This window comes from Streptococcus cristatus (genome assembly GCF_003943515.1).
Taxonomy (GTDB): Bacteria; Bacillota; Bacilli; order Lactobacillales; family Streptococcaceae; genus Streptococcus; species Streptococcus cristatus_D.
Map to the genome: position 1 here is coordinate 115343 of NZ_RJPT01000002.1, position 57671 is coordinate 173013.

Below are 57671 nucleotides of genomic sequence, written 5' to 3' on the forward strand. Positions count from 1 at the left end.
CTGAACAAAACCACCTTTAGTAGAAGTGACCACCAGATGCACCTCTCGTTCTTGACCCTGAAAATAAGCCAGCGTGTCCGCAATCAAATTAGGATGCCAGAAAGTGCCCAGCAACATTTCATTCTTTTCAAAGATTCGAGCGCCGTTGGCGACGATCAGGGTCATACGCTCTGTCAAATCGCCCAACAATAAGCGCATTCGTTGGATTTCATTGCCCGTCGCAATGACAAACTTAATGTTCCGCTCCTCCAGCTGGTCTAAAACTGCTGTCAGGCGTGGCAAATCCAGCTCTCCTCTCGGGTCCAAAAGAGTACCGTCCATATCCGTAGCGATCATTTTAATTGGCATCTTTCCACCTCATTTCTATAATCTCAGATATTTATTTTTCACTTTATTCCATAAATATTTGAAATAATCTTTCCCTTTTAACTTTTCGACTAATGATTTTTCAAAATCTTTTACTTGGGCATCAACTTGACTTTTAACGCTTTTCCCCGCAAGCGCATAGCAACTCTTAGCCGTATGGTAACCAGCCAAGCCGCGACTATTCTGAGGGGCTTTGAAGGCTTGCCCGCCATTTCGGATCGCCAGCCTGCGAAACTGGGGATCCCACTTGGCTGGACTTTTGACATCGTAGTAATAATGGGAATGATGATTGAACAGGGAGGGCTGCTCCCCATAATTAAAACTAGCTCCGTTGACCAGCCCATTTTGACTGCTCTTTTCTGGATCTAGGATATTGAGAAACTTCCCTTCCCTATCCAGAATAAACTCGGTATGGAAACGATGGAGAATCTTGATATTGGCCTGATAGGGCTGATGGTCTGGGTAGAGCACCTTGCCCTTATCGACAAAGGCTTTATTGTGCAGCCGCGAAGATTCCCAGAGCTGGCAGTCTAGGTCAGGATGCGCCTGAAAATAGGCTACAAGAGCCTGGCCGTCTATCATCCCCGGCTTACGAAAATGCTGTCTGACCCACTGGGCCTGCTGACTGGAAATGACGTAGCGAAACTGGTGCAACTGACCTTTTAACCTTTGATTGCCACTGTCTGCAATAAAGTCTGCTGGAGAAAAAGCCTGCCGAATCGTTTGAGAAAACTGGTGCCAAAAGGGAGCGTGTGGCGATAAGTTCGGATGCATGCGCGAGAGCAGTTTGGTGATTTCTGCTGCTTCCCCACTCAGTTCGTCAGGCATGTCCATATACAACATAGCTAGCTCTAACAATTGCTCAGCTTGCTGGGGCTGGACTGCTCGACATTCAAAAGACCATAGCTTCTGAAAGAGCGGACTGCCAAATATAAGGGCCTCCTCAAAAAGACCTTGGCGAGCTGATTCATGCGGCAATGACGCCATTTCTGCTAGAAAAACTTTGTCAAGAGCAGCTTGAGACCAGCCGAGCGCTTGTAATTTTAGGCGGTATTGCTCGATTTCTACTTCCATCACCATCCACATCCATCATATGAAATTTCTTCAGCACCGTTTAGGATTCCGCTAGCAGGTTCATGCAGCCTTGAAACCTCTCCTATTTATCTCTAAATATGCCAAAATTTTAGCTAAAAGTCAACGTACAAAGGAACTTTCGGCCTCGAATTGTATTCTTTCAGCATTTTTTGCTATACTAGTCTTAGGAAAACAACGAGGACAAAAGATGACGCCAAATAAAGAAGACTATTTAAAATGTATTTACGAGATTGGCACGCGCCAGGAGAAAATCACCAATAAGGAAATCGCCCAGCACATGCAGGTTTCCCCGCCAGCTGTGACGGAGATGATGAAGAAAATGCTGGCTGAAGAATTCCTAATCAAGGACAAAAAGGCAGGCTATCTGCTAACTGACCTAGGCCTGCAACTGGTCTCTGACCTCTACCGCAAGCACCGATTAATTGAGGTGTTCTTGGTCCAAAAGCTGGGCTACACCACGGACGAAATCCATCAGGAAGCCGAAATTCTAGAACATACCGTTTCTGAGCGCTTTGTCGCAGGCTTGGAAAAAATGCTGGATTTCCCTGAGACCTGCCCTCACGGTGGCACAATCCCAGCCAAACACCAGCTGCTAAAAGAAAAATACCATCAAACTTTGGCCTCCGCTCAGGAGCCTGGTAGCTACCTCATCCGCCGTGTCCACGACGACTTTGAGCTTTTGGCTTATTTGGAAAAGCACAATCTGAACATAGACCAAGAAATCAATTTCCTCCAGTATGACGACTACAGCCAGCTCTATCAACTAGAAGTGGACGGCCAAGCAATCCAAGTTAGCCCTATGATTGCCCAACAGATTTATGTAGAAAAACTATAAACAGGATCCAGTTCAGACTTTTTAGTCTAAACTGGTTTTTTATTGACAAAAATAAAACGTCGAACTATAATAAGTATACTTACAAAATATCCAGAGGAAAAGCTAATGGAAAAATCTCAGTTTAACTCCATCTATAGGGATGAATACAAAAAATCAACCGGTCTGCTCTTTATCCGTGCCTACCACAAGTGGCATGGGCTGATAAAAAACGAACTGAAAACGATCGATTTGACCCATCCTCAGTTTGTCGTTCTGACCACTCTTGCAGCGCTTCTGCGTCAGCAAGAATGGGTTAGTCAGACCGATATTGCCCGATTTTCTGACATGGATGTCATGACCGTATCCCAAATCATCCGCCTCTTGGTTAAGAAAGAATTGATCAGGCGGGAAGTCCATCCCAAGGACAGCCGCGCCAACATCATACTTCTAACAGATATGGGGCTGCAAAAAGTCAACCGAGCTCTTCCTCTAGTAGAAAGCATTGATCAGGCATTCTTTGGAAAATTAGGAAATAAAACAGAAATATTAAACCAACTCTTAATAGCACTGGAGGCAGAAAATGACTAGATTTTGGATTGGTGTCGTGTCAAAAGAACACGTCCTAAGAGGTGTAGAGGGAGGCTTTTGCCAAGTCTGCCATGGAAAGAAAGCACCGCTGAACCGAATGAAAAAAGGGGACTATCTTCTGTACTACAGCCCCAAGTATCAGCTGAACGGCCAGGAAAAGCTGCAGGCCTTTACAGCAGTTGGCAAGATTCTAGATGACACAGCTTATCAAGTAGAGATGTTTGAAGGCTTTGTCCCATTTCGGCGAGATGTCAGCTACTACCAGCCGGTCAAAGACTGCCCCATTGAACAAGTCCGCCAGCATCCTCAATGGCGTCAATACGCTTCTCAACTACGTTATGGACATTTTGAAGTTTCGAAAGAATTTTTTCTCTATATCTTTGAACAGATGAAGGAAGAATAGGAGGCTGGGACATCCCGACCTCCTATTTTTCGTATCCGATGTCATATGCTCTATAATTGTTTTAGCAGGAATTATGGAGTTTTTAGGAAAAATCCTATCTACCTGCACTAAGAAGTATAAACTAAATCAATAGAAAGATGTATAGAAAACAACCAAGTCACATCACAAACCTCCTAGAAAGACCAAGGCTTTTCTGATCAAAATAATACTCTAGACACTTCCACTTCATCAAGTTTTTTTAAAAGAAAGAAAAGATCCCATTTACCCCCTTGCAAACCTTTTCACTTTTTGCTAGAATGATGTCAAAAAAAATAAGAAGGACAAGATTATGCCACAAAATCTCTTTAAAGAATTAGCCCAGCTGGAGCAAGTGGAATCTCTGGCTCTCGGAGGCTCACGGGCCGGCCAACATTTTGACCAAGACTCAGACTATGATGTCTATGTTTACCTGAGTGCTCCTCTCGAGCCAGCCATCCGCCAGGAAATCCTCAGCAAGTACTGCTCCTATATGGAAATTGGCAATCAATTTTGGGAACTGGAAGACGACTGTGTTCTCAATAATGGGATCGAGATTGAGCTGATTTACCGCTCGTTGGACGACTTTGACCAAGACCTGCAGACCGTCGTTTTAGAGCACCAAGCCCAGAATTCTTACACTACCTGTATGTGGTACAATCTGGTTCACAGCAAGATTCTCTACGATCGAAACGGTCGCTACGCTACCCTCCAGAGCAAGTACAGCCTGCCCTATCCAGCTGAGCTGAAAAAGAATATCATCAGCAAGCAGCTCCTGCTCCTCGACCAAGCGATGCCAGCTTTTTCAAGACAGATCAAAAAGGCCCTCAAGCGCCAAGACCTGCTCAGTATCAATCACCGCAGCAGCGAGTTTTTCGCCTCCTACTTTGATGCCCTCTTTGCCCTCAATGAGCAGCTCCATCCAGGCGAAAAGCGCATGCTCCAGTATGCCAAAGAAAATTGCTCCCGCCTGCCTCGGGATTTTGAAGCCAATATCCAAGACTACTTCCAACATCTCTACCAGCCAGACCAGCAACAGAAAGCGGTCCTAGCCTTGGATAGCCTCCTAGACAATCTTAAGCACTTGATTGAAGCATCTATTTAGAATTTCAACAGATAAAAAGCCCATGAACCTGCTGAAAAGCTGGTTTCATGAGCTTTTTTCTATTTTCGACAAGCAACCTAAGGCTTATTTGTTAAAGATTGACTGCCTGAAGTCGTCTGTTTCACGAAGATAGGCATTGTAAATCTTCTTCTTGAGCAGGTTGACCCAGCTAGCTTCAACACGATTTGTCGCATTGGTAATGTTGCGCACATCCTCTGCGACTGCTTCATCCATCAGCTTCTGCATCTCTGCATAGGAGCGAATGGTTACTTGCTTGGTACTGCTTGGATTTCTGAGTTCGTACTCGATGGTGATTGGTTTGAGCTTGGTTAGCTGGTCAATCCGCTCTTGGTACATGGCCTTCTTGAAGGCCGCCCATGAAGCATACTCGCCCTTGAATACATTTTCCAAGACCTTCTGATCTGTCACCAGACCAACGTCTCTCCTGAACCAGCCATCCCAAGTTGTCTTACCTTCCGCAGCAGCCTCTTCGGAGAATTTCCCTGAAACATAAGGGACAAAACCTTCATGGTAGCCCTTAGCTGCCAGCAATTCATAGGCTGTGCGACGGAACATGACGTCTCCCGGCGCCCCATTTGGATTGCTCAAGGCTGAGTAGATTGGCGAGAAGAGGCTGAGACTGAGGTAGCCATTGCGTGGGTACTGTCCGCTATCCTTATTCTCCCGACGGGTGATGACATCATTGTCAATCAGGGACTCAAAGCTGGTCAGCTGCTTGATTTCCTCAGCAGTAAAGCTGCGCGTCTGGTTACCAGCATGGGTCTGCTTACCATATTTATCTGTGATATAGTAATTCTCCATCTTTCTGAACCACTGGAGCTTGGCAGCATCGCTCTGCTTGACCATCGAAGTCCCCTCTAGGTAATCCAGCGTGTAAATCATATCAAACATGCCATGGACATAGTGCTGCAAATCTGCCGCATTTTGGACACGTTCCTTGAAGTTGTAGGTATGCATCCGTGTCTTAGAATCCTTGTCCGTCTTGAAGAGGGTATTGAGGGTAATGGTAGGCTCATTTGGACTTGGTGTGGACTGCAAGAGACCACGCGCATAGAGCTCAGCTCCCAACCCTTCGCGGCGACCATAACCTTCAAAGTAGATCGAACCATCGGAATTATGCGTCATCTCATGCGTGTAGACAGAGTTCCCATAGTCTTCTAACAAGCGAGCAGCATCAAAGTGGGTGACACTTCCCGTAGCATAGGCATTGTATCCCTTGCTTGGATACCACTTGCCGGCTGGTCCGAAGAACTCCTGCATAGCCAGTGATTTTTTGTCATTAGCTGGAGCCCAATATCTTTTACCATCCTTGTCAACCAATGAGAATCCATCGTAAACCAGAACAGAACGGAAGAGCTTGTCCTTGCTTTCAGGACTTAGAATCTTATACCAGAAGTCATAGTGATCGCGCTGGTATTCAGCTGTTTTTCTCACTCGGTCTTCGACATATTCAGCTAGCTCTGCATCTGTCCGAACCCTGCCATTGGCATCAAGGCGATAGCGATCATAAGCTCCCATAGAGACGGTGGACATATTGGAGATGACATAGACACCCTTCTCAGTCATGGTCAAGAGTGGCAGGAGCATGCCCTTATGTTCCCAATTATCCGCAGTAATCTTGTCGTAAATGCCGACAGAATACTTACTCTTGTCCTTAGCTATATCTTGAAGCTGTCTAGCTTCTGCCACATCGGACTTAGACTCAACGATATAGGCCTTTGTATTGGTCTTGAGCCATTCGTTATTGCTCTTGTCGGGCAGGAAGAGCTGGCGATAGCTTTCCAGATAGTTGAAGAGACCGCGCTTGCCAGTTACTTCAGAGAGCGAGTTATCGTAAGCCAGATGATTGTTCTTGGCCTTGAGATTTTCAAAACCAGACTGGCCGAGTGCAATGATGGTGTCCAGCGTCGAAGCCTTATGATTGCCAAAGAAGTCAAACTTATAGGCCGACAAATCCTTGACATTGGTCTTGTCATAGTTGATATTATACCAGCGGTTGAGATAGGTCAGACCGAGCAGGAAGGCTTCCTTATTGTCCCTAATCTTCTGAGCCACATAGTCAGCTACGACATCGCCTTCAGTATTGATGGACTTGTCCATAGCCAGAACTTTGCGTAACTCTTCTGCCAACTTGGTCTTGACTTGCTCAAAGGCTGTATCCAGATAGAGCTCATCCAGAGAAGCATCCGCATTCACTCCTAAAACAGTTCGCATAGCTGGTGAGTCCAGGACAACCTTGTTCAACTCTGGCAGCACTTGATTGAGAACCCTGCTATAGTCTGATAGGAAGGCTTCTGGTGTATAAAGGAGGTCTAAGTCATTTACAGTGTATTCTGCGATAGCTTGATGTTTGAAGTCTCCCTTATAGGTCAGATTCAGGTAGTCAACCGTCTTATCCTCAAAGTGCAGCATCAGGCGGTTAATCGCAGTCTTGTTGCTATGGATATCGGTGATCATCTGGTCGCCCTTCATCGGAACCACATCCAGCAAGTACTCAGTATTGAGCTTGTGATTAGCTGGAAGTTTATTTCCATAGGCAACGATGGTTTCCTTATTGTAGAATGGCAGGAGTTTTTCCATATTGGCATAGGCTATCAGACGGTCTTCACGAGCATTCTTTTCCTTGCTGTAGTCAACAGTATGGAGATTGAGATTGCTGTCTTCTAGCGTGGTCCTAATATCTAGGCTCGCTAGCTTCTCTTCTGCCTCGTCCAAGCTTAGAGTAGACGTGACAAACTGATCATTGCCTAGAGTTTCGTTTCCTTCAACGGCATAGGCTTCTCTGATGCGATCATTCTTATAATCTTGGTCGCCAGAAATGCTGTAGACATTTGTACCGCTGACATTGCTGATAACATTATCAATCAAGCCATTAAAATAATTGGAACCAACTACTCCGCCGATTTGACCATTCTTGGTAGAATTTTGGATCTTTCCAGTCACATAAGAACGGCTGATACGGGCATTGTCTTCCAAGCGACCGACCAAACCGCCGAAGCGCTGTTCGTTTGTTCGAGCACCTGCTAGAATTGTCACATCCGCTCTGCTCTGACTGAGCAAGGAATTTCCTCCCTTGAGGTTGGCAACCAAACCGCCGACATTATAAGCCTTGTACTGCTTATCATTGGCTTGGATAGTTCCTGTAAAGGAGCTGTTGGTGATTTGGCTATTGCTTGCGACAACGACCAAACCAGCTACCTGGGACGCATTGCCCACTACTGACACTCTACCTTGAGCAGAAACATCTGTGATTCGCGCATTATCTGCACTACGGGCCAAGGCAGCAGAGTCATAGGTCCCGACAATATTGACCTCTTTCAGGTCCAGATTAGAAATAGAGGAACCGCTCTTGAGGTTTTCAAACAAAGGCTTGGCCAGATTATAAATCGCATACTGCTTGCCATTGTTGTTACCTGTCAGACTGCCTGTGAAGTTTCCTCGGAGATAGACATAATCCGCAGGTGACAGACTGACCTCACTGGCATCCAAATCGGCTCCTAGAATAAAGTTGCCAGCCATATTTTTCTTCATGGCGTCTACCAAACCAGCAAAGCTTGTGTAGACATTTTGCTGACTAGGCACTGCCCTGCTGATATAGAAGTCATAGCCAGACTTGTAGCCTGTTTCGCCCTCTTGCACTAGCTCAGGCAGAGAGACCCTTACCTTGTAGACAGCCTTGCCATCCTTCTGGCCTTCTGCCATACTGTGAACCGGCAGGAGCATGTCCTTGGCTTCATTCGATTTGACTTTGACAAAGTAGTTAGACAGGTCCGTAGGTATAGCGCTCATGGAAACGACACGCTTGAACTGGTCCTTTTCTTTTCTGTAAAACTCTGCCGAATCAATATCACGGAAAGAAATCTTCTTGTATTGCAACTCAAAGTTGCGGCTATCTTTTTCAAGGTCAGTCAGGCTGCCAGCATCAAGCTCATAAGTCAGCTTGGTTTTTAGCGTATAGGCTGTGTAGTAATCCAAGTCATCAATCTTCAGACTTCCTGCCACATTGTCAATCGGAAGCGAGCGAACAAGCTGGTCTCCCTTGTACAATTCAGCTGTCGCTGAGCGCAAGGATTTTGTCTTGTCTTCCAAGCTATATTGAACCGTGACCGACTTGTCCTCTGGATTTTCTGTCAGACTTAAGATCGAAACTGTCGGCTTGACCTTAGGCACACCATTTAGAGCCGTCTTGCTTACTGTCAGGCTGGCAAAAGCTTGATTGATCTGCACTTGTGTGGCGGTTTGATTATTCAGAACTCCTTCTGCCTTGGTCAATTCGTTTGTATAGGCTGCTTTCTTATCTTCATCAGCATTCTTATATTGGACGGTCGTCTGCACAGTGCTGCCCAAAGCATGTTCATTCCGCAAGCGTGTTTTGTCTACTTCAAGACCCTGTAACTGAGCCTTTGCTTGATTGATTTGGTCCACCAGCTGATTGACTTCCGCTTGGCTGGCTTGTGACTGATTGAGAAGCGCATGACCTGCCACTAAAGCAGTATCATAGGCTGCTTGGCGACTTTGACTATCGTTGAAATAACGAGCCTGAGCCTTGATTTGCTCCGCTTCTGTCAGTAGATCATGAAGCGAAATCAAATCGAACTCTTTCAAGGCTTCCACTTGCGGGGCATCCCTTGGTACCATGTGGGGCTTTATTGTGCCGACTTTGACAAGCTGAGCAACTGCTGCCCGCGTTTCCTCATTGGACAACTCTTGGCGAGCAAGTTCTTGGCCGTTGGAACTATAGATACGAGTCTTGATGGTCCGTTCGCCCTGCACTCCTGGAATGACGATGTGGCGGGCACCTTGGACAAGCTCATCCGTTTCTTCCTCTCGAGTGGTGAAGTCAATTTTCTCTACTCGCGTTTCATCCCTGTAGGCCAGCGGATATTCTGGAAGGGCAGATGCTTGAGGGGCGGTGCTCGGTACCATATAGGACTTGGCTGTGCCGACTTTGACAAGCTGCGTGACGGGGGCTAAAGTTTCCTCGTTGGACAACTCTTGACGGGCAATCTCTTGACCGTTAGAAGTATAAACTCTAGTCTTGATGGTCTGTTCGCCTGGCACTCCTGGAGTGACGATGTGGCGGGCACCTTGGACAAGCTCATCCGTCTCTTCTTCACGTGTAGTAAAGTCGATTTTCTCTACTCGCGTTTCATCCTTATAGGCCAGCGGATATTCTGGAAGGGCAGATGCTTGCGGCGCAGTGCTCGGTACCATATGTGGCTTGGCGGTGCCAACTTTGACAACTTGCGTAACTGGGACTAGCGTTTCCTCATTGGACAGTTCTTGGCGGGCAATCTCTTGACCATTGGAAGTATAAACTCGAGTCTTGATGGTCCGTTCGCCTGGCACTCCTGGAGTGACGATGTGGCGGGCACCTTGTACAAGCTCATCCGTCTCTTCTTCACGTGTGGTAAAGTCGATTTTCTCTACTTGCGTTTCATCCTTATAGGTCAGCGGATACTCTGGGAGGGCAGATGCTTGCGGCGCAGTGCTCGGTACCATATGTGGCTTGGCCGTGCCAACTTTGACAACTTGCGTAACTGGGACTAGCGTTTCCTCATTGGACAGTTCTTGGCGGGCAATCTCTTGACCATTGGAAGTATAAACTCGAGTCTTGATGGTCCGTTCGCCTTGCACTCCTGGAGTGACGATTTGACGAGCGTCCTGAGGTAACTCATCAGTATATTGTTCCTCGATGTTAAAAGCAATCTTCTCCACACGAGTTTCATCCTTTGTAATCAACTCTAATTCAGGGAGTTCATGGACTGGAGCGATACTAGGGACTGTGCCATAATCAGTTAACTCGGGTTTCTCGTGCACGGGAGCGCTAGCTGGAACGGTGCCATAGCTAGTTAACTCAGGTTTCTCGTGCACAGGAGCGGTATCGGGGACCGTACCATAACTAGATAGCTCAGGCTTCTCATGCACGGGAGCACTAGCGGGAACCGTACCATATCCAGGCAACTCGGGAAGCTCATGAACCGGGGCGCTATCAGGGACTGTGCCATAGCCAGTGAACTCGGGAACCTCATGAACCGGAGCGCTATCTGGAACTGTACCATAATCAGTTAATTCAGGAACCTCGTGCACGGGAGCAGTGTCGGGAACGGTGCCATAGCCAGTGAACTCGGGAACTTCGTGTACAGGAGCATTATCAGGAACGGCGCCATAATTAGTGAGCTCAGGAACTTCGTGTACAGGAGCGCTATCCGGAACCGTACCATATCCAGGCAACTCGGGGACCTCATGAACCGGAGCGCTATCTGGAACAATGCCATAATCAGTTAACTCAGGAACTTCGTGTACAGGAGCATTATCAGGAACCGTGCCATAGCTAGTTAACTCAGGCTTCTCGTACACGGGGGCACTAGCGGGAACTGTACCATAGCCAGTGAACTCGGGAACTTCGTGTACAGGAGCATTATCAGGAACGGTGCCATAGCTAGTTAACTCAGGCTTCTCGTGCACGGGAGCGCTAGCGGGAACAGTGCCATAACCAGTTAACTCGGGAACTTCGTGCACGGGGGCACTATCTGGAACCGTGCCATAATTAGGCAACTCAGGAACCTCGTGCACGGGAGCGCTAGCGGGAACCGTACCATAACCAGTCAACTCAGGAACCTCGTGCACAGGAGCGGTATCTGGAACCGTGCCATAGCTAGTTAACTCCGGTTTCTCTTGCACGGGAGCGCTAGCTGGAACTGTACCATGGTCAGTTAACTCAGGTTTCTCGTGCACGGGAGCGCTAGCAGGTGCTGTACCATAGTCAGTTAACTCGGGGACTTCGTGCACGGGAGCAGTATCTGGAACTGTGCCATAACTAGTTAACTCGGGTTTCTCATGGACTGGAGCACTAGCAGGAACCATGCCATAGCCAGACAACTCAGGGACTTCATGCACGGGAGCAGTATCGGGAACGGTGCCATAACTAGTGAGCTCGGGGACCTCATGCACAGGAGCAGTATCTGGAACGGTGCCATAACCAGTTAACTCGGGTTTCTCGTGCACAGGAGCTGTATCTGGAACGGTGCCATAACTAGTTAGCTCTGGAACCTCTTGTACCGGGGCACTATCAGGGACCGTACCATAACTAGTGAGCTCTGGAACTTTATGGATTGGAGCTTCTTTAGGAACAGCCTTATTTGCTGCAGTCCCGACTAAAACAACTTCTGAGATAGGCTCAGTGGTTACTTGATCGGAAACCTGCTTGCTCTCTACGACTTTTCCCTCAACACTATAGTGACGTGTTACGATCTTGCGAATCCCTGGAATGCCCGCGCGGATCACTCGAGATTGTCCTTCGGCTAAGTCATCTGAATACTGATATTCCGTTTTATAGGGAATTTCTTGGGTCTGGGTCCTTGCTTGGCTTGTAAATTGCAGTTCTGGTCGCTCATGAACTGGCGTTTGACGAGCAAACTGCCCTTCTTTAGCAGCAATTTCCTCCCTTTCCTTCTCGGAGAGATGGTCTCCGCCAGCAAGCTGCGCCTCTTTCGGAGCTTCAGTATTTTTAGGGCCACTTGCTAGGTCTCTCAACTGCTGATCAGGCTGACTAACTGAGGCTTCCTTTTGAAGAGCTGAAAGCTGAGAATTTCCCGTTTGAGCCAATTGATGCTGCGCTTCTTTTTTTAGGTAACCAATATACTGGTAGCCAGCAATTTTCAATGGTTCTGGCAACTGATCGCCAACGGCCAAAGTCAGACTTTGATTATAGGCAGCCAAATCCGTACTGCTGACTGCCAAAACAGAAGCTGGCAGAAGCACAGAACCCAAGCCTGTCACAAGCAAAATAGAAGACAGGTATCTCTTGCCATTTTTCCCTCGCGCCAGCACTAAAACAACCAAGGCCAGTCCTGTAGCCGCAAAAGCCGCTCCCAAAAGACCTGACTCGCCTGTCTTAGGGAGCTTTCCTAACAAGCTTTCCTGCTTTGTCGGACGGTAAACCAAATAATAAGCGTCCGAATTTTCTTCCGCAAATTTGGGAAGTTCCTTCACAATAGCAGCTTTTTCAGCCTCAGTCAGATCGCTCTCCACCACATAGTGGTACTGAACGACGGTAGACTGATTGGCAGATACTTCCGCTGCCTCGACAGAGTTGACAGCTCCTCCCATTGTCGTACACAAAAAGAAGCTACCGATAGTAGCGGAAACTAGACCTACAGACAGCTTTCTAAAAGAATAGCGCTGGTATATGTCACCAGTGACTCTTTTTTTCATAAAATTCCCTTTTCTTCATATAATAAACTAATAAAAATTTTACTGGATTTTACTCTAAATTGCAATCCCTTAGCCTTATAAAATACTTTTCTTTCAGCTGTCGAAAAGGTCTCCATTTTAGCGAAAAGCAAAAAGCAGATTCCCTGGGAGAGAACCTACTGTGTTATAGATCATCCAAGCCCCAATTCCAACTCAAAGAGACCATACTCATGCTTGTCTCCTTGCAATTCTGCTGCATAGTGGCGCGTGACAGTATTTTGGTGAATCAGGGCGCCGATAGCCGAGGCTTGCCGCTTCTGCGCTTCTTTAAAAATCGGATAGGCCAAGGCAGAGCCCAACCCCAAGAATTGCTCATCTACTCCTAGATACATAATTGTATAACGTTTGGGAAAACGCTTGGTCCAAAAAAGCTTGGCTATATTAAGAGGAGTCAGTTTTTGATAAACCAGAGAACCATAGTCCGGCATGGCAATCAGAAAACCAGCTAGCTTGCCCTCTTTATAGGCCAGCTTAACCATAGAAAAATCAAGAATGTACTGGTATTTCTGAAAAATCTGACTGAACTGCTGACTGGAAATTGATCGATAAATCGGAAAATCTTGATAGAGGCGATTGAGGAGCTCAAAAACCTGCAACGAAGCTTCTTCCCACTCCTGCTTCTTTGGAGAGCAAATAGTGAATCCCGCTTCTTCAAAAGGCTCAAAACGATGAGCTAGCTTGTCCTGATGAATTTGATTGCTGACCTTGGGATAAAAATTGGACAGGTAGCGTTCCTTGAGCTCAAAACCTGCAGCCTGCCACAGCTGGGGATAATAGGCTGGATTATGAGGTTCCCCAGTAAAAGGGAGCTCCTCTGTTCCAGTCAGTTGCATTCGATAGCCCAGCCAAAAACTTGCCTGTACGGGACCGATAATCCTGCTAGCTCCGAGACTGCGGGCAAATCCAGCTAAATGCTCGATAAAAGCAGATGCAATCTGCTGGTCATTGATCGACTCGAAAAATCCCAAGTAAGCAGCCTCATCATCTGAATAAAAGGTCAGAAGTCCGCGAATACAAGGCTGACTGTCCACATAGCCAATAAAAGCATAGGTTTCTAGGTCAGAACTCAGCGGGTGATTGCCCTCAATCAAAGCTAATTCTTCCTCTTCCGACTGCATAAGGTGGTCAGGCTGGTAAATATGCTTGGGCAGGGCTAGAAAATCGTTCAGCTCTGCAGTATTTGGTTTGACTGGTTTAATTTCCAGCATGGTCTTCCTCCTTGAACAGTCGAATCTTGCCAGTAAGGCCATCCATCTCAATCCAGTCGCCGTTTTGCAAGTGACTGCAGGCGCCTCTGACATTGACAATGGAAGGAATACCTAACTCGCGGGAAATAATGGCCGTGTGCGAGAGCAAAGACCCCTGCTCAGCAATGACACCCTTGGCTTGGGTCAGAAGATAGACCCAGCCCGGATCGGTCATCTTGGTCACGATAATCCGGTCCTGAGCAGACTCAATCTCCTGCACATCTTCCACGGCCAAAACCTGAGCCTTGACGCAGCCAGGTGAGCAGCCAATCCCTTGTAAGGCTTGATTGCTCGTGTTATGACTGCTGGTACGGTTTTGCGGTTTCAGGTATTTCTCAAAGACCTGTCCAGCAAAAACATAGCGACTAAAGGTTGGTAGCTCCTTATCCGCCTCCATCTTTTCTCGACGCTCGGCTATCAAGCCATTAACATCTCTGGGCGTTCTGGTCAGCTCAAACAATTCTTCCTTTGTCAGGTAAAAAACATCGTCAGGCGTAGCCAGCTGCCCTTGCTCGGCTAATTGCTGCCCCAAAGTTCGGAAAATCTGCCGCATCATGCCATAGATCCGTGTGCGGTTTAAGCGGGAGCTTTCCCGATATTTAACACCCGTCATGGCTCGCTGGCGAAGAAAATTCGCCCACCAGCCTGATTTTTGCACCTCTTCTTCAAGTTTCTGAGGAGCCAACCTCTTCTCCTCTTGCTGGCACATTTGCAGAAGGAGCTTGAGCAGACGCTCTGGGTGCGTTCGGAAGGTTGGAGTTTCTAACTTCAACTCTTCCGGAGCCCGATCACCAAATTCATGGATAAAATGGACTATTCCTTGGACCAAAGGATGCTGGCGACTTAGAAAAACTGCTGAGCTCTCAGTTTCCATAGCCCGTCTAATCTCTGCATTTTCTTCTGCTTTCAGCTGAGCTGTTAAAGCCTGCAGAGCCAAGGCTGGCCGCATACTTTCAATCTGCTCAATTCCTGCAATCTCAGCCTGAACGGCCCCACCGCGACGCGACTTCTTCAAGAGTCCAGTGTAGACAAAGGCATAGAGGTCATTGACCAGCGTAATGTCCCAGTGAGCCAGAATATCCTCTTTTAGCTTGCTGACCAAGGCAATCAAGGTCTCTGCATCTGAGTCGGGAGAAAAGTTCTCTTCATATTCTAGCTGAATCTGGGCGAACTGCTCTTCCAATTGCCGCATTTGCTTAGGTGCCGTCCAAAACTCTCGAATAATGCGGAGCATGATTTGCAGGCGTTTGAAAGCAGATAGGTGCACCGGCATCTGAGGTACCTCTGTCTCTCTCACTCCCAGCATATCCTGCCAGATAGGAATGATTTTCTTTGAAAAAGGCAGAAGCTGCAAGAGCTGATACCAGCTCTGAATCTGGTAATAGACTCGGCTATTGACCGGCTGCAGCATATTTTGAAAAGTGGCTTCATAGGCAGCCAACTCAGGGGCATCCTTGCCAACCAAGCGCTGGGCCAAACTTCGAAAAATACTGGCATAGGCCTCTTGAATAAAGCTAATAGTCAGAAGACTGGAAACGCCCGGATAGCTCTCGACAACGTTACTGTTATCCAGAATAATCTGCGGTCCCTCTGGCAAGGTGGTAATAGGACGTGCCTGCAAGAGATAGAGTTGGCCATTGGCGAAGGTAAACTCCATATCCATATAAGGTCCGAAAAGCTGACTCACCTGACTAGCCAAGGATTGTAAGTCCTCGAGTTGTTCCTGTGATAAGTCTGGTGAATCCTCCGTCTGCTCTGTATAAAAGAGCTGGTCCTTGGGATGAAGAGTCACCATGGTTGTAGGAATTTTATCCTCAACAACCTTATTGCCCAAGCCCCGACCGATGACAATGATGTGCTCGTTCAGAATGCCCTTGGGATTAGCTGTGAAGTAAATCCCAGACAAGTCTCCCTCCTGCATATCCTGAACAAGGCAAATCATCTGTGCATGCTTCAACGATAGCCCCTGCTCAAACAGATAACTAAGAGCTGACTCCTGATAAAGAGAAAGTAAGGTCGCTTGGATGGCTTCTTTAAGTCCCTCTGGCTTCACATTGAGCTGACTCTCAAACTGACCGGCAAAGGATGAAGCCTTCCCATCCTCAATGGTAGCTGATGAGCGGACTGCAAAGCAACAGTCTGTCTGAGAAAACTCTTGATGAATCCAGTTTTCTGCTGCCGTCAGATCTTCTTGACTAAACTGCTCTCTGGCCCAGTCCTGCAGCTGCTGGCTGAGCTGGGACAAGTCCAACTCTCCAGACCGATAGGCTGCTTCCATCCGCTCCAAGTCAACAGAGCTTGCAGATGTTTGAAAAAAGTCAAAAGCAAACACAGCAAAGTCAGGAACCGGCAAACCAGCAGCCTGCATTTTCAGCAAATGATAGGCCTTGCCTCCAACCTGGTCAAGCCCTGTCTGCTTGATTCTTTTCATCAAAGTACCCCCATCAAGAGATAAACAGCAACGGACAGAACCATGGTCGTCTCCGTGATATAGGTATAGCGCTCCACCCGCTCCCGGATATTAAAGCGAGTCGGATCCTTGATAAACTGCTCAAACTGGACAGTCATCCAGATCACATTCAGCACCAAGACTACCACTCCGACATGGGAAATATTCCAGAGGAGAACAAAATTGGTCAAGATATCCAGCAGAGTCACCACTTCGATAAAGCGAGTGGCTTTTTTGTAACCAAAAAGCATCGAATAAGTCACATACTCGGTCTCGTCTTTTGGCGCCCGAATCTTGCGGCAGACTTCCCAGATCAGACTTGGGAAATACATGGTAAAGGCCAGCAAGACAGTCGGCAGGGACAAGAGAGGCAGATTGTACTTGTAGCAGACAAAGGAGATAGTATAGAGATTCAAAATCATCATGACCGGATTATGGGTCACTAGAGCCAGTGGCAGAGAATTTTGAATCTTGTCACGCTTAAAGAACCAGAAAGACATGAGGGTTCCGTAGATATAGAGAAAGAGGAACCAGCCGATATTGTTCATAAAGAGGACATTGAGGAGTACAGACACAGCTACGATAAAGCTGAGGGCAACAGCCAAGTCCTTCTTTTTTACTCGTCCTGATGGCAGAGCCCGATGAGGAAAGAGCCGTCTGTCGGTTTCGTAGTCCTTGAAATCATCTGCAATTCGCAGAATCATCAGAAAGACAAAAATCGTAAAAATTCCAATTAACTCCTGATGATCAAAGTGAAAGGTAGTCACTCCGTCATTGAGCAATAGCACAAAGTAAATCTCAAAAAACATGATGGCAGCCACAAAAAAGCGCGGCAGCAAAGGGAACATTTCCTTATAATAAACAGCTAATCGTTTAAACATAGCTTTTCTCCAATCTTTTCACCCATTTGAATTTGGGTTTCTATTCCGAGGTCTGAGTAAGTCAGGATATCCTGATCCAAGCGAATCGTGCCTGCTGGATAGAGGACAAGAATGGTTGAGCCACCCAGACCAAAGCAACCCTTCTCCTGTCCCCTGACCAAACGGTTCTGACTGTGATTGTATATTTTTCCGACCAAGAGAGCCCCTACTTCCATCTGCAGGACAGGTCCTAGGTCGGTATCTAAAAGACAGTATTCTCTTTTATTTTCCTTGTAAATCAAGCGTCGCTTCTGGGCTACCTGTCTGACCGTATGCAGGCGGCCTTTGATTTTTCGACTTTGGGTAATTCTGCCGGATTCAGCTGCCAGATAGCGGTGCAGGTCTTCCACTCCCAAGCGATATACTAGCGCTGTTCCGCCACTAAACAGTTGAGCTAATTCTTCATCCAACAGCAAGTCAGCTAGCCTGTATGTCTGACCCTTTATCGTCAGCTGTAAGTCCTGACTGATGGTAAAAACCTCTAACTTAGCATCCGCAACGGCCAGCACCTGACTGTCAGGACAGATTGGACGCAGTTCTGGCTTGATTTTTCGCTGGAAAAAAGCGGCAAAGCTAGGATAGGGGCCATCTTCATAGTCAGCCAGATTCAGCTGATAATTTTTCACAAAAGTTGCTATTTTCTTGCGAGAAAAAGGAGTGTAGTCTTTCAAAGTCAGAAGATAAGACAGGCTAGGTCGGGTCAAGATAGGCAATAAGAAGCGGCCCCAAGCAGTACCATAAAGCTTGTCTAACAGACTCGACTTGTATTCTGTCGGTTCCACTACTTGGCCAGTCCTTCTCTGATAGACCTTAACCATGGGGCAGAACCCCCAGACCAATCAGACTTGCAACAGCTAGAATCGCAAAGATTAGATAGGCCAGCTTATTCGGCTTGGGAATACGGCAGTTGTAGACAAATAGGAAGGTAAGCAAAAGAGACAAGCCCAGCCAGACCCAAGCAAAGAGAGCAGGCGCCAGCCATTGACAGACCAGATAGGTCAGAGGGAAAAAGAGGGCGCTGTAAGTCACGGGCAAGCCGATAAAATAGGCCCCAGATCCTTCATCATGCTTGGCCAAGCGGTTAAAATGCGCCAAGCGCGTGACGGCTGCTAAGACATAGAGGACAGCTAAGATGATATTGGCCGCTCCCAAGGGCAGCTGAGTCATGAGCAGCACAACCGGGAGAGCCGCAAAGCTAATCATGTCGCAGAGGGAATCAATCTCAATGCCGAAGCGCTTCTGACTTTCAGTCCGCTTCATCCGCCGCGCCACCACACCGTCAAAAAGGTCACAGATACCACTAACGATAAAGGCCATCATGGCCAGACGCAGCTGGGACTGAATGATGGCATAAACTGCCAACAGTGCAAAGGCAGCGCCCATATAGGTCAGGATAACAGATTTGTCGTATTCACCAATAAACAAAGGTTCATTCTTCTTCATGAATTCTTATTTCTCCTCTTCTTCCATCTAAAGTAACCAGCATGCCAGTTTCTAGCAGCTGAGTTGCATTCTTAGCGCAGACCAGAGCTGGAATCCCGCATTCCCGAGCGACAATGGAGGCATGGCAGAGANCCCCGCCATACTCTGTCACAAGACCGCCTAGAATACCGAAAACATAGCTCCAGCCCGTATCTGTATAGCGAGTGACAAGGATTTCTCCCGGCTCAATCGACTCAATATCCGCCAAATCCAAGAGAACTCGAACCCGACCAGTCACCTGACCGCTGCTGGCTGGCATTCCCGTCAGCAGAGCCTGACTCTCATGGGCCACTTCTTCCAGGCTCATCTCCTTGTCAGTCAAGTCACCAATCGGTTCAAAATTCCGATAGGCCTCGCAATAATGCTGATTATCAGCCGCTTCTTCTTGGAGCTGGTCAGCAGTCTGTTGCCCCTCCATAAAGGAAATCAGACTTTCTTTCTTAATGTAAAAAATATCTTGAGAATCTTTCAGAAAACCTCGCTTTTCATAGGCTCGGCCGAGTTTGAGGCTAATCTGACGAATGAGGTGGTAATAGCGCGTGGAAATATCCTTGAACTCCTCTCGCCACCAGAGCAAGTCCCGTAGGTCTTGACTGATTTTTTCTATCTTTTTCTGCTTGGCTCGAGATAGATGAGCCAAATCCAGCTCAGACTCTAGAACAGGACTGAGCGAAGCTTTGGCCGCTTGGTAATACGCTGAATCAACAACCAACTGTTGGACCGCCGTCATAACTTGATGAGCATCTTCTTCATAACTAGCTACTCGCAAGTCCAGCTCCCGTGCTGAGTGATAGCCAAAATCCTTTTGGAAATCCTTAATCTTGATGAAATCTGCTCGCTCAGGATATTGTGCAGTCAGTTCCTGCAATTCTTCCACCGATAACTTCAGCCAATCGTCTGTCAGTTTCTCGTCTGCCAAAATAAGATCCGCAGCTTCCAGCATTCGAGTTAAAGGCTTGGTATGAGAAACATTTCCTAACTTTGCAATCAGCTGGAAAAATTCATCAACCGTCAGCCATTTGAGTAGACTGGTCTTTTTCATAGACAGCTGGACCGTATTGATGTAGGCCTGCCAGAAATAAGTTCCCTCACTGTCCAAATAAGCCTGATTTAGCACTAACTTCCAAAGACTCTCGACCTGCTGCAGCGGAGTTTGATCGTCTAGTTCTCGTATTTGTTTATTAAGGCGGATAAATTGCTGGCGCAGCTCTTGCAGCTTGTCTGGCGCTTGGCGCAGAAAATTCTTGGTTACTTTTTGCGTTTTCAAAGCAACCCGCAGGAAATTCAAGAGCAAGGCTGGACTTAATTTACTGGTAAAACCTTGACCTTGGTAGTCTTTATTGACTCCCAGCTCATCATCAAAGTCTCGCTCAATATAGCCTGGAATCTGCTCCATGCCTTGCTTGACTACGCCTAAATTCCAGAAAGGCCGCGCATAATGGAGACACATCAGCGGCGGCATCACTCCTTCAGGCTCTAGGCCAATTGCCAGCAAAAAGCTGGAGAGTGCCTCTTGCCAAGAATGGCGGTAAAGGCTCCACATCAGGTCGGGACAGGGTTGGGCCGCCACTCCTCCATCTCGAAAATTTGCCATCGTCCAGCGGCCACTGTCGATTTTAGTTGGTACTGTCGTGATGGGCCGAGCCTGCAGCAGATAGACTTGCTCTTGGACGGAACACCACTCGATATCTATCGGCCGACCAAAATACGCCACAATCTCCAAAACCTGCTCGTGCAGCTTCTGCAAGACTGTAAGAGGAATTTCAGCTTCTTCAAACTGGCTCCAGTCTGCCTTGTACCAAGGAAGTGTCAGCCGCTCAGGATTAACTTGGCCACTAACCAAGCTATCAGCCGAGCCTTTTACATACTCCAACAGCATGGTCTGGTCCTGATTAGTTGCCACATCAAGGGAAAAGCAGACGCCACTGAAGTCAGGCTCTATCTGCTCCTGAATCAGCACTGCCATGGCAAAATCCTGCTCAGGCAGCCCTTGACGCTGCCAGTAGGCCAAGGCTTCTGGATTAAAAAGAGAAAGCAGACAAGAGCGAATGCCCTGCTCAATTTCTGACAATGTCCAGCAGTCGCCAATCGAGTCATATTGACCGGCAAATGACATGGCCTGCCCGTCTTCTAAGATGGCACTGCTGCGAACTATATATGCTTGATTTTCCTGACAAAAGGATGCTAACTCCTGTAGCCAAGCTGACTCCAAGGGATATTGCTGCAAACGCTCCGCAATTTCCTCCTTGCCCAAATGAATTAACTCTTTAAGTCCCTCTTTTGAGTATTCTGGCAGAGCCACTCTTAGCCAAGCCATTACTTGGTTCGCAGGCAAAATCAAGCCCTTAGGAACCGAAAGCCCCAGCTGGCAGAGGTTGATTAACTGATTGATTTTACCGCCATAGACGGCCGAAGGCTCTTTTTCCAGCCATAGTTCTTTCATCAAAAACTCCCATCTCACATACGATTTTTTCTAAGCTTAGCCCAGTAGAGCAGGTGGTTGACTCCTAGATGCGTGCCCGCCCCTAGGATTAGAATGCCCAGCATCTGCTGCCAAGACAGAGGGATATAGAAAAGCAAGAAAATGATACAGCCAATCAAGGAATCAATCTGGTCTATCCAGATAAAGGTCCATTTCCAGCCATTCTCCGCCGTCTTGCCCTCTCTGATTTCCAAACGACGCTTGATGAAGCTATTGGGCAGCTCAAACAAAACATAAACCAGCCCCAAAAGAGCCCCAAGGACCAGATTAAACAGCACGGTATTTTCGTAGAAAGCATAGACCAAGTGCAGCTTCTCTAGAGTAGGAATACTCTTCAAAAGCAATCCCCAGAGAATCTGAGCCAAAGCTCCCCAGACAATCATGCCAAAGAAACCTTTCCAGGTCTTGTTAGCCCCAAACAGCCTCTTCCCATCCTTTAAAATCAGCCCAGCATCCATTGGTCGATAAGCCGCCTCTAGCAGTGAAGACTTGCAAAAGATCATATTCAGAACTCCAGCCAGAATGACCGGCATCAGGGTGACGTACAAGGCAAGAATCGAGCGCATATTATTTCCTATTCTTTTTATGAAAATCAGTTTGAAAAGATTAAGAGACTCCTCAAACTTATATATATCATTATACCATAAGTCGTAAAGCCCCTTTCCAATAAGCCCTAGACATCTGTCGCATCTGACAAGGAGCAACTCATGTCTGCCATTCCGATTTATCAACTTCAAATCCGTCATATATTAGAATAATGTATCTTTTAAACCACACAAAAAGCCTCATAAGAACTTCTAAGGAAACCAGCATGGGCCATTAAAAGTTACTTATGAAGCCTATAAATATGAGTTTTCTCTAGAAAAGAAACAAACTATTTTTGCTTGGTCTTAAACCACTAACCTTCAAAAGGCGCGTAATTCCTTCATCGATTCTTGGTGTCAAGCAAAATAGTCACTGGGCCATCATTTACCAATTCCACCTGCATATCTGCTCCGAACACGCCCGTCTTGACTGGCACTTGCTCAGCTAACAGCTGGTTAAACTTGTCATAAAAAGGACTAGCCATGGCCGGCTTGGCTGCACCTGTAAAGGCTGGCCGATTTCCCTTTTTGGTATCTGCATGGAGGGTGAATTGGGAAATGGAAAGAATCTCTCCGCCAATATCCTTGATAGACAGATTCATCTTATCCTCCGCATCGGAAAAAATCCGCATATTGACAATCTTCCTGACCGCGTAGTCCATATCTTCCTGACTATCATCAGGCCCGACACCTACCAAGAGCAGGAGACCTTGTTCAATGCTGCTATGCAGCTGCTGGTCAATACTGACCTGAGCACGTTTGACACGCTGAATGACAATTTTCATATCTTTTCCTTTATTTCTGACTACTATCTACTCTGACAGGATCTCACTTAGCCATTGGTTCGTTTGACCGAATACACCTCTGGCACACTCTTGATCTTATCCACCACCGTCGTCAGCATGGACAGGTTGGCAATGCCAAAAGAAACATGGATATTAGCAAATTTCATATCCTTAGTTGGCTGGGCATTAACCGTTGAGATGTTTTTGGTGGTATTAGACAGCACCTGCAGCACATCGTTAAGGAGGCCAGACCGATTAAGACCATAAATATCAATGTGGGCTGTATACTCTTTAGTCGAATTATTTTCTTCCCATTCCACATCAAGCAAGCGCTGCTCATAATTTTCCTGGGCCTTAAGATTCATGCAGTCTTGCCGGTGGATGGCTACGCCGCGTCCTTTGGTAATGTAACCAACAATGTCGTCACCAGGCACAGGATTACAGCACTTGGCAATCCGAATGAGGAGACCAGACGCTCCCTGAATGACCACACCGCCTTCGTGCTTGACCTTAAGGGTGTCTTTTTTATTTTCAACCTTAACTTCACCACCCTTGACCAATTCCTCCGCCTCTGCTTTGGCCTTGGCCCGCTCTTCCTCACGGCGCTCTTTTTCTGTTAAACGATTGAAAATACTAATGGCACCGATCTCACCGAAACCAATTGCCGCAAAAAGCGCTTCTTCAGTCTTATAGCTGGTCTTTTGCAGCACATCTTCCATGTGCTTCTTGTCCATGTACTTATTGGCTACATAACCATTCTCCTGAAATTGAGCCTGCAAGAGCTCCCGCCCTTTAGAAATAGACAGCTCCTTGTCTTGATTTTTAAAGAATTGACGGATTTTATTTCTAGCCTTGCTGGTCTTGACAAGATTAAGCCAGTCACGACTCGGTCCAAAGGAATTGGCATTGGTGATAATTTCCACCTGATCCCCAGTCTTCAGCTTGGTATTGAGCGGCACCATGCGGCCATTAACCTTGGCTCCTGTCGCCTTCTCCCCAACCTTAGTATGAATCTCATAGGCAAAATCAATGGGTCCTGAGTCCTTAGGCAAAGAACGCACTGCTCCATCCGGTGTGAAGACATAGATTTCCTCAGCAAGGTAGCTTTCCTTAACCGAATCAACAAATTCCTTAGCATCACCAGACTGATTCTGCAATTCCATCAATTCCTTGATCCAATTCATCCCGATGGCAGATTCCTTGCCGTCAACCTGACCCTTCATTCCTTTTTTATAGGCCCAGTGGGCAGCGACCCCGTATTCTGCGACTTCGTGCATTTCCTTGGTTCGAATCTGAAACTCAATCGGACCCTTAGGACCATAAACGGTCGTATGGATGGACTGGTAGCCGTTGGCCTTACGATTAGCAATATAATCCTTGAAACGCCCTGGCATGGGTTTCCAAAGCTCATGGATGTAGCCCAGCATGGCATAGACATCACTGTGGGTGCTCAAAATGCAGCGAATGGCAATCAGATCATAGATCTCATCAAACCGCTTCTTCTTGTCCTGCATTTTGCGGTAGATGGAGTAAATATGCTTGGGACGACCATAAATCTTCCCATGCAGATTGCGCTCACCCGCGTAGGTTTCAATCTTGTGTACAACTTCCTCTACCAGAGCTTCCCGCTCTCGACGCTTCTCCTTCATCATGTGGGAAATTTTATAAAATTCCGTCGGATTGAGGTAACGGAAAGACAAGTCTTCCAATTCCCATTTGACACTGGAAATCCCCAAACGATGGGCCAGAGGAGCATAGATTTCCATCGTTTCCTGCGAGATTCGCTCTTGCTTGTCTGGCCGTAAATGATTCAGAGTACGCATATTATGCAGACGATCAGCCAGCTTAACCAAGATCACTCGAAGGTCTTCTGACATGGCCATGAGCATCTTGCGATGATTTTCCGCTAACTGTTCTTCGTGAGACTTGTATTTGACTTTCCCAAGCTTGGTTACACCATCCACAATCACGCGCACATCATGACCAAATTCTCGCTCCAGATCGTCCAAGGTCGCCGCCGTATCCTCTACGACATCATGCAAAAAACCACAGGCTACTGAAACAGCATCCAGCTTGAGCTTGGCTAAAATTCCCGCCACTTGAATCGGATGGACAATATAGGGCTCTCCCGACTTACGAGTTTGCCCGCTATGGCATTCCATCGCATAAATCAACGCTTTTTGAACAAAAGCCACATCCTCTGCAGCTAAATATTTTTTTGTTAGGGCTACAACCTGATTCCCCGTTAAATTTTCTTCTTTTGGCATGCATTCTCTCCGCTTTCTTGCCTACTATTTTAACATTTTTAAATCAATATGAAAACCAAGAGGACTAGAATATCAGGGAGGCTCTAGGATAGCACTAAAGTTTCAAACATCCAGCTTGGCTTCCCGTTTCTGAGCACAGCTTTAAAAGCTTTCCCAGACCTTACAAATAGTCCCCACCCCACGAGCTTGCTCAACAATCCATGGCTATTGAGCAAGCAACTGCAACCTCAAGGATCTCTTTCTAATAAAAAGCGAGGCCGAGACACTTTTGTCTCAACCTCCGTGATGAAAATGATGTACTTTCTCCATATGAGCTATATCTTTTAGAAACTCATAATAGGCATAGATGAGGTAACCAGCAGAGGCCACACCCAAAATAGCTATTGATACTTCAAATAAGGTAGACAAAGACATGATAAACCTCCTCTCCTTATTTCAAACTACAATGTGCAAAGCGACCATTAGCGGCTGTTTCGTTCCCGATTTTTTCCTTTCTAGCCTGCCTCTGGATTCACCTTTATTGTACCAAATTTAAGATAGGAAAACAATAAAAATTCCTTTATAAAAGCACTTTTTCCTGACAATTTTGTAAAGCTTGATGCTACTTCCGTTGCTCATTTCTACACCTATGCTTTAATCAAAAAAGCTAGGAGCACTTTCCTAACTTTCTTCTCTTTTATCATGAACACTCGAGACTAGAAAAATCACTTTTAAAAAGGGAGTTCCTCCTCTTCCAGTACCAAATCTGCCAGATCGGCTCCAGTATTATTCTCACGGAGTGCTCTCTGAGCTCGGCTTTCTAAGAGCTGAAAACCACTGCAAAGAACTTCTGTCACATAATGAGTGGTTCCATCCTTTTCATAGCGGCGACTCCGCAATTCTCCATCCAGAGAAATCAAACTCCCCTTGCTAGCATAGCTTGCCAAGGTTTCAGCCAAGCGTCCCCAGACAACAAGGTTGATAAAATCCGCTTCACGCTCTCCATTTTGGCTCTTATAGCGGCGATTCACCGCCACTGTCGCACGCGCGACCGACTTGTCATTTGCTGTCTTGTGTAGCTCTGGTGTAGCCGTCAACCGGCCAATGATGATGACTTTATTATACATATTCTTTCCTCCTATCTATTTATTCGCGAGAAAAGACAAAAAAATCGTGAAAATCACGATTTCCTTTTCTATACTAATTTTTAAGACTGCCAGTGTTTAGCTGGGTCAAAGGCCGTTCCGACCGTTTCACTATCCGCCAATTCAATGATGCCACGTTTTTGCGGCGCATTTGGCAACTGGAGCTCCCGCGGGCTGCACATCATACCAAAACTCTTTTCGCCACGGAGTTCTCCTGGAAAGATGAGATTGCCCTTCGGCATCATAGCGCCAGGCAAGGCCACAATCGTCTTGAGGCCGACACGAGCATTCGGAGCACCAGCCACGATTTGAACTGTCTTGTCGGCTGCCACCTGCACTTGACAAATATTGAGGTGGTCACTGTCAGGGTGGGCTACCATCTCAAGGATTTCCCCCACAACAAACTTAGGCTCTGGGTCATTAACCAGCTCAGCTGAGAAGCCCTCTTTGGTCAATTCTTGGTTGAGAGTCGCAACTTGCTCATCCGTCAGCTGAACTTGTCCGCGCTCTGCAATTTCAAAAAGATTTGACAGTTCAAAAATGTTCCAAGCTACTGTCTGTCCATTATCTTCGCGGTAAACACGCGCTACATTCCCTTTGCGCTCAGCGCTTAGTTTAGCTCCCTGATCATCGGCAGCGATGACCATGAGAACATCTCCGACATGCTCTTTGTTGTATGTAAAAATCATTTCTTCCTCCAAAAATACTTTTAAATCTTCTTATAAACTTGCTAAAAAATCATTGATTTGACTCTTGGTCTTGCGGTCACGATTGACATAGCGACCAATCTCTCGTCCATCTTCCACAACAACCAGACTAGGAATCCCATAAACATCCCATTTTTGGGCGACAGCCATATACTGATCCCGATCCACCTCGACAAAGGTAAAGTCAGGATTCTCCGCTTCTATCTCTGGCAGAAAGGGCTTGATGAAACGACAGTCTCCGCACCAATCTGCTGTGAAAAAGAAGACAGTCTTCCCCTTATGCTCTACATAAGAAGCCAGCTCCTCCATGCTCTGTGGCTGAATCATCACTCTTCCTCGTAGGTCAGCTGACCATTCTCATAGACGAAGGTGAAATGGCGGTCGTCTTCTAGGACAACTCCTCCAACTGTGCGGCTGTCGGTTGATTCATAAAGTTCCACATAGACCGTTGCAATCGGTCCTCGGCTGGCAAAAAATTCCCGCACGACCCGAACAATCTCTTCTCTACTGCGCAGTCTTTTCTGCTCCTGCACAAGCTTGGCAGCTCCAAAAGCCAGCGCTCCAGCCCCCAAAAGAGCTGTTGTTGTTAAAATGATTTTTTTAGCTTTCATGTAGAATATTTTAACACAAAAGCGCAGAGGCGACAAACAATATTACAGATTTCTCAGCTTCTTTTAGTTCATCCTGTTATTCCCTCTAAAAAAGTGATAAAATAGACTCAGAAAGAAGGTAAACTTATGTCTGATTTATTTTCAAAAATCAAGGAAGTGACTGAGCTCTCAGCAATCTCCGGTCACGAGGCACCTGTCCGCAGCTATCTGCGAGAAAAAATCACTCCTCACGTTGATGAAGTCGTTACCGACGGCCTAGGCGGCATCTTTGGAGTTCGGCATTCTCAAGCTGAAAATGCCCCCCGTGTCCTGGTTGCGGCTCATATGGACGAGGTTGGCTTCATGGTCAGCGAGATCAAGCCCGACGGGACTTTCCGCGTGGTGGAAATCGGTGGCTGGAACCCTCTGGTCGTGAGCAGTCAACGCTTCAAACTCTTTACCCGTGAAGGCCGGGAAATTCCTGTCATCTCAGGCTCTGTCCCTCCTCATCTGACACGCGGTGCTGGCGGACCAGTCATGCCACAGATTGGCGATATTGTCTTTGACGGCGGCTTTGCAGATAAGCAAGAAGCTGAAAGCTACGGCATCCGGCCAGGAGACACGATTGTGCCAGACAGCTCTGCCATTCTCACAACTAACGGGAAAAATATCATCTCTAAAGCCTGGGACAACCGCTACGGCGTCCTTATGGTCAGCGAATTGGCTCAAGCCTTGTCTGGTCAAGAACTAGGCAACCAACTCTATGTCGGCGCCAATGTTCAAGAAGAGGTTGGCCTGCGTGGTGCCCATGCTTCAACGACAAAATTTGCCCCTGAGATCTTCCTAGCTGTGGACTGCTCCCCAGCAGGTGACATCTATGGCGGCCAAGGAGCCATCGGTGATGGAACGCTGATTCGTTTCTTTGACCCCGGTCATCTCATGCTACCAGCCATGAAGGACTTCCTCCTAACAACCGCAGAAGAAGCTGGCATCAAGTATCAATACTACTGCGGCAAGGGCGGAACCGATGCTGGCGCTGCCCATCTCCAAAGTGGTGGTGTGCCATCTACCACCATTGGCGTCTGTGCTCGCTACATTCATTCCCACCAAACTCTCTATGCCATGGACGATTTCCTGCAAGCCCAAGCCTTCCTGCAAGCTCTGGTCAAAAAGCTGGATCGCTCAACGGTGGATATAATTACCAACTACTAATTTCGAAAAGCAGCCCGTTCTTCATTCGGGCTGCTATCTATTTTATCTAATATACTTTCTTTTAATTTTCCAATTTGAAGAAAATTTTGTTATAATGCTTAGCAGAGGTGAAACTATACATGAAAAAAATTGCTTTTGATTCAGAGAAATACTTAAACCTGCAGCGCGACCATATCTTGGAGCGCATTAATCAATTCGAGGGCAAATTGTACATGGAATTCGGCGGTAAAATGCTGGAAGACTTCCATGCTGCCCGTGTCCTGCCAGGTTATGAGCCGGACAATAAAATTAGACTGCTCAAAGAGCTCAAGGACCAAGTGGAAATTGTCATTGCCATCAATGCCAATAATATTGAGCACTCTAAAGCACGTGGGGACTTGGGCATTTCCTATGACCAGGAAGTGCTGCGCCTAATCGATACCTTTAACGAGCTGGATATTTATGTAGGATCCGTAGTCATTACCCAATATTCTGGTCAGCCAGCAGCTGATCTCTTCCGCACTCAGCTAGAAAAGAACGGGATTGACTCCTATATCCACTATCCAATCAAGGGCTATCCTACTGATATGGACCACATCATCTCGCCTGAGGGAATGGGGAAAAACGACTATATCAAGACCAGTCGTAACCTAGTCGTAGTGACTGCGCCTGGTCCTGGGTCTGGTAAGCTAGCTACTTGCTTGTCCAATATGTACCACGACCAAATCAATGGCATCAAATCAGGCTACGCCAAGTTTGAAACCTTCCCCGTTTGGAATCTGCCCCTGCACCATCCGGTCAATCTAGCTTATGAGGCAGCAACAGCGGACTTGGACGATGTCAATATGATTGACCCTTTCCACCTGCAAACCTACGGCGAAACCACTGTCAACTACAACCGTGATATCGAAATTTTCCCAGTCCTTAAGCGTATGCTGGAGCGCATCCTAGGCAAATCACCTTATGCTTCTCCAACAGACATGGGCGTCAACATGGTCGGCTTTGCCATTGTAGATAATGATGCGGCTATCGAGGCTTCTCAACAGGAAATCATCCGTCGCTACTACCAGACGATTCTGGACTTCAAGGCGGAGCGCGTTTCTGAATCTGCTATCAAGAAAATCGAACTCTTGATGAATGACTTGGGCATCACACCGCTGGATCGTAAAGTAACCGTTGCTGCGCGTGCCAAGGCTGAAAGCACTGGAGAACCAGCTCTGGCTTTGGAATTGCCAAATGGCGAAATCGTAACTGGTAAGACCTCTGAACTCTTTGGTCCTACGGCTGCTGTATTGATTAATGCCATTAAAAAATTAGCCAACATTGCCAAAGAGACCAAGCTGATCGAACCCGAGTATGTTAAACCAATCCAAGGTCTGAAAATCAATCATTTGGGCAGCCGCAATCCGCGCCTTCACTCAAATGAGATCTTGATGGCTCTGGCAATCACAGCCATGGAAAATCAAGATGCTGCCCAAGCCATGCAAGAGCTTGGAAATCTCAAGGGCAGCGAAGCTCATTCAACCGTAATGCTGACAGATGAAGACAAAAATGTCCTGCGCAAACTCGGCATCCATTTAACCATGGATCCTGTTCATCAGTATGATCGACTTTATAGAAAATAAAAACAAGCTCTGTTAAAAGCTTGTTGAAATCAGCGTAGTAGAGTCCACTCAACCACTGCGTCTTACTCGACAATCCAAAGACAATTGAGAGGCTAGGACTTTTGTCCCAGCCTCTTTTTAATAACGCTTGGACAGGAGAAAACGCAAGAGATAGTAAAGAGCCAAAATCAGAATAATAGTCAAAGTCAGAAACTGATTGAGATTTAAAATGATAGGAAAAATCATAGACAGAAGGCTTAGCCCTGCTGCTAACAGTAAAAGGATATCAAAAAGCAGGGTGCGAGTCTTTTCGTCAATCATCCGATTGCGCTCATCCGTCACCTGAATGTAGAGCCTATTAAAGGCTTCCTCCCGTTTCAAGGCAAGGTTATAACGCAGAACCATCAAAGAAATCCCTAAAAGCAGACCCACCATGATGCCTTCCTGTAAATCATCCAGAGAATGAATGTAGCTCCATCCCAATCCCAGCCAGAGGACTAGGATTAGGATGCGACCGATGATCACTTTCTTTTGAAGTTTTTTCCGAAATTCTTGTTTAGTTAATGTTTCCATGTCAGCCTCCTATTTTTCATACGCTTGAAAAGTTTTCAAGATCACCACAATCAATATAATTCCTACAAAAGGCAGGATTTCCTTAGGGATAAAATTGGCTTGCAAATGGAGATAAGATAAGCCAACCACCACCAAAATAGCCAATATCCATTTACACAAATAAGTCCATTTCATGATTCATCCTCCCCAAAGAGAAACACTTCTTCAATCCTTAAATTGAAAAAGGATGCAATTCTATGAGCCAAAAGCAGCGAGGCATTGTAGCGGCCTTTTTCCAAAGAAATAATCGTTTGTCTAGTTACTTCTAGCCTCTCAGCCAGCTCCTCCTGGCTGAGCTTTTTTCTTTTCCGTAATTCTTGAATTCGATTTTCCAAGGCTGCCTCCTTTCTGTAATGTAAAACAAACTTTACTTTTCAAAAATAGTATAGCTCCCTTTACATCTTTTGTCAAGAAGAAGGCGGCAAAAAAGAGTCTGGGACAAAAGTCCTAGCCTCTCAATTGTCTTTGGATTTTCGAGCAAGACGCAGGGGTTGAGTGGGCTCTACTACGCTGATTTCATCAGCTTTTACAGCCCTACTCAACTGTGCGGAGGTGGGACGACGAAATCGAATTCTAAGGAATGACCGATTTCTGTCCCACTCTCTTTTATCATCTTTATTGATTTCCTTTGTTATTTGCCTTTTAAAGCTACAGTCAATTCGACACAAGCTCCTCCTTGGTCCGGATTGAGCAGGGTCAGACGACCAGCATGCAAGAGAGCGACCTGCTTAGAAAAGGCTAAGCCGATGCCATGATGGGGATTAGCTGAATTGCGACTTTGGTCACTCTGGTAAAAGAGCTGTTCCGCTCCCAGCAGCATCTCCTCTGAAAATGCAGGGCCATTGTTCCAGATAGCAAAAACCAACTGGTCCTGCTGCACTGATACCGTCAGCTTCACTTCCTTTTGGTCATGGTCAGCATGTTCAAGCGCATTTAGTAAGATATTGAGTAAAGCCCGCTTAAGATAGTCTAAATGAATCGACAAAATCAGACTAAGATCGCAATCTTCTTGGAGATAAAAACGATAGCTTTCCTGTTTGCTGAACAGTGCCCAGTCGTCCTGGAGATCAGCCAAAAAGTCCTCCAATGAAAGCTGACTGAACTGATTGGAATCAATCTGAAAAGTCTTAGCGTAATCAATCAAAGAGCCACAATACTCTTCCATCTTGTGACTGGCCTGCAAAATCTCAGCAGCATAGTCTGCCTGTGGCTGGCCTAACTGCGCCAACTCCAAGAGCTCAGCATTCCCCTTAATCACAGTTAGGGGCGTCTTCAAATCGTGCGATGTCGCTGATAGCTGTAAAATCAACTCCTGATTATGCTGCTGCTCTTTTTCTAGAAGACGAGTATTTTCTTGGTGGCTGTTCCGTAAATCGCTATAGACTTCTAGCATTTCCTCAATTCGAAAAAGCTGGCTTTGATTTTCTTCTAAAAGCTTCTCACTCTTTAGCATTTTTATTTCCCTGTCGATTTTTCGGAGCAATTTCAAAATATGATAAAAAGTAATCAGCAGCAAGCTCCCTGCCCAAAAGAACAAGGTGAAAAGAACGTGATCACTTCCTTGTGTAAATTCATAGCCTATAAGCACAAAAATCAAAACATGGAAAAAGACGATTTTTAAACTGGTTGTCCAGACTAGGCTTTTGAAATTTCGGGTTCTAATTGCCATCTATAGCCTACTCCTCTCACTGTTGCGATTGCTTGCAGCTCCTCTTGTTTGCATTTTTGGCGAATCTGATATACATATTCTGAGATGGAGCGAAGCTGTGTTTCTGAGCTTTCTGGGTAAAGCAAGGTATGCAGGCGTTCAGCTGAAAAGGTCTGCTTGGGATTGCTAGCTAGTAAATGCAGCAACTTAAACTCTCGCTCTGAAAATTTCAAGACTTTACCAAAACAGGCAACTTCATAGCGCTCTGGGTAAAATTGACAAGAAGCAATTTCAGAATAGCGCTCCTCCCGTCTTTCCTCCCGCCGAAGATGAGCCCTGACACGCGCCAGCAATTCTTTGGTTCCAAAAGGCTTGACAATATAGTCATCTGCTCCGCGAAAGAGCCCTTCCACCTTGTCCGCCTCCAACTCCTTAGCCGTCAGAAATATGATTGGACACGAAAGATGAGGACGAATGTAGGAACACAACTCAAAACCATTAACAGGCTCCATCATCACATCCAGCAGAATCAAGTCATATCCGACAAAATGCGTCAGCTCTAGCTCTTCTATCCGATCAAGCGTCGTCACATCATAAGCGTCGATCTCTAGGACGTTTTTTACTAGCTTCAAAATGCTCCGGTCGTCATCAACCACCAAAATACGATACTGTCTCATGATTTCCATTATAGCATACCTCTAGCGAACATCCCGTTTCAAGGTTAAGAATATAGCAGAGCTCCAAACCAATGCTAACCAGAACAGCTGTATTCCCAGCCCTGACAGATCTATTGAATACTGAAGCCCTTCATACTCAAAAAGATTTAGGGTAGCCAGATCGGGCAGGTATTTTGCTTCCTTGATGAACGTTGCCAATAAACGGCTAAGACCAATCAAGAGAGGAAAGAGCACCGACACCGGCACAACCCAAGATTGAAAGAGCAGGGCGAGACCGGCAGCTAAAAGAGCCAGAAAAAGATTGCTGAGAAGACCAAAAGAGCTGTAATAGAGGAATTTCCCCAGCAAGGACCAGCTAAAGTTTAGGTCAAAACGAGCCAGCATAACAAAGAAACAGCTACTTATAATGACACTATAGAGAACCAAGAGCAGCAAGAACAGAAAAAGGAATTTCCCAGCCAACCAAGCCTTTCTATTTGATACAGTTAGAAAATTCGTTCGCATCCCTGATTTGACAAACTCCTGGGCAAAATAGAGGGAAGTAAAGATGACGATGACAGGCTGTGCCAGATAGAGGGCATGCAAAGCCTCGCTCAGAGCCTTCGTCTGGCCAACTGCTGTCTGACTGTAGTCAAGATTCATCAGAAAAAATGGAACGATTACCAGAGCCACCAAGGCTGCACCAAGAGCGAGATAGTAAGAACGGAACTTAATCCATTCACTTCTAAGCAGAGCTTTAATCATCAGTAGCGTCCTCCTAAATCCGTCTTCAAAAAGCGCAGAGAGGTCATGCCGCCGATGACTAGTAACCATGCTCCTAGTATCAACAGCCCTTGCAAAGGATTGTTGGCATATTGAGAAGTCGGCGTTGCAGTAAACAACTCTCCTGCTGGCTGTGGCAAATAAGCTCCCCAACTCGTGTGAGCAGCTAGGTAGTTTCCTAAATTATAGATTTGAGGCACGAGAAAAAGCAGAGGAACTAGCATGGTCCGAGCCAATAAACCTAACAAAAATGAAAGGATTCCTAATAGGGTTAGAGATAAGGTTTTCCACAAAATCAAACTCCAAGCTGCCTGATTGAGCAGAATCGGATCAAGCCCTTCCTTTCCTAAAGCCAGGTGCATGATCATATAACTAAAGTAAATTGATAAAAAGCTACTGGCAAGAGAAAAGCAAGTAAAGGTCATGAGTTTCCCCACAAGCAACTTCAGGCGGTTATTACAGGTCAAGAGGCTAGTTCTCAAGCTATGAGACTGAAATTCCATAGCTCCCAAAATTCCAGCTAAGATGACCAAAACCATGCCTGCCATAGAGGCACCATTGAGACCTAGATATTCCAGTGGGTCAATGGCTTCTGCCAGACCGGGAACCGTCTCAGGCGTGGCATCCAAGCCGACAGATAAATACTGTCGGCCCTCCAGCCAGGATACGGCAGGCACCAATAGCAGCATGAAGGCCATACTCACTCTGAAAGCCTTGGTTGAACGGATTTTCAACCATTCTGAATGCAATAAGGACATCGTTTCTTTCATCTTAAACCTCCTCTGTCAAATCAAAGAAGAGATCTTCTAGGCTGTCTGAATCTTGCAGCACCTCTTCCAATTGTCCCTGCTCAATAATTCGCCCATGATGAATCAAGACTACATCATCTGTCACCATTTGCACCTCTGATAGGATATGAGAAGATAGAAGTACCGTTTTCCCTAAATCAGCCTGCTGACGGATGAACTTTCTAAACCACTTGATCCCACTTGGATCCAATCCATTGGTCGGCTCATCTAATATAAGAAACTGAGGATCACCCAGCAAAGCTGCAGCCAAACCCAGCCGTTGACCTTCCCCCAGAGACAGGCTTGACAAGAGGTCCTTCCTCTTATGAGCGATTCCAGTCATCTCTAAAACCTCATCGATCCGAGACTTGGGAATAGCATTACTCGCCGCAATAATCCTCAAGTGGTCATAGACCTTTCGATTTGGCAGACCGCCAATGCCGTCAAAGGCTGCACCTACCGTTCTGAGCGGATAAGTCATCGACTGATAGGTTTGCCCATCAAAAGTCGCAGTCCCTGCTGTTGCTCGATCTAACCCCAAGAGAATCCTCAAGGTCGAGCTTTTACCAGCACCATTTGGGCCCAGAAAGGCTGTAATCCGACCGCTTCTAGCTGTAAAAGAAATATCTTCTAAAATCTGCTTGCTGCCATGCTTTTTGCAGACTCCTTCTATTTTCACCATATGTTCCATACTGAACTCCTTTTGTTTTTTCTTTAGTATACAGGGACAAGTTCAGAGAAAGTTCAGACAATAAAAAAACTTGCCTTGCGACAAGTTTCCTTTCTCATTTTTCAACCGCATCCCAGAGCTGGCGGATGCTTTTTTTCTGAACGGGATCGACAAAGTGTGGGGCGATTTCCACCAGAGATTGCAAGACAAAAGCTCGCTCAGCCACATAAGGATGAGGAACAACCAAGTCCGGACTGTATAGCTCTTCCTGCCCTATGTAAAGGATATCCAGATCAATCACGCGCGGTCCCCATTTGATCTCCCGCACGCGACCTAAATCCGCTTCAATAGCTAGCAGCGTCTGCATTAATTCCTCAGGATTGAGCCAAGTCTCAACTTCAACAACTTGATTGAGAAACGGATCCTGCTCAACGCCACCCCAAGGCTCTGTCTCAATGCGGCTTGATGCCTGCAAAACTCTTATATTTTGCTCTGCTATTTTTTCCAAAGCCGCATCCAGATTGACAGATGGGCTGCCTTGATTGCTGCCCAGAGCGATAAAGGCTTTCCGCTTTTGACGCACTAGCTTGACTGAGCAGGTCTCTAGAGGCAGCGGCACTGGCGCCCAAGGCTTTTTGACCTCCAAGCTGACCTTCTGTACCAAAGGATGATTCAGAAAAATCCGATCAATCAGTTTGTAAGCCAGCGTCTCAATCAAGTCTTCCTTGCTTTCCTGACACCAGTGGGTCAGATCCTGAGCCAATTCTCCATAGTGGATAGAAGCTGTCAGGTCGCCTGTTTTGGCAGCCCGAGTCATATCATAGTCCAAAATCAGATCCAGCACAAAACGCTGGCCCAGTTCTTTTTCCGCTCCAAAAACACCATGATAGGCGTACACTTCCAAATCCTTAATCCGTAGCTGATCCATGACTCCCTCTCCTTATTGTCAAGTCCTCAATGCCCCATCAATTTGTAAGCTTCATTTTTTAGGTCCTTATCCGTCGCTAAAACGCCACGCGCCGCTGTAGTAACTGTTGCAGTGCCAGGCTTTCTGACTCCGCGCATATTCATACACATATGCTCGGCTTCCACCCAGACCAAGGCTCCTTGAGCACCCAGATAGTCCATCAAGGCCTCAGCAATCTCTACGGTCAATCGCTCTTGAATCTGCGGTTTCTTGGCATAGACCTCTACTGTTCGGGCCAGCTTGGACAGGCCTGCTACCCGACCATTAGGCACATAGGCGATGTGAACCTTCCCGTAAAATGGCAGGAAGTGGTGCTCACACATGGAATGAAAGAAAATATCCTTCTCCACTACCATATTATTGTCAATGATTTCAAAAGACTTGGCCAGATGCTCCTCAGCTGTCTCACCCAGCCCAGCAAAGATTTCCTGGTACATTTTAGCAATGCGCTGCGGCGTCTCCTGCAAACCTTCGCGGCTTCCGTCTTCTCCAACCGCCTCAATAATCTGGGCAACAGCTGCTTCAATTTTCTTCGTGTCCATATTCACTCCTAGATTCTTTTTCTTTGTCAATAATATAGGCCCTAACCTGAGCCAGGAAATAAAGGGAGCCCGTAATCAGCAAGAGATCATCGTCCCTATGCTCTACTTTCAAATAAGCCTCTAAAAATCCCTGCCAATTAGCATAGTCCAAGCCCTGCTCACCGGCCAGCGACTCCATTTTTTCTTTGGAAAAGCTCCGTGGATCTGCAAAATTGGTCAAAATTAGCTGACTCTTAGGCACCTGCTTGAGCTGACCCACCATTTCCTCCAGAGACTTGGTCTGGATACAGCTGAAAAGGATTTTCTTATCCAAGTCTGGATAATGCTGGCTCAAGGTCCTCGTCAATCTCTCCATGGCATGTGGATTGTGGGCGCCATCAAGCAAAATACGAGGCTGATGCGAAATCTGCTCCATCCGCCCCGGCCAGCTTGTCGCCAGTAAAGCGGTTCCAACTTGTTCTTTTGTTAACAGTGGCAACTGCTTAAGCTGACAATAGAGGTCACAGAGCTGAAGCGCCAAACCAGCGTTATCTACCTGATGTTGCCCCAACAGAGGCGTCAGGTAAGGTTCCACCTCCCGATAGGCATTAGAAAAGCTAAAATGTTCTCCTGAGTCAGTCCCGCCCAAGCTCTGCACTTGATAAGACTGCCCATAAACATAGTGGAGAGCTTGCTTTTGATGAGCCTTGTCCTCAATGACCGCAAGAGCTTCTAGCTCAATCCGCCCAGTCACCAAGGGCACATTTGGCTTGATAATCCCAGCCTTCTGCTCGGCAATCGCTGCCAGCGAATGCCCCAGCAGAGCCACATGATCTAAGCCAATAGTCGTAATAGCTGTCAGATCAGGTCGGCAGACATTGGTACTGTCTAAGAGGCCGCCCATGCCAACCTCCATAATCGCCACATCGACCCGCTCCTGAGCCAAATAATCATAGGCCAAAGCCGTCATGATTTCAAACTCAGTCACTCCCTGCAAAACCTCATCATTCGCTTGCTCTTCAAAAATAGCTCGATAAGTCTCTAAAAGGCGCTCTAAATCTTGATTGGGAATAGGTCGACCGTTGATGGCGATTTGTTCATTGTAACTGATCAGATAAGGGGAAGTAAAGGTCCCTACACGCAGGCCTCGCATTTCCAAGAGTTGACGCAGGTGGGAAATGGTCGAGCCCTTCCCGTTGGTCCCCCCTATATGAATCACTGACAACTGCAAATGAGGATTTCTCCGCAGCGCCAGCATCCGCTCCATCCGCTCCAAGCCAAAATTAGGACTATCCGTCCGATAGGCTTCCAGCCAGCTTAAATCTGGCAATTCTTCTTTTATCATAGTCACTTATACTGCCGTAAATTTAGATCTTCCATTTTCTGAGCCAGTCGAATAGCATCGCCAATCTCTGCTGCCATCCGGTGAACTCCCACATCATGCACTCGGACAGCCTCAACACCTTGACTAGCTGCAATGCTAGTCAAATGAGCTGAAGCTAGGTCTCTGTTTTGAAAACCTGTTTCCGTCTCTGGGTCAGTTTCAAAACCATTTTCCTCCAAGATATTGACCAAAAAGCGCTTGCGAGAGACCCCCAGAAAAATGGGAAAGCCAGCCCGATGAATGCTATCCAACTCCTGTAAGAGCAAGAGATTTTCCCGTTTGGTCAAGCCAAAACCAATCCCTGGATCCAGCATGATTTGCTCACGGTCCAGGCCAGCTTGCTTAGCTTTCTCCAGCGTCTTTTCAAAAAATGCCCACATGAGTGCCTCAATATCCAGCTGTTCAAAATTTGCTAATTCTGACTCGGTAAATGCTAGCTCAAAGCCGAAGGTCGGAAAGATTTTCGAGCTAGCATGTTGGGGCCGGGCCATGACTGGATTGAACATGGCAATAACTGGCGCTCCAGCCTTGGCAGCCACAGCTGCCATTCTCTCATCACCCAAGAGTCCCGTGATGTCATTGATGATATTAACTCCAGCGGCCAAAGCTGCTTCTGCAACTGACGCCTTCCAAGTATCTACAGAAATGAGAATATCAGTCTCCCGACGAAGAGCCTCAATGACTGGTACCACACGCCCTATCTCTGCCTCAATATCCACAAAATGGCTGCCTGGACGAGTCGACTCGCCACCGATGTCTAGCAAATGAGCTCCCTGAGCTATCATCTTGCGCGCCTGCTCCAGAGCCTTTTCCACCGTATTATATTTGCCCCCATCCGAAAAGGAATCTGGGGTAACATTAAGGATCCCACAAAGGGCCGTCTTGCCCTCTGGAGCAAGTTGTCTTAGATTCATCGTATTTCCTTTCCCCTTGCTACTACTGCCTTTCAACAAAAAAGGCACACCCATCTAGTGTACCGCAAAGCCAACAGCAGATGCAGCATCCAGTCCTATGAACTGCACTCGACTTCACAAGAAGACCTCATCTGCCCCTTGTTTCATTTACCATTTTACCACAATTCCCCTATTTAAGAAAACACTTTTTACAAACAGAAAGGCAAAAGGAGAATCAGAAGTAAATTCCGAAGAAGATGAGCCAGTAAGGACAATTCCAGAGATCCAACCCAAGCTTTTAAGAGCCGGACAAAAGCCATGCCTAAGCTTAGATAAATTAGAAAACAAGATGATTCTCCGGGATTTCTCAGGAAAGCAAAGAGAGCAATTCCCAAGGCAATACACCAACTCTTTCTATATTTCATCTGTCTGTTTTGCTTAGCCTGTGATGACATACCAAATAAATCCATGCCAAGCAATAGCAAGGAGGAGGCGGAAAAACTGTTTGAGATAAGCTGCTGCAAAGGCGTTAGCTCAGAACTCGACTGCCCACAAAGGAGAACAAGACTCGCTGCGTTGCTTGCAATCATCAAAAAATAGAGGTAGCGCAAGTGTGGAAACCGCTTGGAAGCACGCAACTCTATCTTAAAATCCCGCCACTCACGAGAAAAGTAAGAGGCATACCCTAAAAGAATGAGTAAGAACAGAGAGATAAAAAGCAAGTTAGGCCTCGATAAAGTAAAACGATTGGTCACTGGATGAATCAAAAGCAGCAAACCCGATTGAAGCAGCATAGCTACTAATAAGATTTGGATAGATTTTTGAAATGTGAGCCTCATTTTTTACTCCTTAAAGCTAAGATACAATTCTCATTATAGAACAAAAGATTCGCTTTGCTAGCTCCATGTCCTCAAAAGTCACTTTTTATCCCTGAAATGTCAAAAAAGAGGTCAATCTGACCTCTTCATCCATGAATGATATCTAGTTAACTTTGTGAAATAATCATCACCAAAATAGCAATGGCATTCCGTAACATATGGGCTAAAATTCCCATTTCCAAACGCTTAGTCTGGTGAACCACCAAAGCTAGAACGCCCCCCATACCAGCATAAAGGACAAAACTACCGATGTTGGTCGGACCGTGGAAAAAACCAAAAAGGATAGAACCAACCACCAAACCAATCAACTCATGCTGGGGAAATAGCTTTTGGGGAATCAAACCACGGAAAAGAATCTCTTCCAAAATTGGCGCTGAAAAAACAGCTCCCACAATAAGCAAAACAACGGGCGTACTCTGAAACAAGTTTTGCAAAGCAGTTTGATTGGCTGTCGTTCCTGAAAGTTGGCCCTCTAGAACCATAATAATCGCAGCAAAAATACTAACTCCGAAAGTTATCAGATAGGATAATACTAGCCAGATCACTGATTTTAAATTAAAAAAACTAAAATCAAGGGTCAGTAAGCCTTCTTTTTTAGCCATTCGCAGGGCATAAAAAATGATCAGCAAATAAATCATCAGGATAAGCAAGGTGTATCCCATTGAAAAACTTTGATCTCGACCTTTGTAAAACTGGATCAGTACAAAAGGAACTTGAGTCTGTACGGCTAAAAACAAAGCCAGTAAACTATATTCCACTTTTTGCAAAAAAATTTTCATTTCTTCCTCCTTTTACTTAGTATATCGAATTTTTCCCTTCCTGTACAGCTAAGAGCCATATAAAATCAAAAAATACGCCATCATGCTTACTAGGAAGCTCCTTTCCTAAGCTTTTGATTCGATATGGCAACAAAATGGATATCTGAAACCTCCAGTTATATTCTAACTGCGCCCCTCCGTGCAAGCTAACAAAAAAGAAGAGAATACAAGATTCTCTTCCTGATAGACTTTTATATGTAAACTCAAGCAAGTTTTTATGATTCTACGCTTGTTTCAACTTCTTCAGTCTCTGCTGTTTCCACAACTTCGTCAATGATTTCAACTTCATTGATTGCTTGTGGTTCCAAGTTACGGTAACGAGCCATACCAGTACCAGCTGGGATAATCTTACCGATGATAACATTTTCCTTAAGGCCAAGGAGATGATCTTTCTTACCACGGATCGCAGCATCTGTCAGGACACGAGTTGTTTCCTGGAAGGAAGCTGCAGACAAGAAGCTGTTTGTCTCAAGGGAAGCCTTGGTGATTCCCATGAGGACTGGACGAGCTGTCGCAGGCACACCGCCTGAGATAACCACATCACGGTTAGCATCTGTAAAGTCTGTGATATCCATGAGAGTTCCCATAAGAAGATCTGTGTCACCTGGATCCATGACGCGCACCTTGCGAATCATTTGACGAACCATTACCTCAATGTGTTTGTCGCCGATTTCTACCCCTTGGCTACGGTAAACTTTTTGTACCTCAGCAAGCAAGTAAGTTTCAACAGACAAGACATCACGGACAGCCAACAAGTGCTTAGGCTGGATAGAACCTTCGGTCAAGGCAGCGCCGCGAGAAACTTGGTCGCCCACTTCCACCTTCATACGGGCTGTAAATGGCACCACATATTCACCTTCGCCAGTTGCACCTTTTACAAAGACTTTCTTGGTACGAGTAGATGCATCTTCTTCGATGGCAGTAACTTCACCCTTGACTTCAGTGATGACCGCTTCCCCTTTCGGATTGCGGGCTTCAAAGATTTCTTGGACACGAGGAAGACCCTGAGTGATATCGGTATTAGAGGCAACCCCACCCGTGTGGAAGGTACGCATGGTCAACTGTGTACCTGGCTCCCCGATAGATTGGGCAGCGATGGTTCCGACTGCTTCACCGACTTCAACCGCATCACCAGTCGCCAAGTTGATACCGTAACAGTGACGGCAGACACCGTGGCGAGTGTTACATGTAAAGACGGAACGAATCGTCACTTCTTCAACACCAGCATTGACAATCTCACGCGCCTTGTCTTCGGTGATCAATTCATTTGGACCGATGATAACTGCGCCAGTTTCTGGATGTTTAACCGTCTTCTTAGTGTAACGACCATTGAGACGCTCTTCCAGAGACTCGATCATTTCCTTGCCTTCTGTAATAGAAGTGATAAGCAAGCCGCGGTCTGTACCACAGTCGTCCTCACGGATAATCACGTCTTGAGCAACGTCAACCAGACGGCGAGTCAAGTAACCTGAATCGGCTGTCTTAAGGGCCGTATCGGTCATACCCTTACGAGCACCGTGAGTAGAGAAGAACATTTCCAACACAGACAAACCTTCGCGGAAGTTTGAAAGGATTGGCAACTCCATGATACGCCCGTTCGGAGCAGCCATCAGACCACGCATACCGGCAAGCTGTGAGAAGTTTGAGATGTTACCACGGGCTCCAGAGTCCATCATCATAACGATTGGGTTCTTCGGATCTTGGTTGGCAACCAAACGTTTCTCCAATTTTTCACGGGCAGCACGCCACTCAGCAGTAACTGCGTTGTAGCGCTCATCGTCAGTAATCATACCACGACGGAATTGCTTAGTGATTTGTTCTACACGCTTGTGAGATTCTTCAATAATCTCTGCCTTGTCTTCCACGACTGGAATGTCAGCAATACCCACTGTCAAACCAGCCAGCGTAGAATGGTGGTAACCTAGGTCTTTCAAGCGGTCCAGCAGGGCAGATGTTTCTGTCGTGCGGAAGCGTTTGAAGATTTCAGCGATGATATTTCCTAGATTTTTCTTCTTGAACGGAATATTTAGCTCTAGGGCTTCAATGGCAGACTTGATATCTTTACCTGGCTCCAAGAAGTATTTAGCTGGAACACCTTCGGTCAAGTTAGCATTCGTTGGCTCTTGCAGGTAAGGCAGCTCTTCTGGCATGATATCGTTGAAGAGAATCTTACCTACTGTGGTCATGAGGATCTTGTGTTTTTGATCTTCTGTCCAAGGTTTGTTGAGGCTATCTGTCGCGATACCCACACGAGTGTGCAGGTGGACATAGCCATTACGCAAGGCCATCACAGCTTCATCACGGTCTTTAAAGACCATGCCTTCGCCTTCACGACCTGCTTCTTCCATAGTCAAGTAGTAGTTACCCAAGACCATATCCTGAGATGGGGTTACAACCGGTTTTCCGTCTTTTGGATTCAAGATGTGCTCAGCAGCCAGCATGAGGATACGAGCTTCAGCCTGTGCTTCTTCAGACAATGGGACGTGGATGGCCATTTGGTCACCGTCAAAGTCGGCATTGTAGGCTTCACAGACCAGTGGGTGCAAGCGAAGAGCCTTACCATCGATTAGAACTGGCTCAAAGGCTTGGATACCCAAACGGTGAAGGGTCGGTGCGCGGTTAAGGAGCACTGGGTGTTCTTTGATAACATCTTCCAAGACATCCCAGATACGCTCATCTCCACGCTCTACCATGCGCTTAGCAGCTTTCACATTCTGAGCATAGTCACGGGCAACAATTTCCCGCATCACAAACGGTTTGAAGAGCTCGATCGCCATTTCACGTGGCACACCACATTGATACATCTTCAATGTCGGACCAACAGCGATAACGGAACGGCCTGAGAAGTCAACCCGTTTACCCAGCAAGTTTTGACGGAAGCGTCCTTGTTTACCTTTGAGCATATGGCTCAAAGACTTAAGTGGACGGCTACCTGGTCCAGTGATTGGACGGCCACGACGACCGTTGTCAATCAAAGCATCCACCGCTTCTTGCAGCATCCGCTTCTCATTTTGAACGATGATACCTGGTGCATTCAACTCGAGCAAACGAGCCAAACGGTTGTTCCGGTTGATAACGCGGCGGTAGAGGTCGTTCAAGTCAGATGAGGCAAAGCGGCCACCATCCAATTGAAGCATTGGACGTAGATCTGGTGGAATGACTGGCAGGATGTTGAGAATCATCCATTCTGGCTTATTGCCAGAGCGGTAGAAGGCATCCAAAACGTCCAAACGACGAATAGCTTTGATTCGTTTTTGACCAGAAGCTGTTTTCAATTCTTCTTTAAGAGCCGCAATTTCTGTTTCCAAATCCACTTGTTTCAGCAAGTCTTGGATCGCTTCTGCTCCCATCTTGGCGACGAATGAACCTGCACCATATTCACGGAGGCGCTCACGGTACTCGCGCTCCGTCATGATAGATTTGTGCTCCAGTGGTGTTTCCTTAGGATCAATCACCACATAAGCCGCAAAATAAATGACTTCTTCTAGGGCGCGCGGACTCATATCCAGAGTCAAGCCCATACGGCTTGGGATTCCCTTGAAATACCAAATGTGAGAAACCGGTGCTTTAAGCTCGATGTGCCCCATACGCTCACGACGAACCTTAGTCCGTGTTACTTCAACACCACAGCGGTCACAAATAATCCCTTTGTAACGAATCCGTTTGTATTTACCGCAGGCACACTCCCAATCCTTGGTTGGCCCGAAGATCACCTCGTCAAAGAGGCCTTCACGTTCTGGCTTCAAGGTCCGGTAATTGATTGTCTCAGGCTTCTTCACTTCTCCGTAAGACCATGAACGGACCTTACTTGGAGAAGCTAGGGTGATTTGCATACTTTTAAATCGATTTACATCAACCACTATTTCTTACCTTTCTTATTTATCTAATCAGCGACGAATTATTTTTCTTCATTTCCTTCAGCATCAAAAGCTGCTTTAGCTTCTTGAGCCTGTTTTTGACGTGCTTTTTCCAGATCGTCTACATGGATCACATCTTCATCCATATCCTCATCCAAGTCACGAAGTTCTACTTCTTGGTCATCTTCGTCAAGGACACGCATGTCCAGACCAAGAGATTGCAATTCTTTCACAAGAACGCGGAAGGATTCTGGCACACCTGGTTTTGGAATTGGTTTCCCTTTGGTAATCGCTTCATAAGCTTTCAAACGTCCGTTAATATCGTCAGACTTGTAAGTCAAGATTTCTTGAAGTACGTTTGACGCGCCGTAAGCCTCTAGGGCCCAAACTTCCATTTCCCCGAAACGTTGTCCACCAAACTGAGCTTTACCTCCGAGTGGCTGTTGGGTAACGGTTGAATATGGACCAACTGAGCGGGCGTGGAGCTTATCGTCAACCATGTGGTGGAGCTTGATCATGTACATGACACCGACAGAAACGCGGTTATCAAATGGCTCACCAGTACGTCCATCATAAAGAATTGTCTTAGCATCGCTATCCATACCAGCTTCACGAACTGTAGACCAGAGATCTTCTGAGCTTGCTCCGTCAAAGACTGGTGTCGCAATGTGGATGCCCAAGTTACGAGCTGCCATACCAAGGTGGAGTTCCATAACCTGACCGATATTCATACGTGATGGCACCCCAAGTGGGTTCAACATGATATCAACTGGGGTTCCGTCTGGCAAGTATGGCATGTCTTCCACAGGAACGATACGAGAGACAACCCCTTTGTTTCCGTGACGTCCGGCCATCTTATCTCCGACCTTGATCTTACGTTTTTGAGCGATGTAGACACGCACCAACATGTTAACACCTGATTGTAGCTCATCACCGTTAGCACGGGTAAAGATCTTGACATCACGAACAACACCATCGGCACCGTGTGGTACACGAAGAGAAGTGTCACGTACTTCACGAGACTTATCACCAAAGATAGCGTGCAAGAGACGTTCTTCAGCTGAAAGGTCTTTCTCACCCTTAGGTGTTACTTTACCTACAAGGATGTCGCCTTCCTTAACTTCCGCACCGATACGGATAATCCCCATTTCGTCAAGGTCTTTAAGAGCATCTTCACCAACGTTTGGAATTTCACGAGTGATTTCTTCAGGCCCAAGCTTTGTATCACGTGTTTCTGATTCGTATTCTTCGAGGTGGACAGATGTATAGACATCGTCTTTGACCAGACGCTCACTCATGATAACGGCATCCTCGAAGTTGTAACCTTCCCATGTCATGTAGGCAACGATTGGGTTTTGTCCAAGCGCCATTTCTCCATTTTCCATAGAAGGTCCGTCTGCGATAAAGTCGCCTTTTTCAACGACATCGCCAACTTTTACAAGGGTGCGTTGGTTGTAGGCAGTTCCTGAGTTTGAACGACGGAATTTTTGAATGTGGTACACATCTAGCGAACCATCTTCGCGACGAACTTCTACCTTATCTGCGTCCGCATAGGTAACCTTACCATCATACTGGGCAATGACCGCCGCACCAGAATCGTGGGCAGCCTGGTATTCCATACCAGTACCGACATAAGGTGCTTTTGGATCGATCAAAGGCACAGCCTGACGCTGCATGTTGGCACCCATGAGGGCACGGTTGGAGTCATCGTTTTCCAAGAAAGGAATACATGCAGTCGCCACGGCAACTACCTGCTTAGGTGATACATCCATGTAGTCTACTTGGTCTGAAGGGAATTCTTGGTTATTACCTTGGTGGCGTCCCATCACGATAGGCTCTGCAAAGCCACCTTTTTCATTCAGCTTAGAGTTGGCCTGAGCTACGATAAATTCATCTTCCTCATCAGCTGTCAGCCAAACGATTTCGTTGGTTACCACACCAGCTTCACGGTCTACCTTACGGTAAGGGGTTTGAATAAAGCCATATTTGTTAAGGTGCCCGTAAGAAGATAAGTTATTGATCAAACCGATGTTTGGTCCTTCAGGAGTTTCAATCGGACACATACGACCATAGTGAGTATAGTGCACGTCCCGCACTTCATAACCAGCGCGGTCACGTGTCAAACCACCAGGTCCTAAGGCAGACAGACGACGCTTGTGAGAAAGCTCAGACAGCGGATTGTGTTGGTCCATGAACTGTGACAACTGTGAAGAACCAAAGAATTCTTTAATAGCAGCAGTTACTGGACGGATGTTGATGATTTGTTGTGGAGTCAGCACTTCATTGTCCTGAACGCTCATCCGTTCGCGAACATTACGCTCCATCCGAGAAAGTCCGAGACGAACTTGGTTAGCCAAAAGCTCACCAACCGCACGAATACGACGGTTCCCCAAGTGGTCAATATCATCCACACGGCCGATACCTTCTGCCAAGTTGAGGAAATAGCTCATTTCAGCCAAGATATCAGCTGGTGTTACAGTCCGAACCTTGTCAGACGGATTTGCATTACCAATAATGGTCACAACACGGTCTGGATCGCTTGGTGCAACGACCTTGAACTTCTGCAATTCCACAGGCTCTGTCAAGACAGCTGAGTCGTTTGGAATATAAGTGATCTTGTTCAAACCATTGTCCAGTTGCTCTGCAATGCTGTCAATCACACTGCGGGTCATAACTGTACCAGCTTCGACAAGAATTTCACCTGTTTCAGCATCTACTAGATGTTCTGCTAATGTTTGATTGAGCAGACGATTCTTGATGTTGAGCTTCTTGTTAATCTTGTAACGACCAACGGCAGCCAAGTCATAGCGATGTGGATCAAAGAAACGTGCCACAAGTAAGCTACGTGAGCTTTCAGCCGTCTTAGGCTCACCTGGACGAAGACGCTCATAGATTTCTTTCAGAGCTTCATCCGTACGAGAGTCCATTGGATTCTTGTGGATATCTTTTTCGATGGTATTACGCACCAAGTCGCTGTCACCAAAGATGTCCAAGATCTCATCATCACCTGAGAAACCAAGCGCACGCACCAAAGTAGTAAACGGAATTTTACGAGTCCGGTCAATACGAGTATAGGCGATATCTTTTGAGTCTGTTTCTAGCTCCAACCAAGCTCCGCGGTTAGGAATAACAGTTGAACCGTAGCCAACTTTACCGTTTTTATCAACTTTATCGTTGAAGTAAACCCCTGGCGAACGCACCAACTGAGACACGATAATCCGCTCACCACCATTGATGATGAAGGTTCCCATTTCAGTCATGATTGGGAAATCACCAAAGAAGACTTCCTGTGTCTTAATTTCGCCAGTTTCCTTGTTAATCAGACGGAAAGTCACAAAGATTGGCGCTGAGTAGCTAGCATCGTGGATACGAGCTTCTTCCAGCGTATATTTAGGCTCACGGATTTCATAGCCGACAAATTCCAATTCCATGGTGTCGGTAAAGTTTGAAATAGGAAGCACATCCTCGAAGACTTCTTTCAAACCATGGTCCAAGAAATCTTTAAACGAGTCTGTTTGAATTTCAATCAAGTTTGGTAAATCAAGAACTTCTTTAATTCTTGAAAAACTACGACGGGTCCGATGTTTCCCGTATTGAACGTCATGTCCTGCCAAGTTTCTAACTCCTTTTTTATAAAGTACAGAGGGAGGGAATCGGAGAAAATTGAGATTTTCTGATTATTGGAATACTAACCATTTGCCTCTCATATCACACTCTTCTTCACTCTTACCAAGGGGAGACCCCTTCTACGCCATTGACTCTCGTCAAAACAGCTACAATCAGTCCCTTTTGCTAAGTTTTTAGAATCTTTAAATTTGCGTTACAAATCCTAGAATTCTGAAAATAGACACAAAAAGAGCAGCTAAATCTGACTTATAAAAAGTTTGATTTAACTGCTGCAAGCTTTAATCGGACAATATTTCAATTAAAGCACACGACAAATTATTGATACTATTATACCGTATTTATCTAGAAATTGCAAGGCTTTCCTCTCCTTTCTGAAAAGTTGAAAAGCCGTTTTTGATGTCCTAGTTTCCCTGTCGGTTACTGCTGGAATTAGTCCCATTATTGGAATTCGGATTAGAGCTAAAATTAGAACCAGAATTAGAGGTATAACCACCCAAGATAGCTCCCCAAGCTTTCTGATAATCCGCATCTGATGCGCCGATACCAAAGCGATAGCTCGTCGTTGGAGCGCCATTCTTAGCCCAGTAGCTAGGAACAGTCGGACCGCTTAGATTGATGGAGCGACCGTTGATTGTGACGGTTCCTGGTCTTTCTCCAGTAGACTTGAGAACATCAGACTTGATAACGCTCGAATCAAGATTGAATTTCTCTCCGATTCCCCAGGCACTTGGATCCGCCTCATAAATGGCATTGGCTAGATAGGCCATATAGGCCGCATTATTATTGTAGCCTGTTAGGGCAGCCATAGAAGTATTGTCATCATGACCAATCCAGCCTCCAAGGGTCATCCGAGGAGTTGAAAGCATGAGCCACATATCACCATTACTGTTAGTTGTACCTGTCTTACCAATCCAGTCTGCACCTGCCAAGGTACCATTGACTTGACTAATCCTTGATTTAAAGGTCGTAGTTGCACCAGAATTGAGCACACCTCGCATCAAGCTTTGCATAATCGTTGCAGTAGCAGGCGAATAAACCTGAACTGGTTTGGCCTTATGCTCATAAACTACCTTGCCGTCAGGAGCCGTGATCTTATCAATCATATACTTTTCTTGATAAGAACCATTATTAGCCAAGGTCTGGAAACCGTTGGTGTGCTGGGCAACCGAAACCTCGATTCCCCCACCCATTGGTAGACTTTCAATATCGTAGTTGTCAATATGGTAGCCCATTTTTTCCATATAGCCTCGGACATTCACACCTTTCTCACGAAGTGCACGATAGGTCCAATAAGCTGGAATATTCCAAGAAGTATTGAGGGCTTCCTGCAGGTCCATCATGCCTGTCCCGCGACTGTCCACGTGCATAATCGGCTCACCGCTGGAGAAGTTCGTCGGATAATTGGAAAGGACACTTGCACTTCCCATCAGCCCTTGGTCAATGGCAATCCCATAAGCTAAAATCGGCTTGATAGTCGAACCAGGAGATCTTTCCGTATCAAAAGCATGGTTGTTTTGATTAGAACTATAGTCTCTACCACCGACAAAACCAATAATGGCTCCTGTTTTATTGTCCTGAAGAACATTTCCAACCTCGACCATTCCTGTCCCATCATCCAAGAGACCACCGTAGTTGGCAACAGCATTCTGCATCGCCTGATGAATCGAATGATTGATGGTTGTTGTGACCGTATAGCCACCCTCGCTCAGCTCTTTTCGAGCCAACTCTTGATAAGCTTCAACCGTTGCATTATTTTTTAATTCTTGCTGGGATACATTGTCCCGCTGAATCAAATACTGATACATGGCCGTCTGCGCTTCTGAAAAAGCTGTATGGTAGAGGTAACTATGCGAGCTCTTTTGAAGGCTCTCAGTCGGCTTGAAATCCTGCGTCAGATCATAGTCTTTGTACTGCTGATAGTCTGCCTCACTCAGTCGACCTGTACGGTACATATTATACAAAACATTCCGAGCCCGCTCTAGACCTAAAGCCATATCATCTGGACTCTTCATGCTACCATCAGAGGCATAGGGCGAATAAACAATCGGACTCTGAGGCAATCCAGCAATAAAAGCAGCCTGCGGAATACTCAAATCCTTGGCTGATACACCAAAAATCCCTTGAGCTGCTTCTTCCACTCCAGCAATATTTTGTCCTTTGTTATTCCGACCAAAAGGTGCCACATTCAAATAAGCAGTCAGAATGTCATCCTTAGACATATAGCGTTCCAAAGCCAAGGCATCAACAATCTCTACTGCCTTCCGCTTGAAAGTCGGAGCATCTCCCACGACCTGCTGCTTGATCAACTGCTGAGTCAAAGTCGAGCCCCCGCTGGATGAACCAACTCCAACTACAGAACCCAAGGTTGCCCGCAGAACCGCCTTGGGCACAACACCATTGTGAGTTTCAAAGTTTTCATCTTCCGTCGCAATGATAGCATTTTTGACATTATCCGAAATCGCATCGCTGGCAACTGGAATCCGCAACAAATCATTATCGATTTCAGAAATCAACTCTCCGTTAGCATAGGTCAGCTTCGAAATCCCAGAAATCTTATTGACCTGACTTACCAGCTCCTCCTGCTTCGGCACGGAGACATCACTAAAAAGGCTGGCGGCGTAGCCCAATCCGAGTCCAGCCCCCAATACTATTCCAAAAAAGATAAATACAAAAGCGACATTTAAGAGTAGTTTTACTGTCCGAAAAATAACGGAAACAATATCAAGTACCGACCATGTCTCTCCTTTTGGCTTAGACGTCTTAGCAGGTGAGGGTTCCCCCTTACCAAACTGTTTTAACTTTTTTATAAATGGTTTCAACATAGATTCTCCTTATTGACTATTATAGCAAACATCAGCAGATTATATCAAGAAAGAGCTAATTCTAGCGCTTTTACAGGAATTATTTTCTGGCTACTCATTGCTATTTGTCGCGTTTATGATACAATAGAGGGATAAAACAAAAAAATACTTGAGCAAGGGCAAAATCCTTTGCTATCTTAGAAAAGGAGAGACAACTATGCACATTTTTGATGAGCTAAAAGAGCGTGGTTTGATTTTTCAAACGACTGATGAAGAAGCTTTGCGTAAAGCCTTAGAAGAAGGGCAGGTCTCTTATTATACTGGATACGATCCAACAGCGGACAGTCTTCACTTAGGTCACTTAGTAGCTATTTTGACCAGCCGCCGCTTACAGTTAGCTGGGCATAAGCCTTATGCCCTCGTCGGTGGTGCAACGGGTTTGATTGGCGACCCATCCTTTAAAGATGCAGAGCGTAGCCTGCAAACCAAGGAAACCGTTGATGGCTGGGTTCAGTCTATCCAAGGTCAACTGTCACGCTTTCTCGACTTTGAAAATGGCGAAAACAAAGCTGTCATGGTCAACAACTACGACTGGTTTGGCAGCATCAGCTTCATTGATTTCCTCCGTGATGTCGGTAAATACTTCACTGTCAACTACATGATGAGCAAGGAGTCTGTTAAAAAACGGATTGAAACAGGAATTTCTTATACTGAGTTTGCCTACCAAATCATGCAAGGTTACGACTTCTTTGTCCTTAACCAAGACCACAATGTTACCCTGCAAATCGGTGGTTCTGACCAGTGGGGAAATATGACAGCAGGTACAGAATTGCTACGTCGTAAGGCTGACAAGACTGGCCACGTTATCACTGTTCCCCTTATCACTGATGCTACTGGTAAGAAATTTGGTAAATCAGAGGGAAACGCAGTCTGGCTCAATGCTGATAAGACTTCTCCATACGAAATGTACCAATTCTGGATGAACGTGATGGATGCTGACGCCGTCCGCTTCTTGAAGATCTTTACTTTCTTGTCACTTGATGAGATTGAAGACATCCGCAAACAATTCGAAGCAGCTCCACACGAACGCTTGGCTCAAAAAGTCCTCGCTCGTGAAGTCGTAACTCTTGTCCATGGTGAAGAAGCCTACAAAGAAGCCCTTAACATTACCGAGCAACTCTTTGCTGGAAATATCAAAAACCTTTCTGTCAAAGAACTCAAACAAGGACTTCGTGGCGTGCCAAACTACCAAGTACAAGCAGACGAAAATCACAACATCGTGGAAATCCTCGTGTCATCTGGTGTGGTCAACTCAAAACGCCAAGCCCGAGAAGATGTACAAAATGGGGCCATCTATGTCAATGGCGATCGTATCCAAGACCTTGACTATGTCTTGAGTGATGCAGATAAGCTTGAAAACGAACTGACTGTTATCCGCCGCGGAAAGAAGAAATACTTCGTCCTTACATACTAAAACATTCAAAACTTATCCACACAAACAAAAGGAGTTACTCTTCCCTGAGATAACTCCTTTTGCTTATGGTTGATTAAAATCTTCTTACATATCTATTCTTAACAGAAAGACTACGAAGTACAATTCGCAAAGTTGTGAGGTTATGTAAGATAGAAAGATTGGAAGGACTAAGCCAGTTAAATAAACCAAAGCCAATCAAACTACTGTTTACGACGACAGTTTCTTGGATATTCTTCTGAATCAGTTTTTGCAAAGACAATGAAAGAGAGTCTAATTCTTCAAAAAAATCCAAGCGATTATCTAATAATAATATATCGCTCATTTGCTTAGAAATATCTGCACTTTCATTCATCACAACACCAATATCCGCAAGGGTTAGAGCTGCCGAGTCATTCAGGCCGTCTCCGACCATTAAGACAGTATGACCAGATTGCTGTAACTCCTGCACCAATTCAAATTTTCCATCAGGTTTCAAATCTGTATAAACTTGATCAAACGGCAAATCTTTTACAAGTTCTTCCGTTCTAACCAAGGTATCACCTGTTGCTAAAATCAGTTTCTTTCCTTGAGCTTTGAGCTTTTCTAAGGCAACTTTTGCTTCTTTTCTCAAAGGAGTATGGATACAGAACATCCCAATAAGATCATTGCGATAGCCCAAGAACAGTAGATTGTAGTGATTCTTATATTCTTCGATTAGGGCACTTTGTTCAGGACTAATATTGATTTGCTCGTCTTGCATCAGGACAAAATTTCCGATGACAACCGATTCACCATCAATTTGAGATTTAATTCCCTTGCTTGCGATATATTGGAGTTTCCCATGCATTTCCTCATGTTCAATTCCTTCTATTTCAGCTTGCTTGACAATTGCATTAGCGATTGGATGATAGATATGCTCCTCTAGACAGGCACTAATTCTTAAAACATCTTCCTCGTTATAATCACCAAAAGGTAGAACCTTTTCAACTAGAGGATAGCTAGTTGTGATGGTGCCTGTCTTGTCAAAGAGGAAAGTATCAACTTCTAGATATTTTTCTAGAACATCCCCATCCTTAATAACCATTTCACGGTTCAATCCCTCCTTGATAGCTGTCAGGTAGGCTACAGGCGTGGAGATTTTCAAAGCGCATGAAAAATCCACCAATAGAAAAGAAATGGCTTTTGAGAACGAACCTGTTAACAGATAAGTCAAGGCAGCACCTAAAAAGTTATATTTGACAACCTTGTCCGCCATCTTGATGAAATAGCGTTGTTTGGTCTTCTTGTTCTCTTCGGATTTCTTCATCAACTCAATCAGTTGCAAAATCCGACTATTCATTTGGTTGTCCGTTACACGAATGAGCAATTCGCCAGTCTCTAAGACAGTATTAGCACAAACGAGATCGGCTTCTCTTTTTTCAACTGGAAAGCTCTCGCCGGTCAAGGAACTTTCATTGACCATTCCTAATCCTGAAACCACTTGGCCATCAAACAAGATTTCATTCCCTTGGGAGACAACTAATACATCGCCTACTTGAACATCAGAGCTCTTGATGCTGATGACCATGTCACCCTGCACTAAGAAGACATCACTTTCTTTAGCAAGAAGGCTCTGTTCCAAATCTGTCGCTGTTTTTTTCAAAGACCACTGATCCAGACAATTCCCTAAATCAAGCATAAACATTATATTACTAGCTGTCTTGGATTGGTTCATAAACAAGGACAATAAAATTGCCGAACAGTCCAAGACTTCCATCGTTAGTTCCTTACGCGCTAGTGTTTGATAGGCTTCTCTAATATAGCCAAAAGCCTGATAACAAGTCCATATATAGCGAATAGGATACGGCACAAAACTACGAAAAAGTACACGCTTAACCGCTGCACCTGAAACAATAGAATAAGCACTCTCTTCTCTACGAATGGGAAGAGTCATCAAGTCCGAAACTTTCCCCTTATCAATTCTTTTTAAAAAGGCCTCTGCATTTTCTAATACAGAGAAGCCCTCTTTCATACGTAGAGTAAAGTGCTGCTGATCTATATAAAACTGAATAGAGTCGATCCCTTTTTCATCTCTAGCCAAGGAACGAAGATAATCTTGAATATCCAAGGTCAGTGAAAAAGAGGATGATAATCGGATATGTTGGTATCCTCTATGTAGCACTTTAAAAGACATATTATTCACCTGTCAGGCTATCTAGTTGTTCTTCTTTCTTTTCCTGTTCGTATAAATATTTAGCGTCTTGTAAAACATCATCACCGTGTTGTTTTACAACAGAAACAGATGCATCCAGTTCATCTTTCAATTTGTAGGCTTTAGCCAAGGCCCTAGAATAACCTTTTTTAGCTTCTTTGCTTGCTAGAACCTTCAAACCAATTGTACCAAATGCTAAGCCTCCTAAAAAGAGACCTGATTTTTTAGCAATCTTTGCCACTGTTAATGCTTCTTTTAACATATTGATTTCCTCCTTTGTAATCATTATATATAAAATTAAGTTCAAAAGCAATCATAGACACTCCTACAGGGTATCCCTTTATATTTCTTCATTTTGTATCAAGAAAATTGAAGCAAATCTTGATTTCAAGATTCACTTTTGCTAGACTTAAAACTATGAATACAAACTTGAAACCAAAACTCGCTCGCTTTGCCACAGCGACCGCCTTTGCCTGTCCCATCTGCAAGGAAGAACTACAGCTGATGGAAAATAGCCTCAAATGCCCCCATCGGCATTCTTATGACTTGGCCAAGTTTGGCTATGTCAATCTAGCACCTCAAATCAAGCAACCCAAAGACTACGATAAGATAAGCTTTCAGAATCGGCAGTTGATTTTAGAAGCGGGATTCTACCAAGCTATCTTAGAAGCTGTCTCGAACTTACTTGCTAGCTCAGAAACTGCCAAAACAGTCTTAGATATTGGCTGCGGCGAGGGCTTCTACTCTCGCAAACTCCAAGAAATCCATTCCCAAAAAACCTTCTATGCCTTCGATATTTCAAAAGATTCTATCCAGCTAGCAGCCAAGAGCGACAGCAGTTTCGCAGTCAATTGGTTCGTCGGTGATTTGGCCAAGCTACCGCTACAAGATGCCAGCATGGATATCATTTTAGACATCTTTTCTCCAGCCAATTATCAGGAATTTCAGAGAGTCATGTCTGACAATGCCCTCCTCATCAAGGTCATCCCCACCGATCGTCACCTTCAGGAAATTCGCCAAAAAGCCGCTAGACAGCTCAGCAACAAGGATTACTCTAACCAAGAAGTCATTCAGCATTTCCAAGAACACTTCGATATAATCTCCGAGATTACTGTCGAGTCCAGCCAGTCCTTGACTGCCGAAAGCCGAGCAGCTCTTTTAGCGATGACACCACTCCTCTTTCATGTCGAGCAAGACCAGATCGACTGGACTGACCTCACCCAAGTGACCATTGCCGCTACCATTCTTGTCGGAAAAGCAAAAACAAAGAAAAGATAGTCCGCAGACCAAATGCATTCCGTTTGGCTTGCGGACTATCTTTTTCTAGCTCATATTTTAATAAACGGTTTTCTCTGTTTCAAAATCAAAGAAATGCGCCTTGTTCAGGTCAAAACCAAGGTCAATCCCAGCACCTGTTTCTGAGTAATCACGAGCATCTACCCGCGCGATAAACTCACTGTCGCCAACTTGGCAGTATAGGTGAGACTCAGCACCCAAAAGCTCAGAGACAGAAATAGTCGCATGAACCACAGAGTCTGGGAAAGTTTCTAGGAAAGCAGGTTCTGTATTAATGTCTTCTGGACGAATACCAAAGATCAATTTCTTGCCGTCATAACCCTTCTCACGCAGAACCTTCAGTGTTCCTTCTGGCACAGTCAAACGTAATCCAGAAGCAACGATTTCATTCCCCTCAAGCGTCACAGTGATAAAGTTCATCGCTGGGCTACCAATGAAGCCCGCCACAAACTTGTTGACTGGATTTCTATAAACTTCTTGTGGACTACCGATTTGTTCCACTCGACCAATGGTTCCAGTTCCAGCAGGATTCTTGGTTGCTGACATGATAACAATGCGGTCAGCCAGTGTCATGGCTTCTGTCTGATCGTGGGTAACGTAGATGGTTGTTGCTCCGATACGGCGGTGGATTTTGGCAATCTCAGCACGCATAGACACACGCAATTTAGCATCCAAGTTTGACAAAGGCTCGTCCATTAGGAAAACCTTTGCATCACGCACGATGGCCCGTCCCATGGCAACACGCTGACGTTGACCACCAGAAAGGTCTGCTGGTTTACGCTCCAAGAATTCTTTTAAACCAAGGATTTCAGCCGCTTCTTGCACACGTTTGTCGATATCTTCCTTGCTGTACTTGCGCAGTTTCAATCCGAAAGCCATGTTGTCATAGACTGTCATGTGCGGATAGAGGGCATAGTTCTGGAAGACCATGGCAATATCGCGGTCTTTCGGCGCCACGTCATTGACCACTTTGCCGTCAATTGACGCTGTTCCTTCTGTGATATCCTCAAGACCCGCAATCATACGCAGCGTTGTGGATTTCCCACATCCTGACGGACCGACGAAAACGATAAATTCCTTGTCCTTGATGTCCAAATTAAAGTCTTCAACAGAATAGTGCTCACTATTTGGATACTTTTTATAAATGTTTTTCAGATTTAACTCAACCATAAGTTCCCCTTTACTTTATGTGAAAATAATTGCCTTTGAAACCCCTAAAAATTTCAAAGCGCTTTCATAAAAATATTATATCCTTTTTTAATCATTATTTCAAGCATTTATTCAAACGTTTGCACAATTTTTTATCATATTTCGAATAACTGCTCTTTTAAAACAAAAAATAGGATAGAAAATTTCTATCCTACACGACTAGTTAGTAACACGATAATAAAATTGACCTTGTTCATCAAAGCTATTCATCCCAACTCCCGTCCACAGACGATCTTGGCTGACATCTGAGCTATCTTGGAAATTTTCTTTATTCGCAAGCTTGACACCTTTTGGAATGAACTCTAGCAAGAAACCACCAGTTTCACCGCCGTATACACCGCCAGAAGCTGTTCCATAATCCGTTAACGATGCTCCATACAGCTCATAGCTATCAGAAACTAACCCTTTATCATTGAACACCAGCTGGTGACCAGCAGCATTCTGCCAGGTTCCTTTTACACTGGAGTAGTCTCCATTGGCCAAGGCCGAAATATCCATTGCTTTTTTCTCCTCTTGCGTCTTTT

At 45.8% G+C, this 57671-nt stretch carries 46 protein-coding genes (2 of these 46 running past the window's edge); 8 read left to right on the plus strand and 38 right to left on the minus strand.

Annotated features, from left to right (window positions below; genetic code table 11):
* Both D8791_RS04080 and D8791_RS04085 read right to left on the minus strand, forming a co-directional pair.
* Positions 1-348, minus strand: the beginning of a protein-coding gene (locus D8791_RS04080; RefSeq protein ID WP_125446370.1) for a Cof-type HAD-IIB family hydrolase. It extends 480 nt beyond the left edge of the window; the window shows 348 of its 828 coding nt (coding positions 1-348); its start codon is at positions 346-348; its stop codon lies off the left edge, out of view.
* Positions 349-363: 15 nt separating this feature from the next.
* Positions 364-1446 carry a DUF3114 domain-containing protein gene (locus D8791_RS04085; RefSeq protein WP_260473504.1) on the minus strand — a complete coding sequence of 361 codons (1083 nt, stop codon included), beginning with the start codon at positions 1444-1446 and terminating at the stop codon, positions 364-366.
* Between the two features lie 202 nt (positions 1447-1648).
* Between D8791_RS04085 and D8791_RS04090 the strand changes: the two genes are divergently transcribed.
* The 4 genes from D8791_RS04090 to D8791_RS04105 all read left to right on the plus strand — a co-directional run bounded on the left by D8791_RS04090 (position 1649) and on the right by D8791_RS04105 (position 4386).
* Positions 1649-2296 (plus strand): metal-dependent transcriptional regulator, encoded by a 648-nt coding sequence (locus tag D8791_RS04090; protein ID WP_185760554.1) that lies wholly within the window; start codon positions 1649-1651, stop codon positions 2294-2296.
* A gap of 105 nt (positions 2297-2401) precedes the next feature.
* A complete protein-coding gene (locus D8791_RS04095; protein WP_125446373.1) occupies positions 2402-2863 on the plus strand; it encodes a MarR family winged helix-turn-helix transcriptional regulator in 462 nt (153 codons plus the stop codon).
* Positions 2856-3266 carry an EVE domain-containing protein gene (locus tag D8791_RS04100; protein ID WP_125446374.1) on the plus strand — a complete coding sequence of 137 codons (411 nt, stop codon included), beginning with the start codon at positions 2856-2858 and terminating at the stop codon, positions 3264-3266. The genes D8791_RS04095 and D8791_RS04100 overlap by 8 nt, the downstream gene beginning before the upstream one ends.
* 328 nt (positions 3267-3594) lie before the next feature.
* Positions 3595-4386, plus strand: coding sequence for a nucleotidyltransferase domain-containing protein (locus D8791_RS04105; RefSeq protein ID WP_125446375.1), 792 nt, complete (start codon positions 3595-3597; stop codon positions 4384-4386).
* Positions 4387-4470: 84 nt separating this feature from the next.
* Here the strand turns inward: D8791_RS04105 and D8791_RS04110 are convergent, their stop codons facing one another.
* The 15 genes from D8791_RS04110 to D8791_RS04175 all read right to left on the minus strand — a co-directional run bounded on the left by D8791_RS04110 (position 4471) and on the right by D8791_RS04175 (position 27321).
* Positions 4471-12624, minus strand: coding sequence for an SIALI-17 repeat-containing surface protein (locus tag D8791_RS04110; RefSeq protein WP_125446376.1), 8154 nt, complete (start codon positions 12622-12624; stop codon positions 4471-4473).
* Between the two features lie 170 nt (positions 12625-12794).
* The gene (locus tag D8791_RS04115) at positions 12795-13871 is read right to left on the minus strand and encodes a hypothetical protein (protein ID WP_125446377.1); all 1077 of its coding nucleotides are present in this window, start codon (positions 13869-13871) and stop codon (positions 12795-12797) included.
* The gene (locus D8791_RS04120; RefSeq protein WP_125446378.1) at positions 13858-16341 is read right to left on the minus strand and encodes a phosphoenolpyruvate synthase; all 2484 of its coding nucleotides are present in this window, start codon (positions 16339-16341) and stop codon (positions 13858-13860) included. Before D8791_RS04120 ends, D8791_RS04115 begins: the two co-directional genes overlap by 14 nt.
* On the minus strand, positions 16341-17240 hold the full coding sequence (locus D8791_RS04125) for a UbiA family prenyltransferase (protein ID WP_125446379.1): 900 nt from the start codon (positions 17238-17240) through the stop codon (positions 16341-16343). Before D8791_RS04125 ends, D8791_RS04120 begins: the two co-directional genes overlap by 1 nt.
* A complete protein-coding gene (locus D8791_RS04130; RefSeq protein WP_125446380.1) occupies positions 17225-18097 on the minus strand; it encodes a phosphatidylserine decarboxylase in 873 nt (290 codons plus the stop codon). Before D8791_RS04130 ends, D8791_RS04125 begins: the two co-directional genes overlap by 16 nt.
* Positions 18090-18722 (minus strand): CDP-alcohol phosphatidyltransferase family protein, encoded by a 633-nt coding sequence (locus D8791_RS04135; RefSeq protein WP_125446381.1) that lies wholly within the window; start codon positions 18720-18722, stop codon positions 18090-18092. Before D8791_RS04135 ends, D8791_RS04130 begins: the two co-directional genes overlap by 8 nt.
* Complete coding sequence (locus D8791_RS04140) at positions 18709-21204, minus strand: PEP/pyruvate-binding domain-containing protein (RefSeq protein WP_125446382.1); 2496 nt, start codon at positions 21202-21204, stop codon at positions 18709-18711. The genes D8791_RS04135 and D8791_RS04140 overlap by 14 nt, the downstream gene beginning before the upstream one ends.
* A 14-nt stretch (positions 21205-21218) precedes the next feature.
* Positions 21219-21809: a CDP-archaeol synthase gene (locus D8791_RS04145; RefSeq protein WP_125446383.1), complete on the minus strand. Its 591-nt coding sequence runs from the start codon at positions 21807-21809 to the stop codon at positions 21219-21221.
* A gap of 359 nt (positions 21810-22168) precedes the next feature.
* Positions 22169-22612 (minus strand): D-aminoacyl-tRNA deacylase, encoded by a 444-nt coding sequence (gene dtd, locus D8791_RS04150; RefSeq protein WP_125446384.1) that lies wholly within the window; start codon positions 22610-22612, stop codon positions 22169-22171.
* A 47-nt stretch (positions 22613-22659) separates the two neighbouring features.
* Positions 22660-24879, minus strand: coding sequence for a RelA/SpoT family protein (locus tag D8791_RS04155; RefSeq protein WP_125446385.1), 2220 nt, complete (start codon positions 24877-24879; stop codon positions 22660-22662).
* A 273-nt stretch (positions 24880-25152) separates the two neighbouring features.
* Entirely contained in the window at positions 25153-25293 is a 141-nt protein-coding gene (locus D8791_RS10295; protein WP_167320505.1) for a hypothetical protein, read from the minus strand.
* Positions 25294-25589: 296 nt separating this feature from the next.
* Entirely contained in the window at positions 25590-25985 is a 396-nt protein-coding gene (locus D8791_RS04160) for a single-stranded DNA-binding protein (RefSeq protein ID WP_015604291.1), read from the minus strand.
* 80 nt (positions 25986-26065) lie between these two features.
* Positions 26066-26692, minus strand: a complete 627-nt coding sequence (ytpR, locus tag D8791_RS04165) for a YtpR family tRNA-binding protein (protein WP_125446386.1) — start codon at positions 26690-26692, stop codon at positions 26066-26068.
* Between the two features lie 30 nt (positions 26693-26722).
* Positions 26723-27037 (minus strand): thioredoxin family protein, encoded by a 315-nt coding sequence (locus D8791_RS04170; RefSeq protein WP_125446387.1) that lies wholly within the window; start codon positions 27035-27037, stop codon positions 26723-26725.
* Positions 27037-27321 (minus strand): DUF4651 domain-containing protein, encoded by a 285-nt coding sequence (locus D8791_RS04175; protein ID WP_125446388.1) that lies wholly within the window; start codon positions 27319-27321, stop codon positions 27037-27039. The genes D8791_RS04170 and D8791_RS04175 overlap by 1 nt, the downstream gene beginning before the upstream one ends.
* Positions 27322-27447: 126 nt before the next feature.
* Here D8791_RS04175 and pepA point away from each other — a divergent pair, with 126 nt between their 5' ends.
* Positions 27448-28512, plus strand: coding sequence for a glutamyl aminopeptidase (pepA, locus tag D8791_RS04180; protein ID WP_125446389.1), 1065 nt, complete (start codon positions 27448-27450; stop codon positions 28510-28512).
* Between the two features lie 119 nt (positions 28513-28631).
* The gene (locus D8791_RS04185; RefSeq protein WP_125446390.1) at positions 28632-30116 is read left to right on the plus strand and encodes a DUF1846 domain-containing protein; all 1485 of its coding nucleotides are present in this window, start codon (positions 28632-28634) and stop codon (positions 30114-30116) included.
* Positions 30117-30233: 117 nt separating this feature from the next.
* Here D8791_RS04185 and D8791_RS04195 read toward each other — a convergent pair whose 3' ends face one another.
* From D8791_RS04195 to pbp1b, 17 genes are all read right to left on the minus strand, one after another.
* On the minus strand, positions 30234-30668 hold the full coding sequence (locus D8791_RS04195) for a DUF2178 domain-containing protein (RefSeq protein ID WP_125446391.1): 435 nt from the start codon (positions 30666-30668) through the stop codon (positions 30234-30236).
* Between the two features lie 9 nt (positions 30669-30677).
* Positions 30678-30842 carry a hypothetical protein gene (locus tag D8791_RS04200; protein WP_125446392.1) on the minus strand — a complete coding sequence of 55 codons (165 nt, stop codon included), beginning with the start codon at positions 30840-30842 and terminating at the stop codon, positions 30678-30680.
* Positions 30839-31042, minus strand: coding sequence for a type II toxin-antitoxin system RelB family anti-toxin (gene relB, locus D8791_RS04205; RefSeq protein WP_125446393.1), 204 nt, complete (start codon positions 31040-31042; stop codon positions 30839-30841). Before relB ends, D8791_RS04200 begins: the two co-directional genes overlap by 4 nt.
* 296 nt (positions 31043-31338) lie before the next feature.
* Positions 31339-32376 carry a sensor histidine kinase gene (locus D8791_RS04215; protein WP_125446394.1) on the minus strand — a complete coding sequence of 346 codons (1038 nt, stop codon included), beginning with the start codon at positions 32374-32376 and terminating at the stop codon, positions 31339-31341.
* Positions 32343-33041: a response regulator transcription factor gene (locus D8791_RS04220; RefSeq protein WP_125446395.1), complete on the minus strand. Its 699-nt coding sequence runs from the start codon at positions 33039-33041 to the stop codon at positions 32343-32345. The genes D8791_RS04215 and D8791_RS04220 overlap by 34 nt, the downstream gene beginning before the upstream one ends.
* Before the next feature lie 12 nt (positions 33042-33053).
* On the minus strand, positions 33054-33776 hold the full coding sequence (locus D8791_RS04225; RefSeq protein WP_125446396.1) for a lantibiotic ABC transporter permease: 723 nt from the start codon (positions 33774-33776) through the stop codon (positions 33054-33056).
* The gene (locus tag D8791_RS04230; protein ID WP_125446397.1) at positions 33776-34564 is read right to left on the minus strand and encodes a lantibiotic ABC transporter permease; all 789 of its coding nucleotides are present in this window, start codon (positions 34562-34564) and stop codon (positions 33776-33778) included. Before D8791_RS04230 ends, D8791_RS04225 begins: the two co-directional genes overlap by 1 nt.
* A 1-nt stretch (position 34565) precedes the next feature.
* Positions 34566-35273: an ABC transporter ATP-binding protein gene (locus D8791_RS04235; RefSeq protein WP_011836369.1), complete on the minus strand. Its 708-nt coding sequence runs from the start codon at positions 35271-35273 to the stop codon at positions 34566-34568.
* 94 nt (positions 35274-35367) lie between these two features.
* Positions 35368-36180 (minus strand): 2-amino-4-hydroxy-6-hydroxymethyldihydropteridine diphosphokinase, encoded by an 813-nt coding sequence (folK, locus tag D8791_RS04240; RefSeq protein ID WP_125446398.1) that lies wholly within the window; start codon positions 36178-36180, stop codon positions 35368-35370.
* A 26-nt stretch (positions 36181-36206) separates the two neighbouring features.
* A complete protein-coding gene (gene folE, locus D8791_RS04245) occupies positions 36207-36761 on the minus strand; it encodes a GTP cyclohydrolase I FolE (protein ID WP_002896758.1) in 555 nt (184 codons plus the stop codon).
* Positions 36742-38085 (minus strand): bifunctional folylpolyglutamate synthase/dihydrofolate synthase, encoded by a 1344-nt coding sequence (locus D8791_RS04250; protein WP_125446399.1) that lies wholly within the window; start codon positions 38083-38085, stop codon positions 36742-36744. Before D8791_RS04250 ends, folE begins: the two co-directional genes overlap by 20 nt.
* A gap of 2 nt (positions 38086-38087) precedes the next feature.
* A complete protein-coding gene (gene folP / locus D8791_RS04255; protein ID WP_185760555.1) occupies positions 38088-39038 on the minus strand; it encodes a dihydropteroate synthase in 951 nt (316 codons plus the stop codon).
* A gap of 188 nt (positions 39039-39226) precedes the next feature.
* Entirely contained in the window at positions 39227-39856 is a 630-nt protein-coding gene (locus D8791_RS04260) for a hypothetical protein (protein ID WP_125446401.1), read from the minus strand.
* A 146-nt stretch (positions 39857-40002) separates the two neighbouring features.
* The gene (locus D8791_RS04265) at positions 40003-40674 is read right to left on the minus strand and encodes a CPBP family intramembrane glutamic endopeptidase (RefSeq protein WP_125446402.1); all 672 of its coding nucleotides are present in this window, start codon (positions 40672-40674) and stop codon (positions 40003-40005) included.
* A gap of 254 nt (positions 40675-40928) precedes the next feature.
* A complete protein-coding gene (gene rpoC / locus D8791_RS04270) occupies positions 40929-44573 on the minus strand; it encodes a DNA-directed RNA polymerase subunit beta' (RefSeq protein WP_015604273.1) in 3645 nt (1214 codons plus the stop codon).
* Between the two features lie 38 nt (positions 44574-44611).
* Positions 44612-48184 (minus strand): DNA-directed RNA polymerase subunit beta, encoded by a 3573-nt coding sequence (rpoB, locus tag D8791_RS04275; RefSeq protein WP_045498139.1) that lies wholly within the window; start codon positions 48182-48184, stop codon positions 44612-44614.
* 414 nt (positions 48185-48598) lie between these two features.
* On the minus strand, positions 48599-51019 hold the full coding sequence (gene pbp1b / locus D8791_RS04280) for a penicillin-binding protein PBP1B (RefSeq protein WP_376739477.1): 2421 nt from the start codon (positions 51017-51019) through the stop codon (positions 48599-48601).
* A 196-nt stretch (positions 51020-51215) separates the two neighbouring features.
* Between pbp1b and tyrS the strand changes: the two genes are divergently transcribed.
* Positions 51216-52472 carry a tyrosine--tRNA ligase gene (gene tyrS / locus D8791_RS04285; protein ID WP_125446403.1) on the plus strand — a complete coding sequence of 419 codons (1257 nt, stop codon included), beginning with the start codon at positions 51216-51218 and terminating at the stop codon, positions 52470-52472.
* Between the two features lie 73 nt (positions 52473-52545).
* On the opposite strand, the gene D8791_RS04290 is transcribed toward tyrS, so the two are convergent.
* Both D8791_RS04290 and D8791_RS04295 read right to left on the minus strand, forming a co-directional pair.
* Complete coding sequence (locus tag D8791_RS04290; RefSeq protein WP_185760556.1) at positions 52546-54624, minus strand: heavy metal translocating P-type ATPase; 2079 nt, start codon at positions 54622-54624, stop codon at positions 52546-52548.
* A 1-nt stretch (position 54625) separates the two neighbouring features.
* The gene (locus D8791_RS04295; RefSeq protein ID WP_015604268.1) at positions 54626-54904 is read right to left on the minus strand and encodes a DUF6110 family protein; all 279 of its coding nucleotides are present in this window, start codon (positions 54902-54904) and stop codon (positions 54626-54628) included.
* 155 nt (positions 54905-55059) lie between these two features.
* On the opposite strand from D8791_RS04295, the gene D8791_RS04300 reads away from it, so the two are divergent.
* Positions 55060-55920: a putative RNA methyltransferase gene (locus tag D8791_RS04300; protein WP_125446405.1), complete on the plus strand. Its 861-nt coding sequence runs from the start codon at positions 55060-55062 to the stop codon at positions 55918-55920.
* A gap of 57 nt (positions 55921-55977) precedes the next feature.
* On the opposite strand, the gene D8791_RS04305 is transcribed toward D8791_RS04300, so the two are convergent.
* Complete coding sequence (locus D8791_RS04305) at positions 55978-57108, minus strand: ABC transporter ATP-binding protein (RefSeq protein WP_125446406.1); 1131 nt, start codon at positions 57106-57108, stop codon at positions 55978-55980.
* A 198-nt stretch (positions 57109-57306) separates the two neighbouring features.
* Positions 57307-57671, minus strand: partial view of a DUF6287 domain-containing protein gene (locus D8791_RS04310; protein ID WP_125446407.1) — the 3' portion only. It continues 217 nt past the right edge of the window; 365 of the gene's 582 nt are visible here — the last part of the coding sequence; its start codon lies beyond the right edge, outside the window; the stop codon is at positions 57307-57309.

Excerpts from the sequence above, each read along its gene's own strand:
- D8791_RS04085 (WP_260473504.1), bottom strand. The coding sequence starts at position 1,446 with ATGGTGATGGAAGTAGAAATCGAGCAATACCGCCTAAAATTACAAGCG.
- D8791_RS04090 (WP_185760554.1), top strand. The coding sequence starts at position 1,649 with ATGACGCCAAATAAAGAAGACTATTTAAAATGTATTTACGAGATTGGC.
- D8791_RS04095 (WP_125446373.1), top strand. The coding sequence starts at position 2,402 with ATGGAAAAATCTCAGTTTAACTCCATCTATAGGGATGAATACAAAAAA.
- D8791_RS04100 (WP_125446374.1), top strand. The coding sequence starts at position 2,856 with ATGACTAGATTTTGGATTGGTGTCGTGTCAAAAGAACACGTCCTAAGA.
- D8791_RS04105 (WP_125446375.1), top strand. The coding sequence starts at position 3,595 with ATGCCACAAAATCTCTTTAAAGAATTAGCCCAGCTGGAGCAAGTGGAA.
- D8791_RS04110 (WP_125446376.1), bottom strand. The coding sequence starts at position 12,624 with ATGAAAAAAAGAGTCACTGGTGACATATACCAGCGCTATTCTTTTAGA.
- D8791_RS04115 (WP_125446377.1), bottom strand. The coding sequence starts at position 13,871 with ATGCTGGAAATTAAACCAGTCAAACCAAATACTGCAGAGCTGAACGAT.
- D8791_RS04120 (WP_125446378.1), bottom strand. The coding sequence starts at position 16,341 with ATGAAAAGAATCAAGCAGACAGGGCTTGACCAGGTTGGAGGCAAGGCC.
- D8791_RS04125 (WP_125446379.1), bottom strand. The coding sequence starts at position 17,240 with ATGTTTAAACGATTAGCTGTTTATTATAAGGAAATGTTCCCTTTGCTG.
- D8791_RS04130 (WP_125446380.1), bottom strand. The coding sequence starts at position 18,097 with ATGGTTAAGGTCTATCAGAGAAGGACTGGCCAAGTAGTGGAACCGACA.
- D8791_RS04135 (WP_125446381.1), bottom strand. The coding sequence starts at position 18,722 with ATGAAGAAGAATGAACCTTTGTTTATTGGTGAATACGACAAATCTGTT.
- D8791_RS04145 (WP_125446383.1), bottom strand. The coding sequence starts at position 21,809 with ATGCGCTCGATTCTTGCCTTGTACGTCACCCTGATGCCGGTCATTCTG.
- dtd (WP_125446384.1), bottom strand. The coding sequence starts at position 22,612 with ATGAAAATTGTCATTCAGCGTGTCAAACGTGCTCAGGTCAGTATTGAC.
- D8791_RS04155 (WP_125446385.1), bottom strand. The coding sequence starts at position 24,879 with ATGCCAAAAGAAGAAAATTTAACGGGGAATCAGGTTGTAGCCCTAACA.
- D8791_RS10295 (WP_167320505.1), bottom strand. The coding sequence starts at position 25,293 with ATGTCTTTGTCTACCTTATTTGAAGTATCAATAGCTATTTTGGGTGTG.
- D8791_RS04160 (WP_015604291.1), bottom strand. The coding sequence starts at position 25,985 with ATGTATAATAAAGTCATCATCATTGGCCGGTTGACGGCTACACCAGAG.
- ytpR (WP_125446386.1), bottom strand. The coding sequence starts at position 26,692 with ATGATTTTTACATACAACAAAGAGCATGTCGGAGATGTTCTCATGGTC.
- D8791_RS04170 (WP_125446387.1), bottom strand. The coding sequence starts at position 27,037 with ATGATTCAGCCACAGAGCATGGAGGAGCTGGCTTCTTATGTAGAGCAT.
- D8791_RS04175 (WP_125446388.1), bottom strand. The coding sequence starts at position 27,321 with ATGAAAGCTAAAAAAATCATTTTAACAACAACAGCTCTTTTGGGGGCT.
- pepA (WP_125446389.1), top strand. The coding sequence starts at position 27,448 with ATGTCTGATTTATTTTCAAAAATCAAGGAAGTGACTGAGCTCTCAGCA.
- D8791_RS04185 (WP_125446390.1), top strand. The coding sequence starts at position 28,632 with ATGAAAAAAATTGCTTTTGATTCAGAGAAATACTTAAACCTGCAGCGC.
- D8791_RS04195 (WP_125446391.1), bottom strand. The coding sequence starts at position 30,668 with ATGGAAACATTAACTAAACAAGAATTTCGGAAAAAACTTCAAAAGAAA.
- D8791_RS04200 (WP_125446392.1), bottom strand. The coding sequence starts at position 30,842 with ATGAAATGGACTTATTTGTGTAAATGGATATTGGCTATTTTGGTGGTG.
- D8791_RS04215 (WP_125446394.1), bottom strand. The coding sequence starts at position 32,376 with ATGGCAATTAGAACCCGAAATTTCAAAAGCCTAGTCTGGACAACCAGT.
- D8791_RS04220 (WP_125446395.1), bottom strand. The coding sequence starts at position 33,041 with ATGGAAATCATGAGACAGTATCGTATTTTGGTGGTTGATGACGACCGG.
- D8791_RS04225 (WP_125446396.1), bottom strand. The coding sequence starts at position 33,776 with ATGATTAAAGCTCTGCTTAGAAGTGAATGGATTAAGTTCCGTTCTTAC.
- D8791_RS04230 (WP_125446397.1), bottom strand. The coding sequence starts at position 34,564 with ATGAAAGAAACGATGTCCTTATTGCATTCAGAATGGTTGAAAATCCGT.
- D8791_RS04235 (WP_011836369.1), bottom strand. The coding sequence starts at position 35,273 with ATGGAACATATGGTGAAAATAGAAGGAGTCTGCAAAAAGCATGGCAGC.
- folK (WP_125446398.1), bottom strand. The coding sequence starts at position 36,180 with ATGGATCAGCTACGGATTAAGGATTTGGAAGTGTACGCCTATCATGGT.
- folE (WP_002896758.1), bottom strand. The coding sequence starts at position 36,761 with ATGGACACGAAGAAAATTGAAGCAGCTGTTGCCCAGATTATTGAGGCG.
- D8791_RS04250 (WP_125446399.1), bottom strand. The coding sequence starts at position 38,085 with ATGATAAAAGAAGAATTGCCAGATTTAAGCTGGCTGGAAGCCTATCGG.
- folP (WP_185760555.1), bottom strand. The coding sequence starts at position 39,038 with ATGAATCTAAGACAACTTGCTCCAGAGGGCAAGACGGCCCTTTGTGGG.
- D8791_RS04260 (WP_125446401.1), bottom strand. The coding sequence starts at position 39,856 with ATGAGGCTCACATTTCAAAAATCTATCCAAATCTTATTAGTAGCTATG.
- D8791_RS04265 (WP_125446402.1), bottom strand. The coding sequence starts at position 40,674 with ATGAAAATTTTTTTGCAAAAAGTGGAATATAGTTTACTGGCTTTGTTT.
- pbp1b (WP_376739477.1), bottom strand. The coding sequence starts at position 51,019 with ATGTTGAAACCATTTATAAAAAAGTTAAAACAGTTTGGTAAGGGGGAA.
- tyrS (WP_125446403.1), top strand. The coding sequence starts at position 51,216 with ATGCACATTTTTGATGAGCTAAAAGAGCGTGGTTTGATTTTTCAAACG.
- D8791_RS04290 (WP_185760556.1), bottom strand. The coding sequence starts at position 54,624 with ATGTCTTTTAAAGTGCTACATAGAGGATACCAACATATCCGATTATCA.
- D8791_RS04295 (WP_015604268.1), bottom strand. The coding sequence starts at position 54,904 with ATGTTAAAAGAAGCATTAACAGTGGCAAAGATTGCTAAAAAATCAGGT.
- D8791_RS04300 (WP_125446405.1), top strand. The coding sequence starts at position 55,060 with ATGAATACAAACTTGAAACCAAAACTCGCTCGCTTTGCCACAGCGACC.
- D8791_RS04305 (WP_125446406.1), bottom strand. The coding sequence starts at position 57,108 with ATGGTTGAGTTAAATCTGAAAAACATTTATAAAAAGTATCCAAATAGT.